We start from the raw sequence: 56,575 nt of genomic DNA on the forward strand, positions 1-56,575 counted from the left end.
GAACGCCAGCGGCTTGACCATGACGAACGATACGAGTGTCCGAGCAATGCGGGCACTTCGTCGGGACGCGATCGGACAGCAAACGCGCCACCAGCCCCTGAGACCGCTGGCCCTGCAGCTTTGCCAGAACCTGCTCCTGCTGGGCCGGTGTCAGCCGTTCCGCTTCTGCCAGCCAACGCTTGAGTTCACGTGCGCGCATCCCGGTCTCCCGCCGCCCGAAACCTTCGAGCCGTGACGAAACCATGCAGGTAGGCAGGCTCACAGATTGAGACGATCAACAGCCAACGCGAACAGCGCCCAAAATTTTCACGCTTGATCGGATTTTTTCCGATTATCTGTGCATATGTTCGGGTCGCACCTTGGGGCGTGGCCATTTTTCGGGGGTGGCGGTCGCCATCCCGCCCTTGCTGTGCTCGCCTACGGAGCGGGATCCGAAGGTGCGGCCGGCGCATTCGCCACGCCGTGCGGCACGTGGCCGGCGGCAACGTGGCGACGCGCGGAATCGATGTTGTGCGGGGAATCGTCGAAGAAGATGTCGGCGCCGAAGGCTTCCAGGAACGGGCCCTTTTCGCGGCCGCCGAGGAACAGCGCCTCGTCCAGGCGCACGTCCCATTCGCGCAGGGTGCGGATCACCCGCTCGTGCGCGGGTGCCGAACGCGCGGTGACCAGCGCGGTGCGCAACGGCGAGGCTTCGCCGGGCGGAAATGCCGCCTGCAGGCCGTGCAGCGCCGCCAAGAAGCCGCGGAACGGGCCGCCGGACAGCGGTTCGCGCGCGCGTTCGGCCTCGTGGCGACCGAAGGCTTCCACGCCGTGCTCGCGCGAGACGCGCTCGCTCTCGTCGCCGAAGATCACCGCGTCGCCATCGAAGGCAATGCGCAGCTGCTGCTGGCGCGATTCGCTGGCCTTCTCCGGCAGGATGGTGGCGGCGGCCACGCCGGCTGCCAGCGCCTGCCCCACCGATTCCGGGTTGGCAGACAGGAACAGTTGCGCGCCGAACGGCTTGATGTAGGGCCAGACCGGAGCGCCGGCGGTGAAGGTGGCGCGGCGGATGTCCAGCCCGTGGTGCTGGATGGAATTGAACACGCGCAGGCCGGTGTCGGAGGAATTGCGCGACAGCAGGATCACTTCCACCCGCGGCGCGTCGGCCGGCGTGCCTTCGTTCAGCGCCAGCAGCTTGCGCACCAGCGGGAAGGCGATGCCCGGCGGCAGCACGTCGTCCTCGCGCTGGCGCTGGAATTCGGCGAACGCCAGGATGCCCTCGCGCTCGAACAGCGCGTGGCTGTCCTCCATGTGGAACAGTGCCCGCGCGGTGATCGCCACCACCAGCGGCGGCGGCAGGCGGTCTGGTGATGGCTGCGGGTCAGCCATGGGCATTGCGCTGGTCGGCACTGCGTTGAAAAACGGCGCGTTCCGGCTTGTGCAGGGCGAACCCCTGCGCGTAATCGACGTTCATGGGCACGAGGATATCCAGCATTTCCTGCGTGGACACCCACTCCGCCACGACGATCAACCCCTGCTGGTGGCCGATCTCGGTCACCGCCCTGACGATGGACTGCGACATGCGGTCGCTGGTCAGGTTCTGCACGAAGCTGCCGTCGATCTTCAGCATGTCCAGCTCCAGGTTCTTCAGGTAGCCGAACGAGGACATGCCGGCGCCGAAATCGTCCAGCGCCACCCGGCAACCCAGCGAGCGCAGCCGCGCGATCAGCGCGCTGGAGGCGATGAAGTTGCGCACCGCCACCGTTTCGGTGACCTCGAACACCAGCCGCCGCGGTTCGATGCCGTGCAGCTCGATCAGCTGCTCGATGCGGGCGAACAGGCCGTCGTCCTCCAGGCTGCCGCCGGACAGGTTGATGGCGCAGGTGGCCAGCCGGCTGCCGTGCGGATGGATGCGGTCCAGGTTGCCCAGCGCGGTTTCCACTACCCAACGGTCGATCAGCGGCATCAGGCCGTAGCGCTCCGCCGCCGGCAGGAACGCGCCGGGCGGCACCACCCCGCCGTCCTCGCCGCGCAGGCGCAGCAGCAGCTCGACATGGGCGCCTTCCGAGTGGCCGGGCTGCAGCGGGTGCAGCTCCTGGTAGTCCAGCAGCAGGCGACCGTCGCGCAACGCCTCGCGAATGCGGTTGGCCCATTCCATTTCGCCCAGCCGGCTGCTGATCGCGGTGTCGTCCTCGGCGTACACATGCACCCGGTTGCGGCCCCCGTCCTTGGCGAGATAGCAGGCGGCATCCGCATGCGCGAACAGTTCCCGCAGGGTGGTGGCGTGGGCCAGCATCACCACGCCGATGCTGGCGCTGATGGTGTAGGTGCGCTGCTCCCAGCTGAAGATGAAGCCTTCGATGCTGATGCGCAGGCGCTCGGCTGCCAGCAGCGCCGCCTCCACGGTGGGCGCGCCGCGCAGCAGCACGCCGAATTCGTCCCCACCCAGCCGGCCCAGCACGTCGCCCGGCCGCAGCTTCTCGCGCATCACCGCGGCTAGTTGCACCAGCAGCTCATCGCCGGCGCAGTGGCCCGAGGTGTCATTGATGATCTTGAACTGGTCCAGGTCGATGAACAGCAGCGCGCCATCGCCCCGCCCGGGCAAGTTGAGCAGCGACTGCGCGCGCGCTTCGAACTCGCGGCGGTTGTACAGCCGGGTCAGCGAATCGTGGCTGGCCTGGTAGCTGAGCCGCTCGGTCAGCTGGCGCTGTTCGGAGACATCGCTGGCCACCAGCAGCCACATCGGCGCGCCATCCAGTTCGATCGTGCTCAGCCACAGGCTGGCCCAGAACCCGCCGCCGTCGGCGCCCGGCAGCTGCGCGTCCACCGACAGCAGCGTGTCGGCATCGGCGGCGGCCAGGCGCACCATCACCTCCTGCCCCAGCACGTCGGACAGGCGGGCGCTCTGCGTGTCCGGCGCCAACCGGTCGCGGGCGAAGGCGTTGCGGTAGACGATGGTGCCGTCGTCCTCGCGCGCCAGCAGCACCAGGCAGGGCAACAGTTCGTTGAGCTTGCGGAAGCGCTCCTCGCTGGCTTGGAAGCGCCGCGCCATCGAGGTGCCCAGGGCGATCGCACGCTCGCGGGTGCTCACCACCGACCAGGTCAGCGCCGCCAGCAGCGCGCTGATGGCCGCGCCGATCCACAGCACCAACAGCCAGCTGCGGCCTTCCGGACTCTCCACGCCGCGGGCCACGACCTTCCAGGTGCGCCCGCCGAACTGCAGCGGCACCGCATGCTCCGAATTCGAAGCGTCAACCGCGTGGCCGGCGAAGGCCTGCGAATACAGCGGCCGGGGGGGGCCGTCGCTGATGTCCTCGACCACCACGTCGGCCAGCTGCTGCGGGGCTTCCGGCAGCGCCGAGGCGATCAGGTCGGAAATCCGGAACGACGCGCCAATCGAACCGATGATCGCGTCGCGACGCGCCTGCACGGTGCCCGGCCGGGTGCCGGGGGCGAACACCGGCAGGCGCAGGATGAAGCCGTCGCCCAGGCTCTGGCGCCCGCTCTGGCGCAGCGCGAACGGCGCCGACATCGCAAGCTCGTCGGTATCGCGCGCGCGTTCCAGCGACTGCAGGTTACTGGGCTGGCTGTTGACGTCGAGCCCGCGGAGCGCAAGGTTCCCGGACTGCGGCGCGAACAGGGTGGTCACGTAATGGTCGCCATCGGCACGGCGCTCGCGCTCGGCGTAGGCCAGCGCCTGCAGGCTGACCCGCGTGGCGCCATTGGACTGCATGTTCTCGTAGGCGCGGATGTACTCGATCTCGGTCACCTCCTGCGAGGCGATGAAGATCGACTGGAACGCGCGGATCAGGTGCCCGCACTGGTCCAGCCGCAGGCGGATGGCCTCGGCCACGCCGCGGGTTTCCTGCACGAACACGCGCCGCGCCTCGCTGCGGCTGCGGTGCCTCTCGGCGTTCGCCAGCCACAGGGTCAGGGCCATCCCCAGCGCAAAGGCGATCAGCGCCCAGAGCCATGCCGGCACTCGCCGCCCGGAAGGGGAAGCGGCGGCGGATACGGCCATGTTTCGACTATCGAACGGCATCTTCACCCCAGGCAGTGGACGGACATCAGGCGGCGAACTGCTCGATCAGGATCCTTTCCTCCAGGTTGTGTTCGGGGTCGAACAGCAGGGTGACGCTGCGGTCGCTGGACTCGCGCACCAGCACCTCGGTGACATCGCGCACCTCGTGCGAATCCGCGGTGGCGCTGACCGGGCGCTTGTGCGGGTCGCGCACCCGGAACCGCACCTCGGTGCCCGACTTCAGCACCGCGCCGCGCCAGCGCCGCGGACGGAACGGCGCGATCGGGGTCAGCGCCATGACGTTCGCCCCCAGCGGCAATATCGGCCCGTGCGCGGAAAAGTTGTAGGCCGTGCTGCCGGCCGGGGTGGCCAGCATGACCCCGTCGCAGATCAGCTCGTCCAGGCGAAGTTCGCCGTTGAGCTCGATGCCGACGTGGGCGGCCTGGCGGGTCTGCCGCAGCAGCGACACCTCGTTGTAGGCCAGCGAACCGACGGTCGCGCCCGACTCGGTCTGCGCCAGCATCTCCAGCGGATGCAGGACCGCCGGCTCGGCGGCATTGATCCGCGCCAGCAGGTCGTCTTCGGCCTTGTACTGGTTCATCAGGAAACCCACGGTCCCCAGCTTCATGCCGTACACCGGCTTGCCCAGCGCACCGTGGCGATGCAGGGTCTGCAGCATGAAGCCGTCGCCGCCCAGCGCCACGATGACGTCGGCATCCTCCGGCGTGATCGCGCCATGCCGCGCTTCCAGCAGGGCAAGCGCGGCGCGGGCCTCATCGGCGGGGCTGGCAAGCAAGGCGAGGCGAGGCATGGTCATGCGGCGAGGATAGCAAGAGCGTATGCAAGGCGGTTGTACGGTCTTCGCGCCCATCGGCGCCAGCGGCCGAGGCGCGGAAAAAAGATGGGCGCCCCTTTCGGGACGCCCATCGCAGGCACGCTGGTGACGAAGGTCAGCCGCGCTGCGCCAGCTGCGCGACGCGCTGCACCGCCACCGACGCGGTGGGGTAGTCCAGCGCCTTCTGCGCGGCCAGCTCGGTCAGCATCGCCAGGGTGAAGCGCAGCGACGAATCATCGCGGGTCAGCCAGGCCTGCACCTTCGCGTCCGGCTCCTTGCCCGGCATCGCCAGCACCTGCGCGGTCAGCGCCCGCAGCTGGGCGAACAGCTCGTCGCGCAGCACCCCGCGGGCAACCGCATGCCAGCGGCCTTCCACCTTCAGCGCCTCGATCTGCTCGCGCAGCCACGGCGCGTGCAACGCGTCGGCCAGGCGGAAGTAGACCTTGGCCACCTCGATCGGGCGCAGCTTGCGCTCGCGCGCCAGCTCGATGATGTCGGCGCCCGACTCCAGGTACGGCAGCGCCGCCAGCTGGTCGGCCAGTGCGGCCGACAGGCCCTTTTCGCGCCACTGCTTGCGGCTGGCTTCGTACTGCGGGCGCTGCGACGGCGGCAGGATGCCCTCGCCGGCACGGATGTCGCGGAAGCCGTCGTGGTAGCGCTCCACCGCGGTGGCAATCGCCGGCACCGCGCCGGGGCGCGACAGCAACCAGCGGGTGAAGCCGCGCTGCAGCTCCCAGATCACCTGCAGGGCATCGACCTGCACGCCCTCGCCCACCTTGCCGTCCAGCGCGTCGATCTGCGCCCACAGCTCGCGCGCATCCAGCGTTTCGCGGGTGATGGTGAAGGCGCGGGCGATCTCGCCGATGCTGCGGCCGCTGTCTTCCTGCATGCGCATCAGGAAGGTGGCGCCCATCCGGTTGATGGTGGAGTTGGTGACCGCGGTGGCGATGATCTCGCGCTTCAGGCGGTGGTCTTCCATCGCCTTGGCGTACTTCTTCTGCAGCGGCTCGGGGAAGTAGCGCACCAGTTCCTTCGACAGGTACGGGTCTTCCGGCACGTCCGATTCCAGCAGCTGCGGGTAGGCCACCAGCTTGGCGTAGGACAGCAGGATCGACAGCTCCGGACGGGTCAGGCCCTGGCCGCGCAGCTTGCGTTCGGCGATCTGCGCGTCGGTGGGCAGGAACTCGATCTGGCGGTCCAGCAGGCCCTGCGCTTCCAGCGTGCTGATGAAGTGCATCTTCGAGCCCAGCCGGGTGGCGCTCATCCGCTCCATCAGGCTCAGCGTCTGGTTCTGGCGGTAGTTGTCGTTCAGCACCAGCTGCGCGACCTCGTCGGTCATCGCCGCCAGCAACTTGTTGCGCTCGGCCAGCTTGAGGCGCTTCTTCTGCACTTCGCCGGTCAGCAGGATCTTGATGTTCACCTCGTGGTCGGAGGTGTCCACGCCGGCGGAATTGTCGATGAAGTCGGTGTTCAGCAGCACCCCCGCCTGCGCCGCCTCGATGCGGCCCAGCTGGGTCATGCCGAGGTTGCCGCCCTCGCCCACCACCTTGCAGCGCAGGTCGGCGCCGTTGACGCGCAGCGCGTTGTTGGCGCGGTCGCCCACTTCGGCGTTGGACTCGCTGGCGGCCTTCACGTAGGTGCCGATGCCGCCGTTCCACAGCAGGTCCACCGGCGCACGCAGCGCCGCGTGCATCAGCTCGTTCGGGGTCATCGCCTTGATGCTGGCATCGATACCCAACGCCTCACGCACCTGCGGGGTGATGTCGATCGACTTGGCCGAACGCGGGTGGATGCCGCCGCCCTTGCTGATCAGCTTGGCGTCGTAGTCGGCCCAGCTGGAGCGCGGCAGGTCGAACAGGCGCTGGCGCTCCTTGAACGAGATTGCCGAATCCGGGTTGGGGTCCAGGAAGATGTGGCGGTGGTCGAACGCGCAGACCAGGCGGATGTGCTTGCTCAGCAGCATGCCGTTGCCGAACACGTCGCCCGACATGTCGCCGATGCCGACGCAGGTGAAGTCCTGCTTCTGGCTGTCGCGGCCCAGCGCGCGGAAGTGGTGCTTGACCGACTCCCAGGCGCCGCGCGCGGTGATCGCCATGCCCTTGTGGCTGTAGCCGGCGCTGCCGCCCGAGGCGAACGCGTCGTCCAACCAGAAGCCATGCGCCTGGGCGATGCCGTTGGCGATGTCGGAGAAGCTTGCGGTGCCCTTGTCGGCCGCCACCACCAGGTACGGGTCGTCGCCGTCATGGCGCACCACCTGCGCCGGCGGCAGCACCTTGCCGTCCACGCTGAGGTTGTCGGTGATGTCCAGCAGGCCGTTGATGAAGCGCTTGTAGCAGGCGATGCCTTCGGCCATCCACGCGTCGCGGTCCACCGCCGGGTTCGGCAGCTGCTTGGCGAAGAAGCCGCCCTTGCTGCCCACCGGCACGATGACCGTGTTCTTCACCATCTGCGCCTTCACCAGGCCCAGCACTTCGGTGCGGAAGTCCTCGCGGCGGTCGGACCAGCGCAGGCCGCCGCGCGCCACCGGGCCGAAGCGCAGGTGGGTGCCTTCCACCCGCGGGCCGCAGACCCAGATCTCGCGGTACGGGCGCGGCTTCGGCAGGTCCGGCACGCGGGCGGTGTCGAACTTGAACGCCAGGTAGTCGGCGGGGCCGCCGTCCTTGCGCAGGCCGTCCTTGTATTCGATGTAGTAGTTGGTGCGCAGGGTCGCTTCGATGACCCCGATGAAGCTGCGCAGGATGCGGTCCTCGTCCAGGCTGCCAACGCGGTCCAGCAGGCCCAGCAGGGTGCTGCGCGCGGCCTCGACCTGCGCTTCGCGGTCGCCTTCGCGCGACTTCACCAGCGCCTTCAGTGCGTTCTGCGCGGCGACATCGCTGCCGGCCAGCGCCTTCAGCTGGGCATGGAAACGCTCCATGCCCAGCTTGACCTCGGCCGCGCTTTCCTTGCCGGTGGCCGGGTCGAAGCGGGCCTCGAACAGCTCCACCAGCAGCCGCGCCAGCAGCGGATAGCGGGTCAGCGTGGCTTCCATGTAGCTCTGCGAGAAGGTCACGCCGGCCTGCAGCAGGTACTTGCAGTAGGCGCGCAGCATCGCGACCTGCTTCCACGACAGGCCGGCAGCCAGCACCAGCCGGTTGAAGCCGTCGTTCTCGGCGTCGCCGCGCCAGATCCGCGCGAACGCTTCCTCGAAGCCCTCGTCCAGCGCATCGACGTCGAGCTCGCCCTGCAGGGACTCGACCTCGAAGTCCTGGATCCAGGCCAGGCGCCCTTCGACATCGACCTTGTAGGGATGCTCGGTGATGACGCGCAGGCCCATGTTTTCCATCATCGGCAGCGCATCGGACAGCGGGATGTCGCGCAACGGGCGGTACAGCTTGAAGCGCAGGCTGCCGCGCTGCGAGCGGCACAGCTGCAGGCGCAGGTCGTCGTCGTGAGTCAACGCGGCCAGATGCTCGACGTCGTCGGCCGCGGCTTCCGGGCTGACCTCTTCGATGTAACCGGCCGGCAGCGCGCTGCCGAAGCGGGCGGCCAGCTTCAGCCCGGCCTCTTCGCCGTGGCGGGCCACCAGCCGCTCGCGCAGGTCGTCGCGCCAGTCGCGCACGATCTCCGCCAACCGGGCTTCCAGCGCCGGCAGGTCGATCTCGGCATGGGCGGCGTTGGCGCTGGGGCGCACGATGATGTGCAACTGCGCCAGCGGCGAATCGCCGATCTGCACGTTGGTGTCGACGCGCTCGCCGCCCAGCGCTTCGCGCAGCATCGCCTCGATGCGGTGGCGCACCTGCGTGCTCATGCGGTCGCGCGGCACGTAAGCCAGCGCGGAGTAGTAGCGGCCGTAGCGGTCAGGGCGCACGAACAGCTTGCTGCGCACGCGCTCCTGCAGGCCGAGGATGCCCATGCAGGTGCGGAACAGTTCTTCCTCGCCGGCCTGGAACAGCTCGTCGCGCGGCAGGGTTTCCAGGATGTGGCGCAGCGCCTTGCCGCTGTGGCTGCTGGGGTCCAGCCCGGACTTGTCCATCACGTAGTCGTGGCGCTCGCGCACCAGCGGGATGTCCCACGGGCGGCGGGTATAGGCGCTGGAGGTGTACAGGCCGACGAAGCGCTGCTCGCTGATCGCACGGCCCTTGGCGTCGAAGCCCAGCACGCCGATGTAATCCATGTAGCCGGGGCGGTGCACGGTGGCGCGCGCATTGGTCTTGGTCAGGATCAGCGCATCCACCGCGCCGGACTGCGGCAATGCGTGCGCCGCCAGCGACTTCAGCGGACGCGCGCCCCCTTCCTCGCCGCGCAGCAGGCCCAGGCCGCTGCCCGGCACCGCGGACAGGATGTCTTCCTTGCCCTGCTTGCCGACCTTGTACTCGCGGTAGCCGAAGAAGGTGAAATGGTTGTCGGCGGCCCAGCGCAGGAACTCCTGCGCCTCCTGGCGGCCTGCGTCGGCCACCGGCAGTTTGCTGGTCGCCATTTCCTCGGCGACCTCGCGCATGCGATCGCGCATCGGCTCCCAGTCGTTGACGATCGCGCGCACGTCGTCCAGCACCTGCACGATGCGCGCCTTGACCGCGGCCATCGCGGCCTGCGGCTGGCGGTCGATTTCCAGGTGCATCAGCGATTCGGCCGCACCCTCGCCAACGCCGACCAGCTTGCCGGCCTTGTCGCGGTTCATGCGGATGACCGGATGGCCCAGCACGTGCACGCCGATGCCGGCGTCGGCCAGCGCCATGGTCACCGAATCGACCAGGAACGGCATGTCGTCATTGACGACCTGCACCAAGGTATGGGTGGAATCGGCCGGGTTGCTCAGGCGCACATTGGCCTTGCCGCGCTTGCGGGAGCGCGCGAACTCCAGCATGTCGGCGGCCAGTTCGGCCCAGCCCGCGGCGTTGCGGCTGGCGATCTCGTCGGCATCCATGCGCTGGTAGAAGGCGGCGGCAAACGCCTGCGCCTCGGCCTGCCCGGCCTTGCCCACGCGCTTGGCCAGCGCGTCGAGGATGGGTTTAAGGTCGTTGCCGGCGTCGGTTTCCACTGACTTTTTCATCTGCTTCACAGCCTCCAAAGGGAAACGGCCGCGCAGGGGGCGCGGCCGTCTTGGTGTCGTTGTCGTTTATCGCAGGCCGGTTTCGCCGCGGGCGATGACCAACCGCTGGATCTCGCTGGTGCCTTCGTAGATTTCGGTGATCTTTGCATCGCGGAAGAAACGCTCGATCGGCATTTCCTTGGAATAACCCATGCCGCCATGGATCTGCAGCGCCTGGTGGGTGATCCACATGGCCGCTTCCGAGGCGGTCAGCTTGGCCACCGACGCCTCGGTGGTGAACCGCTTGCCCTGGCCCTTCAGCCACGCCGCGCGCAGCGTCAGCAGCAGCGACGCGTCGAGCTTGCACTTCATGTCGGCGATCTTGGCCTGGGTCATCTGGAACGCGCCGATCGGCTGGCCGAAGGCCTTGCGCTCCTTCACGTATTCGAGCGTCGCCTCATAGGCCGCGCGGGCCAGGCCGATGGCCTGGCTGGCGATGCCGATGCGGCCGGCGTCGAGCACGCCCATGGCGATCTTGAAGCCCTGGCCTTCCTCACCCAGCACCTCGTCGGCGTGGACCACGTAATCGGTGAACTCGATCTCGCAGGTGGCGGAAGCGCGGATGCCCAGCTTGGGTTCGGTCTTGCCGCGGTGGAAACCCTCGCGGGTGGTGTCGATCATGAACGCGGTGATGCCGCGCGCGCCCTTTTCCGGCGCGGTCATCGCGAACAGCACGATGTACTTCGCTACCGGGCCGGAGGTGATCCAGCTCTTCTTGCCGTTGACCACGTAGCTGCCGTCGTCCTGCTTGACGGCGCGGCAGCGCATCGCGGTGGCGTCGGAACCGGACTGCGGCTCGGTCAGCGCGAACGCGCCGATCTCGCGGCCTTCCGCGATCTCGCGCACGTACTTCTGCTTCTGCGCCTCGCTGCCAAAGGTCAGGATGCCGTTGCAGAACAGCGAGTTGTTCACCGACATGATGGTGCTGTGCGCGGCGTCGGCGGCGGCGATCTCCACCATCGCCAGCACGTAGCTGACCGGATCCATGCCGGCGCCGCCGTACTCCACCGGCACCTCGATGCCCATCAGGCCGTTCTCGCCCAGCGCGCGGATGTTCTCGAGCGGGAACTCGCCGGTGCGGTCGTGATGCTCTGCGCTGGGGGCGATTTTTTCGCGGGCGATGCGTCGCGCCACGTCCTGCAGCATCAACTGCTCTTCGCTGAATCCGAAATCCACAACCGCCCCTTGGCGTCATTCGAAAGTGCGGCATTGTATCCCTGCAGCGCGCAGAACCGTAGCGCCTGCAAGCGGGCCGACGCTTCGCCGGGCGGCCCGCGCGAAATGCCCATCCATGCCCGCGTACACTGCGCTTTCCACGCTGCCGCTACGACGGAACGCCACGCCAGCCAGCTGAAAGCGTCGCCGACATGCGCACGGCTTGACCACAAAGCGACATCGCGAGAGAATTATCTTTAAATCGCGATGGAAAGATATATATGGATCTGGAAGGCTGGTCCGCACACCTGAAGGTGTTCGCCGACGCCACCCGCGTGCGCCTGCTGGCACTGCTGGAAGGCGAGGAACTCACCGTGGCCGAACTGTCCGCGATTACCCAGCTGGCGCAGCCGCGGGTGTCCACCCATCTGGCCAAGCTCAAGGAAGCCGGGCTGGTGCGCGACCGCCGCGCCGGGGTGTCGGCCTATTACCGTTTCGATGACGCCGCCATCGAGCCGGCGCAGCGAATGCTGTGGCAGTCAATCCGCACCGGCAGCGACGACCCGCTGCTGCGCCAGGACGCCGAACGCGTGCCGGGAGTGCTGGCGATGCGCGCCGCCGACCAGAACTGGGCCGACAGCGTGGCCGGCGACATGGAGCGCCACTACTCGCCGGGCCGTACCTGGGAGGCGCTGGCGCGCACCGCGCTGCCGCTGTTGTGGCCGGGCGACGTGCTGGACATCGCTTCCGGCGACGGTGTGCTGGCCGAACTGCTGTCCCCGCACGCCGACCGCTACGTTTGCATCGACTCCAGCCAACGCGTGGTGGCCGCGGCCAGCGAACGCCTGCGCCGTTTCGAGAACGTGGAGGTGCGCGAAGGCGACATGCATGCGCTGCCATTCGCGGATGCGAGCTTCGACCTGGTGGTGCTGATGCACGCACTGACCTACGCCGCACGCCCGGCGCAGGCGGTGGCAGAAGCGGCGCGCGTGCTCAAGCCCGGCGGCCGGCTGCTGCTGTCCAGCCTGGCCCGCCACGAACACCGCAGCGTGGTGGAAGCCTATGGCCACGTGCACCTGGGCTTCACCGGCAAGGAACTGCGCAAGTTCGCGGAGAAGGCCGGCCTGAGTATCGCCAACTGCGAGACCGTCACCCGCGAACGCCGCCCGCCGCATTTCGAAGTGATTTCGCTGACCGGCGTGAAGCCGTGATCCAACCCATCCGTCACTCCCGCAACAACGGAATGACGAGCAGGAACAAGACATGACCACCCTTCCCTGGAAAACCCCCGCCCGCGCCGAAGCGCTGCAGGCCGCGCTGGCGCGGCGCATCCTGATCATCGATGGCGCCATGGGCACCATGATCCAGCGCCATGAGCTGCAGGAGGCCGACTATCGCGGCGAACGCTTCGCCCACGGCTTCGATGCCCTGTTCGCGCCGGGCGGCCACGCCCACGGCCCCGGCTGCGGCTGCGAAGGCTTTGATCAGCGCGGCAACAACGACCTGCTCTCCCTGACCCGCCCCGACATCATCGCCGGCATCCATCGCCAGTACCTGCAGGCCGGCGCGGACCTGGTCGAAACCAATACCTTCAACTCGACCTCCATCTCGCTGGCCGACTATCACCTGCAGCACCTGGTGCGCGAGCTCAACCGCGAAGGCGCGCGCCTGGCCCGCGCCGAGTGCGATGCCATCGAAGCCGCAGACCCGTCGCAGCCGCGCTTCGTGATCGGCGTGCTGGGCCCGACCAGCCGCACCGCTTCGCTGTCGCCGGACGTGAACCGCCCCGGCTTCCGCGCGATCAGCTTCGACGAGCTGGCCGAGGCCTATCGCGAAGCCGCGCGCGGCCTGATCGAAGGCGGCGCCGACGTGCTGATGGTGGAAACCGTGTTCGACACCCTCAACGCCAAGGCCGCGCTGTTCGCCATCGACGACGTGTTCGATGAACTGGGCGCGCGCCTGCCGGTGATGATTTCCGGCACGATCACCGATGCCTCCGGCCGCACCCTTTCGGGCCAGACCGCCGAGGCGTTCTGGTATTCGCTGCGGCACAGCCGCCCGCTGGCGATCGGCCTGAACTGCGCGCTCGGCGCCAAGGACCTGCGCCAGCACGTGGATGTGCTGGCGACGGTGGCCGACACCCACGTCAGCTGCCACCCCAACGCCGGCCTGCCGAACGCGTTCGGCGGCTACGACGAAATCCCGGAAGACATGGCGGTGATCCTGCGTGAATTCGCGCAAAGCGGCCTGATCAACCTGGTCGGCGGCTGCTGCGGCACCACGCCCGATCACATCGCCGCGATCGCCGCGGCGGTGCGCGACCTGCCGCCACGCGCGGTGCCCGTGGTCGGCGCACAGGAGCAGGCGGCATGAGCAGCAACCTGCCCCGCTTCACCCGCCTGTCCGGGCTCGAGCCGCTGGTCATCACGCCGGAATCCAATTTCATCAACGTCGGCGAACGCACCAACGTCACCGGCAGTGCGCAGTTCAAGAAGCTGATCCTGGAAAGCCGTCTGGACGAAGCCGTGGTGGTCGCCCGCCAGCAGGTGGAGAACGGCGCGCAGGTCATCGACGTCAACATGGACGAGGGCCTGCTCGACTCCGAGAAGGCGATGGTGGAATACCTCAACCTGATCGCCGCCGAGCCGGACATCGCCAAGGTGCCGGTGATGGTGGACAGCTCGAAGTGGTCGGTGATCGAGGCCGGCCTGAAATGCCTGCAGGGCAAGGGCATCGTCAATTCGATCTCGATGAAGGAAGGCGAAGACGAGTTCCTGCGCCAGGCCCGGCTGGTGCGCCGCTACGGCGCCGCGGTGGTGGTGATGGCCTTCGACGAGGTCGGCCAGGCCGATACCGCGCAGCGCAAGGTGGAGATCAGCGCACGCGCCTACAAGCTGCTGACCGAACAGATCGGCTTCCCGCCCGAGGACATCATCTTCGATCCCAACTGCTTCGCCATCGCCACCGGCATCGAGGAACACAACAACTACGCCGTCGATTTCATCGAAGCCGCGGCCGAGCTGCGCCGGCTGTTCCCGTACAGCCATATCTCCGGCGGCGTCTCCAACGTCAGCTTCAGCTTCCGCGGCAACGAGCCGGTGCGGCAGGCGATCCACGTGGTGTTCCTGTACCACGCCATCAAGGCCGGCATGGACATGGGCATCGTCAACGCCGGCGCGTTGCCGCTGTACGACCAGCTGGACCCGCTACTGCGCGAGCGGGTCGAGGACGTGGTGCTGAACCGCCGCGACGACGCCACCGAGCGGCTGCTGGAGATCGCCGACAACTACAAGAAGCGCAAGGGCGAGAAGAAGGTCGAAGACCTGCAGTGGCGCGAGCAGCCGGTAGCCGCGCGGCTCTCGCATGCGCTGGTGAACGGCATCGACCAGTACGTGGTGGAGGACACCGAGGAAGCGCGCCAGCAGGCCACGCGCCCGCTGGACGTGATCGAAGGCCCGCTGATGGACGGCATGAACGTGGTCGGCGACCTGTTCGGCGCCGGCAAGATGTTCCTGCCGCAGGTGGTGAAGTCGGCGCGGGTGATGAAGAAGGCGGTGGCGCACCTGCTGCCCTACATCGAGGCCGAGAAGCTGCGCACCGGCGATGTCGGCAAGACCAACGGCAAGATCGTGATGGCCACGGTCAAGGGCGATGTGCACGACATCGGCAAAAATATTGTTGGCGTGGTGCTGGCCTGCAACAACTTCGAGGTGATCGATCTCGGGGTGATGGTGCCGGCGCAGAAGATCCTCGACACCGCGATTGCCGAGAACGCCGACATGATCGGCGTGTCCGGCCTGATCACGCCCTCGCTGGAGGAGATGAGCCATGTCGCCCGCGAGATGCAGCGGCAGGGCTTCACCATGCCGCTGCTGATCGGCGGCGCCACCACCTCGCGCGCGCATACCGCGCTGAAGATCGACCCGCACTACAAATCGCCGACGATCTGGGTGAAGGATGCTTCGCGCGCGGTGGGCGTGGCGCAGTCGCTGATGAGCCCGGAGCTGCGCGGCGATTTCGTGCAGGCCGCCGCCAACGACTACGCCGACGTGCGCCAGCGCCACCGCAACCGCGGCGACGGCAAGCGGCTGGTGTCGCTGGAGAAGGCGCGCGCGCACTCGTTCAAGTACGACTGGAGCAGCTACACCCCGCCGGCGCCGAAGCAGCCCGGGCTGCACGTGTTCGACGACTACCCGCTGGCCGAGCTGGTGGACTGCATCGACTGGTCACCGTTCTTCAACGCCTGGGAGCTGGCCGGCAAATACCCGGCGATCCTCACCGACGAAATCGTCGGCGCCCAGGCCAGCGAACTGTACCGAGACGCGCGCGCGATGCTGCGCAAGATCGTCGATGAGAAGTGGCTCACGGCGAAGGCCGTCTGCGGTTTCTGGGCGGCCAACGGCGTCGGTGACGACGTGGTGCTGGACGTTGGCGGCGAGCCGCACTGGTTCCGCTTCCTGCGCCAGCAGGCGGACAAGCCGGTGGAACGCCCCAACCTGTGCCTGGCTGATTTCGTTGCACCGAAGGACAGCGGCAGGCAGGACTGGATCGGCGCCTTCGCGGTGACCGCGGGACTGGGCATCGAACCGCATCTGGAGCGCTTCCGCGCCGAATACGACGACTACAGCGCGATCCTGCTCAAGGCGCTGGCCGACCGTCTGGCCGAAGCCTTCGCCGAACGGCTGCACCAGCGGGTGCGCAAGGAGTTCTGGGGCTACGCGGCAGACGAAACGCTGGACAACGACGCGCTGATCGCCGAGCGCTACCGCGGCATCCGCCCCGCCCCCGGCTATCCGGCCTGCCCGGAGCACAGCGAAAAGCGGGTGTTGTTCGACCTGCTGGGCGTCACCGCCAAGGCCGGCATCGAGCTGACGGACCACTTCGCCATGTATCCGGCGGCCAGCGTGTCCGGGCTGTATTTCAGCCACCCGGACAGCAAGTACTTCGTGGTCGGACGGGTCACCAGAGAACAGGTGGCCGACTACGCGCGACGCAAGGGGGTGGACCTTGCGCAGGCGGAACGCTGGCTGTCGTTCAATCTGGATTACGACCCGGATTGAGCCAACCGAAAAGCGGGGTCACCAGACCAGATCGTCCGGCACCTGATACGCCGGGTCGGAATACGGATCGGCTTCGGCCGTTGCGTTGGGGTCGACCTTCAGCGCCACCGCCTGGGCGAAGATCGCTTCGGCTTCGGCCAGCGTGGCCGCATCCACCAGCAGGTAGCGGCCATTCATCTGCAGCACGCCCAGTTCGCCGGCATTGAGCGCCTTCAGCTGCTCTGCGGTGACGTGCACGCGCTTGATCTTGCCGCCGTATTCGAAATGACGGACGTGCTCCGCCTCGGCGGCATTCAGCGCCTTGTCCTTGAGGAAGTCTTCCAGCTTGGCCTTGGCCTCGCGGCGCAGGCGTGCTTCTTCCTGCTTCAGGCGTTCGGCCTCGATGCGCTCTTCCTTTTCCCGTTGCGCGCGGATCGCGTAGGCCTTGGCCAGATCGATGTCTTCGCGCGACATCTTCTTCTGCCCGGGTTTGTGCGGATTCTGCGCGGGCTTGTGCGGACGCTGCTGCGGCCGGCCCGGCTGTGGCGGACGGCCGGCATGGGCCGGCTTGCCGCCGTGCGGTGCCTGTGGCTTGCGGGCGTCCTGCTTCGGTCGCGGGGCGGGCTTGGGTGCATCTTTGAAGCCAAGGCCAAGCAGCTGGTCGCGGAGGGAGTTGATCATGTCGGTCGCGGCGGTCAGTAATGCGGAGGGGGCGGTTCGCTGGCGGCATCGCCGGTGACCGGGCTTGCAGCCATCGCGCTGCGCAATTGTCGCAATTCTTCCAGCGCGCGGTGCAGGCGCAGCGCGTTGCCGGCCTCCTCGCTGCGGGCGGCGGCCAGCGCGTCGCTGAGTTCCAGCAGCGCCTGTTCCTGGAAGGCGAGCCGGGTTTCCAGATCGACCAGCCGGTGTTCGAGATCGGTCATGCTTCTTCCTTGCGCAGCGAACGTCCGCGGCCGATGCCGTAATAGGCGATGCCGGCGGCTTCCACTTCGACGGGTTCGTACAGGTTGCGGCCATCGAACAGCACCGCGTCGGCCAGCGCCTCCTTCAGCATGGCGAAGTCGGGGCTGCGGAACTGCTTCCATTCGGTGACCACGGCCAGCGCATCGGCGCCTTCCACCGCATCCGCCGCGCTCCCGCACAGCACCAGGTGTTCGCGCTCGCCGTAGATGCGGCGGGTTTCGGCCAGCGCTTCGGGATCGAACGCGCGCACGCTGGCGCCCGCGTCCCACAGCTGCTGCAGCAGGCGGCGGCTGGAGGCCTCGCGCATGTCGTCGGTATTCGGCTTGAACGCCAGCCCCCACACCGCGATGGTCTTGCCGCGCAGGCCTTCGTCCTCGCCGAGGTCGTAATGGCGCTGCATCAGCTCGAACAGGTGACCCCTCTGCGCGGCGTTGACCGCCTCCACCGCCTCCAGCAGACGCGGCTGCACGCCGTGCTGCGCGGCGGTGCGCGCCAGCGCCTGCACGTCCTTGGGGAAGCACGAGCCGCCGTAGCCGGCGCCCGGATAGATGAAATGCCAGCCGATGCGCGGGTCGGAGCCGATGCCCTTGCGCACCATCTCCACGTCCGCGCCCACCTGCTCGGCGATGTTGGCGATCTCGTTCATGAAGCTGATCTTGGTCGCCAGCATGGCGTTGGCCGCGTACTTGGTCAGCTCGGCGGAGCGCACGTCCATCGCCACGATGCGCTCGTGGTTGCGGTTGAACGGGGCGTATAGGCGCCGCAGCGTGTCCAGCGCGGCCGCGCTGGAGGTGCCGATGACGATGCGGTCCGGGCGCATGCAGTCCTCGACCGCCGCGCCCTCCTTCAGGAACTCGGGGTTGGACACCACGTCGAAGCCGATGTCGGCACCGCGCACGGCCAACTCGGCGTCGATGGTGGCGCGCACCTTGTCGGCGGTGCCGACCGGCACGGTGGACTTGTCCACCACCACCACCGGCCGCGCGATGTGGCGGCCGATGGTGCGCGCCACCTCGCGCACGTACTGCAGGTCGGCGCTGCCGTCCTCGTCCGGCGGCGTGCCCACGGCGATGAACAGCACATCGCCGTGGGCGATGCCGGCCGCCGCGTCGGTGGTGAAGCGCAGGCGCCCGGCGGCGTGGTTGGCCTTCACCATCGGGGTCAGGCCCGGCTCGTAGATCGGCACGATGCCGTTGTTCAGGCCTTCCACCTTGGCCGCGTCGACATCGACGCAGACCACGTCGTGGCCGACCTCGGCCAGGCAGGTGCCGGTCACCAGGCCAACGTAGCCGGTGCCGAAAATGCAGACGCGCATGCGCGGTATCCGTGGGCAAAAGAAAGGGGGACGCATCGCAAGGATACGTCCCCCGGTGTTCCGGAACGGTTACTTGCCGGACGGCGCCTTGACGATTTCCAGCAGTTCGACCTCGAACTCCAGCACCTGGTTCGGACCGATCATCGGCGGCGCCTGCTCGCCATAGGCCAGCTTGGCCGGGATCCAGAACTTGTACTTGGACCCCACCGGCATCAGCTGCAGGCCTTCGGCCCAGCCCGGGATCACGCCCTGCAGCGGCAGCACCGCCGGCTCGCCGCGCTTGTAGGAGCTGTCGAATTCCTTGCCATCCAGCAGGGTGCCCTTGTAGTTCACCTTGACGCCGTCGGTGGCGCCGGGCTTGGCGCCCTTGCCCTCGGTGAGGACCTGGTACTGCAGGCCGGAAGCGGTGGTGACCACACCCTGCTTCTTGCCATTCTCGGCCAGGAACTTCTCGCCCTTGTCGAGGTTGGCCTTGCCCTCTTCCATCATCTTGGCGATCTGCTTGGCCTGCATCTTCTGGGTGAACGCCTCCATGATCTGCTGCGCCTGCTCGTCGTTGATCAGCGCCTTGCCGCCATCCATCTGCGTGCGCAACGCCTTGACCACGGTATCGACATTCAGTTCTTCCTTGACCTCGGGCTGGGACAGCGATTTGCTCATCGCCATGCCGATGGCATAGCTGATTTGTTCCTTCTCGGTGGGCAGGCCCGGATAGCCGGTCTTGTCGGTCGGGTCCTTGCCCGCTTCGGCGCTGGCGGAAACATCTACGGGCTTGTTCTCGCCCTTGCAGGCGGACAGCGCCAGCAGCGTGGCGACGGCAATGGCGGTGGAACGGACAAACGGCTTCATCTGCAGGGAACTCCGGGATGCGAAAAGAGGAATGGCGACGGGCGCCGGCGGAAACACGATCAGGTTGGACTCATTCGACGCCCAGCAGTTCCACGTCGAACACCAGGGTGGAATTGGGCGGGATGCCGGCACCGGCGCCGCGCTCACCGTAACCCAGTGCGGCTGGAACCCACAGCCGGTACTTGGCGCCGACCGGCATCATGCCGACGCCTTCGGTCCAGCCCTTGATGACCTGGTCGAGGCCGAACACCGCCGGCTCGCCGCGGTCGATCGAACTGTCGAACTTGGTGCCGTCCAGCAGCGTGCCCACGTAGTGGACGCGCACCCGCTGGCCGGGCTTCGGGCGCGTGCCGTCACCCTGCTTTAGCACCATGTACTGCAGGCCGGTGGGGGTGGTGAACACGCCCTTCACCAGCTTGTTCTTCGCCAGGAATTCCTGTTCCTCCTTCAGCGCGGCCTCGCCCTGCGCCTTGCGCTGGGCCTCGCGGGCGGCGCCCACGCGGGCGGACAGCGCAGTGCGGACCTGGTCGATCTGGGCCTGGTCCAGCAGCGGCTTGGCGCCCGGATTGGCGCCGTCCATCAGGCCGCGCATGAACATCGGCATGTCGAATTCGTCGCCGAGGCCGACCAGCCGGCGGCCGATGTTGGTGCCGGCAAGGATTCCCGCCTTGGCGCGGTCCAGCGTCACCAGCGGCTTGCCCGCCTTGCGCGCGCCGATATTGAGCATCAGCGCCTGCGACAGGCGTTTGGCTTCTTCGGCATCCAGCGTCGGCTGGCCACCGGCCAGGACCTGTTCGATGGTCTTCTGGAAGCTGGCCAGGTCGACGTCCGGCAGGCCCGGACCGATGTCCCGCGCCACATCCTGGCCCAGCATGTAACCGACCTTGTCGCGCTCGCTGAGGCTGGCGCCGTCCTGGGCCAGCACCGGCGCAGCTGCCAGTACGGCCACCAGCAGCGCGACCAGCGCACGCAGGGAAAACTTCATCGTGTCGATCTCCGGATGACCTGCGGCGAGGAGCCGCGCAGGCGCATGAACGCACCTATTGTCGTTTGCACCGCGGCAGCCGGCAATCCTGTCGCGCAGGCTGCCACGGCAGCGATTCAGGCCGACCGTGGGCCGGGCTGTGGCAACCATGACTTCAGTTGGGTCAAACAATGCTTGACGGGTAATTTTGTAGTGTTATAGTTGCCTACAACACCGAACCCCCAGAGCAGGACGTTCACCATGAACCGCAAGCTCCACAACTCCCTCAACGCCGCAATGGCCTGCAGTGCGCTGCTGACCCTTGCCGTGCTGGCCGGCGCCCCGGTCGAACCGCCGGCGCCTACCGTAACGGACTTCGCCGCCACGCCGGTTTCCGCGCCCGCCGGCGAAGCCATCGTCGCCGCGAATGCCACCCCGGCCGCGGCCATTGCAGCAAGCAGCGAGCGTCGGGTGTCGCGGCGTTCCTATCAATCGGTACGGATGCCGTTCTTTTCCTTCTTCCTGCCGCAGGACTGAATCATGGTTGCCGTCGAATGGAGCGATAGCGCTCCGATCTACCGCCAGCTGAAGGACCGCGTCGTCGCGATGATGCTCGACGGGGTGCTCAAGCCGGGCGATGCGCTGCCCTCGGTCCGCCAGGTGGCGGCCGAGTACCAGCTGAATCCAATCACCGTCTCGCGCGCCTACCAGGAGCTCGCGGACGAACAACTCGTCGAGAAACGAAGGGGACTGGGCATGTACGTCACCGAAGGCGCCAATGCGCGCCTGCTGCAGAGCGAACGCGAACGGTTCCTGCGCGAGGAATGGCCGCTGGTCATGGAGCGTATCCAGCGGCTGGGCCTGAGCATCCAGGAACTGCTGGATCCGCAGCAGAAGTGGGCACCCAAGTGAGTACTGCCATGACCACCTCCGTGATTGAAGCCCGCGGCCTGCGCAAGGCCTACAAGAACAAGCTGGCGCTGGACAACACCGCGTTCGACATCCCCTCCGGCCGCATCGTCGGCCTGATCGGGCCGAACGGCGCCGGCAAGACCACCGCGCTCAAGGCGATCCTCGGCCTGATCCCGTTCGAGGGCGACCTGAAAGTGCTGGGCAAGGACCCGCGCACCCAGCGCGACGAGCTGATGAACGATGTCTGCTTCATCGCCGACGTGGCGGTGCTGCCTCGCTGGATCACCGTGGCCCAGGCCATCGAGTTCGTCGCCGGCGTGCATCCGCGCTTCGATGCCGCCAAGTGCCGGCGCTTCTTGGAGGGCACCCAGCTCAAGCCGGGCCTGAAGGTGCGCGAGATGTCGAAGGGCATGATCGTGCAGCTGCACCTGGCGCTGGTGATGGCCATCGACGCCCGCCTGCTGGTGCTGGACGAGCCCACCCTGGGCCTGGACATCCTCTACCGCAAGCAGTTCTACCAGCGCCTGCTGGAGGACTACTTCGACGAGGACAAGACCATCCTGGTCACCACCCACCAGGTCGAGGAGATCGAGCACATCCTCACCGACGTGATGTTCATCCGCGACGGCAAGATCGCGCTGAACACGCCAATGGAGTCGCTGGGCGAGCGCTACACCGAGGTGCTGGTGGACGCCGGCAAGCAGGATGCCGCACGCGCCCTGCAGCCGATCGATGAACGCGCCCTGCCGTTCGGCAAGACCGTGATGATGTTCGACGGCGCCGACCGCGCCCGACTCGGCGCACTGGGCGAGACCCGCACCCCCGGCCTGGCCGACCTGTTCGTCGCCACCATGAAAGGAACCTACGCATGAACGCCGCCTACGACGCCGCGGGCATGGATGTCGCCAAATCCAGCGTGCCCCGCACCCCGCCGCACCCCACCCACAAGCTGAAGCTGCTGCTGCGCCGCGAATTCTGGGAACACAAGGGCGGCTTCTTCTGGGCCCCGATCTGGGCCGGCGGCATCTCGCTGCTGCTGACCCTGATGGCGCTGATCTTCGGTGAAGTGGCGATGCGCCGTGAAGCCGTCACCGGGATGAAGATCAACGGCCAGGTGATGATCAACGGCCTCGACCTGAGCCTGATCACCGAGAACATGTCGCCGGAGGACGTGCAGAGGCTCGCCGACGGCATCAGCCTGAGTACCGCCTCGGCGATGTTCTGGCCGCTGCTGGTGCTGGGCTTCGTGGTGTTCTTCTACTGCCTGGGCAGCTTGTACGACGAGCGCAAGGACCGCAGCGTGCTGTTCTGGAAATCGCTGCCGGTGTCCGACCGCGACACCGTGCTGTCGAAGGCGCTCAGCGCCCTGGTGGTGGCGCCGACGCTGGCGATCGCGGTGGGCATCGCCTGCATGGTCGCCTTCCTGCTGGTGCTGAGCGCGTTCGTGCTGCTGCACAACGGCAACCCGTTCGCGCTGCTGTGGAGCCCCGACAACCTGCTGGCCAATGCCGGCCTGGCGCTGGCGGCAATCCCGGTGTACGCGCTGTGGGCCTTGCCCAGCGCCGGCTGGCTGCTGCTGTGTTCGGCCTGGTCGAAGAGCAAGCCGTTCCTGTGGGCGATCATGATCCCGGTATTCGCCGGCGTGTTCATCAGCTGGTTCGACGTGATGAACATGTTCAACCTGGACAGCAGCTGGTTCTGGAAGAACGTGGTGGCGCACCTGCTGGGCGGCGTGTTCCCCGGCACCTGGTTCACCGCGATGGATCTGCACGGACTGCAGGCCAAGGAGCTGGGCAACCACCTGGTGCTGCTGAAGGGTCTGTATTCGGTGCTGGCAAGTCCGCAGCTGTGGATCGGCGCCGGTGCCGGCATCGCGATGATCACCGCCGCCATCCGCCTGCGCCGCTGGCGCGACGACAACTGAGCCGCTTTCCCATGACCCGCATTGCCGCAAGGGACAAGACCATGCAGACCAAGCGTTTTCTTCCCATCGCCGCCCTGGCCCTGCTGCTGCCGCTGGCAGCGCAGGCCCAGCCGCCCCGCCCGGCGGACACCGGCATCAGTGCCGAGATCCGCCGCGAACTGGGCGACGCCCGCAAGGAAGTCCGGGCCGAGCTGGCCAAGGCCAAGCTGGAGCTGGACACCGGGGACCTGCAGCTGCAGGACAACCTGCAGTTCGGCAAGCAGTCCGAGGCCCAGCGCCGCGACGCCAAGCAGGTGGCAGCGGCGATCACCCCGCAGGGCGACCTGCTGATCGACGGCAAGCCGCAGCAGATCGACGCCGGCCAGCGTCGCCAGCTGCTGGCTTACCGCGGGCTGGTGGTGGAAATCGCCAAGGTCGGGATCGACATCGGCCAGACCAGCGCGGATGCGGCGCTGGAAGCGGTCGATCGCTCCTGGGTGAGCCTGATGTTCGGCGCCATGACCGGCAGCCTGGAGCGGCGCATCGAGCGGACGGTGCGCGAACAGGTGGAGCCCGGCGTGCGTGGCATCTGCCGGATGCTGCCGCGGGTGATGGACTCGCAGCAGCGCCTGGCCGCCAGCCTGCCGCAGTTCCGCCCCTACGCCAACCTGGAACGCGACGACGTGGCCGACTGCGAGAACAGCGTCCGCCGCGAATTCGCCAGCCTCTGACCCGGAGCACCCGATGAAGCATGTTTACCTGCTGGCCTCCGTGGTTGTCGCCAGCCTGCCGCTGCTGGCCTGCAGCCAGCCCCCCGCTCCGCCGGCGCCGCCCGCGCCCCCCGCCGCGCCCACCGCCGACAGCGCCAACAAGGGCTTCATCGCCCGGCAGGTGGATCGGGCCCTGGACGATGCGCGCAAGGAGCTGCACGAGGGCAACCTGAGCATCAACGGCGACATCAACATCAACGTCAACGGCAAGCAGTTCGGCAAGTCCGACAGCCAGCTGCCGAAGGCCGAAATCAGCCCGCAGGGCGATCTGCTGGTCGAGGGCAAGCCGGTGCAGACCACCGCCGCGCAGCGCCAGCAGCTGCTCACCTATCGCAACCAGGTACTGGGCATCGCCGATGCCGGCATGGCGATCGGCTCGCAGGGCGCCGACCTGGCCGGCAAGGCGCTGGGCGGCGTGTTCGGGGTGATCTTCGGCGGCGATCAGGCCGAGAAGGAGTTCGAGGCGCGGATGGAAGCCGAGGGCAAGAAGATCGAGGCCGAGGCGCTGAAGCTGTGCACGCAGCTGCCGCCGCTGCTGGCCAGCCAGCAGGCGCTGGCCGCCAGCCTGCCGGCGTTCAAGCCTTACGCGACGATGACCCAGGAAGACATCGACAATTGCGGCAAGGACGCCAAGGGCAAGGGCATCGCGATCACCAGCAACTGAACCCTGACGGGCGCGCGCCGCGTTCGAGCGGCCGCGCCCGCACCCTCCCCCGAGGCGTCCCCGTCGCCATAGCGGCTGCCGGGACGCCGTTTTTTTTACCGGCCCTGCCCGCCTGCGCCATCCTCCAGCCCGAAGCCCGCCTCGCGCGCCAGCGCGTCGAAGCCGGGGAAAGACGTCGCCACGGTCGCAACATCGTGGATCCGCACTTCGCCGGCGGCCATCTGCCCAGCCACCGCGAAGGCCATGGCGATGCGGTGGTCATCGTGGCTTTCGATCGTGCCGCCGCCCAGCGGGCCCGGATGGAGGGTGGCGCCATCCGCGGTTTCATCCACGCGCCGGCCCAGCGTGCGCAGGCCGGTGGCCATCACCGCGAGGCGGTCGGATTCCTTGACCCGCAGTTCGGCCGCGCCGCGCACCACGGTGGCACCTTCGGCGCAGGCGGCGGCGATGAACAGCGCCGGGAACTCGTCGATCATGTCCGGCACCAGCGCCTCCGGCACCTCGATGCCGCGCAGCGGCGCATGCCGCACCACCAGGTCGGCCACCGGTTCGCCGCCGTGGAGGGCGGCGTTTTCCTCGCAAATGTCCGCGCCCATCATCCGCAGCACCTGCAGCAGGCCGGTGCGGCGCGGGTTCAATCCCACCTGCCGCAGGCGCAGTTCGGAACCCGGCACGATGCTGGCCGCTACCAGGAAGAACGCCGCCGAGGAGAAATCCGCCGGCACCGCCACGTCGGTGGCGCGCAGGCGCTGGCCGCCGCGCAGGCGGGCGAAACCGGGCGAAAAGGCGATGTCCACGCCGAACGCCGAAAGCATCCGCTCGGTGTAATCGCGGGTGGGGTGCGGCTCGCGCACCACGGTGTCGCCGTCGGCGTACAGCCCGGCCAGCAGCAGCGCCGACTTCACCTGCGCGCTGGCCACTTCCAGCGTGTGGTCGGTGCCGACCAGTGGCTGGCCACCGTGGATGCGCAGCGGCGGCGTGCCGCCCGCTTCGGTATCGATGCGCGCACCCAGCTTCGCCAGCGGCACGGTCACGCGCCGCATCGGGCGCTTCGACAAGGAGGCATCGCCAACCAGCACCGAATCGAACCGCTGCGCCGCCAGCAGGCCGGCCAGCAGGCGCATGCCGGTGCCGGCGTTGCCGCAGTCCAGCGGGCCATCCGGCGCCTGCAGGCCGTCGATGCCGACGCCGTGCACGATCCGCCGCGACGGCGACGGTGTCTCGATGCGCACGCCCAGCCGCGCGAAGATCGCCGCGGTGGCGCGGGTGTCCTCGCCTTCCAGAAAGCCGTCAATCGTCGATGTGCCGTCGGCCAGCGCGGCGAACATCACCGCCCGGTGCGAAACCGACTTGTCGCCGGGAATCGCCAGCGTGCCGCGCAGCGACGCGCCCGCGCGCGCCACCCAATCCTTGGTTCCGCTCACGCCAATACCTCGTCCAGCGCGGCCAGCAGCCGCGCGTTGTCGTTCTCCGTGCCAACGGTGATGCGCAGGCAATCGCCCAGCCCGTAGCCGCCCATCGGCCGCAGGATCACCCCGCGCGCCAGCAGCGCCGTTTCGATGCGCGCGGTGCCATCGCCGAACTCGACCAGCAGGAAATTGGTCTGCGACGGCGACACCGCCAGCCCGCGCGCGCGCAGCGCGTCGGCGAGCGCCTGCCGCTGCTCGCGGTTGGCATCCAGCGAGGCGGCAAGATGCGCGGCGTCGGCCAGCGCCGCCTGCGCCGCCGCCAGCCCCGGCGCGTTGACGTTGAAGCTCTCGCGCACCCGTTCCATCACCGCGATGCAGTCCGGGTGCGCCAGCGCGTAGCCCACCCGCAGCCCCGCCAGCGCATGCGCCTTGCTGAAGGTGCGGGTGACGATCAGGTTCGGATGCTTCGCCAGCAGCGGCAGCGCGCTGGCGTAATCCGGCGCATAGACGAATTCCGCGTAGGCCTCGTCGACCACCACCAGCACCTCCGCCGGCACGGCCTTGATGAAGGCTTCGAACGCCGCGCCGGAATACCAGGTGCCGGTGGGATTGTTGGGATTGGCGAGATATACCAGCCGGGTGCGCGGCGTGATCGCCGCGCGCAACGCATCGAGGTCGTGGCCGCGCGGCATCGCGTGGTCGCGCGGCAAGGCGGGCGCCAGCCGCAGCGTCGCGCCGGCGGCCTGCGCGGCCAGCGCATAGACGGCGAAACCATATTGCGATGCCACCACCTCATCGCCCGGCCCGGCGAACACCTGCGCGAATTGCATCAACAATTCGTGCGAGCCGTTGCCCAGCACGATGCCGGCGATTTCCACGCCAAGGCCGTCGGCCAGCGCGCGTTTCAGGTCGCCGCCGAGCGGATCGGGATATACATGCGCGCTGTCCAGCGCAGCGATCGCAGCCTGTATCGCCCGCGGGCTGGCGCCGTGCGGATTCTCGTTGGAGCCCAGCTCCAGCAGCGGCTGCGGCGCGGCGCGGCGCAGCGCCACCAGGTCATGGCCCGGATCGTAGGCGCGCAGTCCGCGGATGCCGGCGTTGGCGAGCGAAGAAAAATCGATCAAAGAGCACCCCTCCCCAACCCTCCCCTTCGCCTGCGGCGAAAGGGAGGGAGCAGAACCTAGAGAATCGCCACCGGATAGGAACCCAGCACGCGCACTTCATCGCCGGCCGCGTTGATTTCTGCCAGCGCGTCCTTCAGCGGCGACTCCTCGCAGTGGCCGGCCACATCGATGAAGAACGCGTACTGCCACTTGTGCCCGTGTTCGGGGCGCGATTCGATCCGGTTCATGCTGATGCCGCGGCGCGCCAGCGGCTCCAGCACGCCGTACAGCGCGCCGGGACGGTCGCGGATGAATACCAGCAGGGAGGTGCGGTCGTTGCCCGACGGCGGGAACGGCTGCCGGCCGATCACCAGGAAGCGGGTGGTGTTGTCGCTGCGGTCCTCGATCGGGCCGGCGATCTTGCGCAGGCCGTACACCACCGCCGCGGACTCGCCGGCGATGGCCGCCGAATCGTCGGCATTGCGCGCGCGCCGCGCGCCCTCGGCATTGCTGGAGGTCGGGATCCTCTCCACCCCCGGCAGGTGGGTGCGCAGCCAGCCGCCGGCCTGCGCCAGCGCCTGCGGATGGCCGAAGATGCGTTCCACGTCCTCCAGCCGCCCGCTGCGCGACAGCAGGTACTGGTGCACGCGCAGCTCCACCTCGCCGCAGATGCGCAGCGGCGAAGTCAAAAACAGGTCCAGCGTGACCTGGATGGTGCCCTGTCCGGAGTTTTCCACCGGCACCACGCCGAAGTCGGCGCTGCCGCTGGCGACTTCCTGGAACACCTCCTCGATGCTGCCCAGCGGCAGCCCATGCGCGGAGTGGCCGAAATGCTTGTAGACCGCCTGCTGGCTGAAGGTGCCCTCGGGGCCCAGATAGCCGATCTTCAGCGGTTCCTGCTGGGCCAGGCAGGCCGACATCACCTCGCGGAACAACCGCACCAGCACATCATCGGCCAGAGGGCCGTCGTTGCGGTCCACCACCCGCCGCAGCACCTGCGCCTCGCGCTCGGGGCGGTAGTAATCCACCGCTGCGGCCAGCTTGCCCTTGGCCCTGCCGACCTGCTGCGCCCAGTTGGCACGCTCGGCGATCAGCTGCTGGATCTGCAGGTCGATGCCGTCGATCTGCGCGCGTACCTGCGCCAGGTCGAGCCTGGTTTCGGCGACAGCCGCAGGCTTCTTCGCCAGCTTCTTCGCAGGCTTTTCCGCGTGCTTTTCCGCGGGCTTCCTGACGCGCTTCTGCGCGAGCTTGCTCGACGTGGTTTTCGTCGTGGTCGAAGTCTTCTTAGCCATGGGCCTGCTGGAACTCCCGCATGAAATCGACCAGTGCCTGCACGCCGGCTTCCGGCATGGCGTTGTAGAGCGAGGCGCGCATGCCGCCGAGCACGCGGTGGCCCTTCAGTGCTACCAATCCCGCCTGCTTGGCTTCGTCGAGGAAGACCCTGTCCAGCGCCGGATCGTGCAGGAAGAACGGCACGTTCATGCGCGAACGCGCGCCCGGCGCCACCTCGTTGCGGTAATAGCCGCCGGAACCATCGATAGCGGCGTACAGCAGCGCCGCCTTGCGCGCGTTGCGGCGGGCGAACTCGGCCACGCCGCCTTCGTCCAGCATCCACTTCACGGTCAGCCCCAGCACGTACCAGTTCCAGCTGGGCGGGGTGTTGAGCATCGACTCGGCCTTGGCCTGCGCGGCGTAGTCGAAGATCGGCGCGCGCGGCTGGCCGCTGCGCTGCAGCAGGTCACGGCGCACGATCAGCACGCTGATGCCGACCGGGCCGAGGTTCTTCTGCGCGCCGGCATAGATCGCGCCGAACTTCGCCACGTCCAGCGGCTCTGAGGCGATGGAGGAACTGAAGTCGGCGATCAGCGGCGCGTTGCCGGCTTCGATGGCTTCGGAAAAACGCGCGTCCCGCCATTCGACCCCGTGGATGGTTTCATTGGCGGTGAGGTGGACATAGGCGGCATCTGGCGACAGCTGCCAGTCGGCGCGCGCCGGCACGTCACGGAAGCCGCCGGCTTCGCTGCTGGCGGCGGTGCGCGCGTCCACGCAGTGCGCGGCCTGCCGGATCGCGGTCTTGCCCCAGTGGCCGCTGACCACGTAGTCGCAGGCCTGGCCGGGCGTGGCGAAGTTCAGCGGCAGCAGCGCCTGCACGGTGGTGGCGCCGCCGGCGGCGAAGACCACCGCGTAGTCGTCGGGAATGGACAGCAGGGTGCGCAGGTCGGCCTCGGCCTGCTGCGCCACCGCAATGAAGTCCGGGCCGCGGTGGCTGATTTCCAGGATCGACGCACCGCAATCGCCGAACTCCAGCATCGTGGCCTGCGCCTGGCGCAACACGGGTTCCGGCAGCGTCGCGGGGCCGGGGCTGAAGTTGTAGGCGCGTGACATCGGCGATCCGGAATTTGCGAAGGGTCTTCGGAGTATGCCGCACTGCAGCACGCACGCACCGTTGATTTCCATTGCAACAAGTCATGTTCCCCTGTCGCCTTTGACATAAAGAGAATGATCGTTCATTCTTAACATCTTTCCGAAATCCCGCCGCCGCAAGGCGGCCCTCCCCTCCAAGGCCCCCCATGCCCAGCTTTCGTCCGCGCGCCGCGTTGCCACTGACGTTGATCGCCGTTGCCCTTGCCGTTTCCGCCTGCGGCGGCAACGCGCCGCCCGCCGCCGCGCAGATGCCACCGCCGGAAGTGACGGTGGTGACGCTGAAATCCAGCGACGTGACCCTGAGCCGCGAACTCACCGGCCGGGTCACCCCGTCGCTGATCGCCGAGGTGCGCCCGCAGGTCACCGGCATCGTCCGCCAGCGGCTGTTCACTGAAGGCGGCAGCGTCCGCGCCGGCCAGGCGCTGTACCAGATCGACAACACCGCCTTCCTCGCCGACCGCAACGCCGCCGCGGCGCAGGTGGTGCGGGCGCAGGCGGCCTTGACCACCGCCAGCCTGAAGGCGGCGCGCTCGGCCGAACTGGCGAAGACGCAGGTGATCAGCAAGCAGGACAACGACAATGCGCAGGCTGCGCTGCGGCAGGCGCAGGCCGAACTGCGCGCCGCCCAGGCCGGGGTCCAGGGCGCCAACGTGCCGCTGGGCTTCACCCGCGTCAGCGCGCCCATCAGCGGCAAGATCGGCCGCTCGGCGGTGACTGCCGGCGCACTGGTGAACGCCGGCCAGCCCGCCGCGCTGGCCACCATCCAGCAGCTGGATCCGATGTACATCGACCTCAGCCAGTCCAGCGCCGAGTTGCTGCAGCTGCGGCGCGAAACGGCGGCCGGCAACCTGGCCAGCACCGCCGAGGTGCCGGTGGGCATCGTGCTGGAGGACGGCAGCCGCTACGCCCACGCCGGAAAGATGAGCTTCGCCGAAACCACGGTCGATCCGACCACCGGCAGCTTCATCGTGCGCGTGGTGGTGCCCAATCCCGACCAACTGCTGCTGCCCGGCATGTACGTGCGCGCCGTACTCGCCAACGGCGTGCGGCGCAACGCGCTGCTGGTACCGCAGCAGGGCGTGAACCGCGATCCCAAGGGCCAGGCCAGCGCGATGGTGGTGGATGCCGAGGGCAAGGCCGCGCTGCGGCAGGTGACGGTCAGCCGCACGGTCGGCGCCAGCTGGCTGGTGGAAGATGGCTTGAAGCCGGGCGACCGGGTGATCGTCGAGGGCCTGCAGAAGATCCGGCCCGGCGCGCCGGTACGCGCGGTCGAGCAGGGCGCGCCCGCCGCGTCGGCCAAGTAAGGGGGCCGCGCCATGGCACGTTTCTTCATCGATCGCCCGATCTTCGCCTGGGTGATCGCGATCCTGATGATGCTCGCGGGCATCGTCTCGCTGCGCAACCTGCCGGTGGAGCGCTATCCCTCGATCGCGCCGCCCACCATCAGCGTCAGCGCGATCTATCCCGGCGCCTCCGCCAAGGTGCTGGAGGACTCGGTGACCCAGGTCATCGAGCAGCAGATGAAGGGCCTGGACGGCCTGATCTACATGGCCTCCAACAGCTCCGGCGTGGGCCGCGCGGAAATCCGGCTGACGTTCGAGAACGGCACCGACCCCGACATCGCCCAGGTGCAGGTGCAGAACAAGCTGCAGACCGCGATGCCGCTGTTGCCGCAGGAAGTGCAGCGACAGGGCGTGGTGACCTCGAAGGGCTCTGCCGGCTTCCTGATGGTGGTCGGGTTCGTGTCCGAGGACGGCAAGCTGGGCCGCGACGACATCGGCGACTACATCGTCTCCAACGTGGTGGACCCGCTCAGCCGCGTGCCCGGCGTGGGCAACCTGCAGGTGTTCGGCTCCAAGTACGCCATGCGGATCTGGCTGGACCCGGGCAAGCTGGATGGCTACAAGCTGACCGTCGCCGACATCCTGTCCGCCCTGCAGGCGCAGAACGCGCAGGTCGCGCTGGGCCAGCTGGGCGGCGCGCCGGCGGTGGAAGGCCAGCAGCTCAACGCCACCATCAACGCCCAGGACCGGCTGCAGACCCCGGAACAGTTCCGCGACGTGATCGTGCGCGCCAACCCGGACGGCTCCACCCTGACCCTGGGCGACGTGGCCAGGGTCGAGATCGGCCCGGAAACCTACGAGTTCGTGGCCCGCTACAACCGCCAGCCCACCGTGGGCGTGGCCATCTCGCTGGCCACCGGCGCCAACGCGCTGGACACCTCCGACGCGGTCAACGCGCGGCTGAAGGAACTGGAGCCCTACTTTCCCGCCGGGCTGAAGACGGTGGTGCCGTTCGACACCACCCCGTTCGTGCGGGTATCGATCAAGAGCGTGGTGCAGACGCTGGTCGAAGCGATCGTGCTGGTGTTCCTGGTGATGTACCTGTTCCTGCAGAACTTCCGCGCTACCCTGATCCCCACCATCGCGGTGCCGGTGGTGCTGCTGGCGACCATCGCCACGCTGTACGCGCTGGGGTTCTCGATCAACATGCTGACCATGTTCGCGATGGTGCTGGCGATCGGCCTGCTGGTGGACGACGCCATCGTGGTGGTGGAGAACGTCGAGCGGGTGATGGCCGAGGAAGGCCTGCCGCCGAAGGAAGCCGCACGCAAGTCGATGGACCAGATCACCGGCGCGCTGGTGGGCATCGGCGTGGTGCTGGCGGCGGTGTTCGTGCCGATGGCCTTCATGTCCGGCTCCACCGGCATCATCTACCGCCAGTTCACCGCCACCATCGTGACCGCGATGGGCTTCTCGGTGATCGTGGCCATCGTGCTGACCCCGGCGCTGTGCGCCACCCTGCTCAAGCCGATGAAGACGGGCGAGCACCACGTCCACGCCGGCGGGCCGCTGGGCCGCTTCTTCGACTGGTTCAACACCCGCTTCGACCGCGGCAGCGCGCGCTACCAGCGCGGCGTGAAGGGCATCCTGCATCGCCCCGGCCGCTTCATGGCGGTATTCGCCGCGCTGCTGGTGGCGATGGGCCTGATGTTCCTGCGCCTGCCCAGCTCGTTCCTGCCCGACGAGGACCAGGGCGTGCTGATGGCGATGGTGCAGGCGCCGGTGGGCTCCAGCCAGGAGCGCACCCTGCAGGCGATGTACAAGATGGAGAACCACTTCCTCGACCAGGAAAAGGACAACGTCGAGTCGGTGCTGATGGTGCAGGGCTTCAGCTTTGCCGGCGCCGGCCAGAACACCGGCATGGCCTTCATCAAGCTCAAGGACTGGAGCGAACGCACCACGCCGGAGTCGCAGGCCAGCGCCATCGCCGGCCGCGCGATGGGAGCGCTGATGCAGATCAAGGACGCGATGATCTTCGCGTTCTCGCCGCCGCCGATGCCCGAGCTGGGCACCTCCGCCGGCTTCACCCTGATGCTCAAGGACAACGCCGGGCTGGGCCACAAGGCCCTGCTGGACGCGCGCAACCAGCTGCTCGGCATGGCCGCGCAGAGCAAGCTGCTGGCCAACGTGCGCCCCAACGGCATGGAAGACACGCCGCAGCTGCGGGTGGACGTGGACCCGGCCAAGGCCGAGGCACTGGGCGTGCCGGTGGCGGCGATCAACCAGACGCTGGCGGTGGGCTGGGGCGGCGCCTACGTGGACGACTTCATCGACCGCGGTCGGGTCAAGCGCGTCTACCTGCAGGCCGAATCGTCCTTCCGCATGGTGCCGGAGGACTTCCTGAAGTGGTCGGTACGCAACCGGACCGGCGAGATGGTGCCGTTCTCCTCCTTCGCCACCACCCGCTGGGAATACGGCTCGCCGCGGCTGGAGCGCTACAACGGCGTGCCGTCGATGGAGATCCAGGGCCAGGCCGCCGCCGGCGCCAGCTCCGGCGAGGCGATGGACGAGATGGAGGCGCTGGTGGCCAGGCTGCCGGCAGGCATCGCGCTGGAATGGACCGCGATGTCCTATCAGGAACGGCAGGCCGGCTCGCAGACCGCGATGCTGTACGCACTGTCGTTCCTGATCGTGTTCCTGGTGCTGGCCGCGCTGTACGAAAGCTGGAGCGTGCCGACCGCGGTGCTGATGGTGGCGCCGCTGGGCATCCTCGGCGCAGCGCTGTTCTCCAACCTGCGCGGGTTCGAGCGCGACGTGTACTACCAGGTCGGCATGTTGACCACCATCGGCCTGACCAGCAAGAACGCGGTGCTGATCATCGAGTTCGCAAAGCAGAACCTGGAAAAGCACGGCATGCACCTGATCCCGGCGATCATGCACGCCGTCCACGACCGCCTGCGTCCGATCATCATGACCTCACTGGCATTCGGCCTGGGCGTGCTGCCGCTGGCCATCGCCAGCGGTGCCGGCTCCGGCGCGCAGCAGGTCATCGGCACCAGCGTGCTGGGCGGCATGATCGTCGGCACCGCGCTGGGCGTGTTCTTCATCCCGCTGTTCTATCTGGTGATCGAGAAGCTGTTCGACGCCCGCCACCGCAGCGACCCGGAAACCGAGCCGGGCGACGGCAGCCCGCCGTGACCGCATCGCCGCGTCCGGTGGCCGCACCGCTCCGCCACACCCGCACGCGGGGGCGCGGGCGATTGCTGTACCGTGCGCTGCTTCCACGTCGCAGCCAAGCCCGCCCATGAACACCCCGCGCCCCCGCAGCAGCAAGGCCGAAGCGCGTACCCAGGCGCAGCGCGAACGCATCCTGCAGGCCGCGCAGCAGTGCTTCATCGAGCACGGCTTCCACGCCGCCGGCATGGCGAAGATCGCCGAAACCGCCGGCATGAGCCCGGGTCTGATCTATCGCTACTTCGAGAACAAGGGCGCGATCATCCAGGCCATCGTTCAGCGCCAGCTGGACCTGGTGCGCGAGGACATCCGCCTTAACCGCAAGGTCGATCTAGCGAAGGAGCTGGCCGACACCTACGGCAGCCAGCGCCATGCCGACGGCCGCCACCTCAGTGCACCGCTGCTGCTGGAAGTATCCGCCGAGGCGACCCGCGATCCGCAGATCGCCGCGGCGGTGCAGCACTTCGACCGCCAGCTGCGGCAGTCGCTGCAGGAATGGCTGGGGCGCGACAAGCAGGCCGGCGGTCCCGGCATCGCAGCGCAGGACATCCCCAAGCGGGTGCTGGTGCTGCAGCTACTGTTCGAAGGCATGCGCCTGCGCGAAACCCGCGAACCGGATCTCGACCGCACGCTGCTGGAAGACGGACTGCGCGAGGTCATCGCGCACCTGCTGCAACCCTGACCGGCGACGCCGCGCGGGCGCCGCCGGCGCTCAGAACCGTTCCTGCAGCACCCGCTTGATCTCCGCCTCGATCGGGTCCTTGAACATCGCCGCCAGGAAGCCGAGCTTGGCGAACACGTGCAGCCCGCCTTCCTCCAGCGCGATGTGGCCGTCGATGCCGGAGCGCGAGAAGTTCAGCATGTCGCCGTCCCAGCCGCAGTCGACCTGGAACCGTTCCTGCAGCTTGCGTGCAACCTCTTCCACCGCCTTGCGGGCTTGCGGCTTGGGCAGGGCATGGGCGTGGCGGATATCGATGCGGGACATGGCAATGGCAGTGGCGGGTGTTGCCGCATTCTGCCGCGTGCAGCGGCGCGAGAACAGCCGGGGCGGCGCCAGCGCGTGCTAGATTCCGCGGCGATGAACGACCTGCACCTGCGCTTCTGCGATGGCCGCCAGCCCGACCTGCCCCTGGAGCCAGGCGTGCATGCGCTTGGCCGCACTGCCGTCGGGCTCGGCCCGGTGGCGGCCGGCGGGCCAGCGCTGCTGCAGCTCTGCAACGACCGCCGCGGCATCTGGATGACCGTGACGGAGGGCATGCGCGGCGTCCATGTCAACGGCCGCCCGGTACAGCAGGTGGCAATGTTGCGCGCCGGCGACAGCATCCATGCCGACGGCAGCGAACTGCTGCTGTACGCCGCCAACGACGACCGCACCCCGTCGCCCTCCACGTCAGCGGTGCGCGACCCGGCCGGCAACCTGCGGATGGTGCTGCGCGGTGTCGGCGGCCCCTACCACGGCCGCTGCATCAGCCTGGATCGCCCGTGCCATGTCGGTAGCGCCGCGGCTGCCGACCTGCGCATCGAAGGCGCCGGCATCGCTGCCGAGCACGCGCTGCTGGAAGCCGGCAACGGCCAGGCGCTGCTGCGCAATGCCGCCGCCGACGTGCTGGTCAACGGTCGCCCGCTGCGCCAGGCAGTCCTGCACAGCGGCGACCAGATCGCGTTCGGCGTACAGCACCGGTTCGTACTGGAAGGCCCGCCGCCGCCAGCCGCCGAGCAGCCGCGCACGGCGCCGCCCACCGAGGCCGATGCCCCGCCCGTACCGCCGCGCCGGCGCTGGACGCAGGGCGTACCGTGGCTGCTGCTGGCCGCGCTGCTGCTGGCCGCCGCACTGACCGCGCTGCTGGTCTTCGGCGCACGCTGATCCGGCCACAGCCGGTCCGCAGATGAAGGGGCGCTGCTGGCGCCTGCGTCAGCCGCCGCCGAACGGATCGCGATCGCCGGCGAACAGCCGCTGCATCGCCATCGTCTCGCTGCGCCGGATATCGCCGAGGAAATCGCCGACATCGCCCAGCCCGGCAAACGCCGCGCAGCCGCGCTCGAGGAAGGACTGCAGCGCGCCCAGCCCCGCTGCCCGCGCCGGCAGCCGCGACAGCCGCAGCAGCGAATGCACGCCGGGCAGCCGCAGGGCCTCGGCCAGGCCCTGCCCTACTTCATCGATCAGTTCGATCTGCCGCCGGCGCAGCCGCGGCAATCCCACCCACCGGTAGGCGCGCACATACAGCACTACGTCCAGCGCCCGTTGGCGCGGTGACAGCGCCTGCAGCGCCTCGGCCATGCGCAGGTCCAGCGCATGGCTGAGCGCCGCCAGGACGACGCCGTCGGCCACCGTTTCCAGCAGCGCCGCCGGGAGCAGCCGCTGCATCATCGGGATCACCCGCGCGATGTCGGCGTCACGGCGGCTGAAGTCATGGTCGCCATAGACGTCGGTCAGGAAGAACCGCGCCGCCGGACGCCGCGCCGGGTCGCGCAGGAAGACATCGAAACTACGTTCCAGCCGCTGCGCCTGCCATGCCTGCAGCGGCTTCAACCAGGCCAGATCGTTGCGCGGCTCCAGCGCCCGGTCGAACAGGCGCTGGTGCAGCGCCAGCCGGCGTGCCAGCCGGGAATGCAGGTCGGTGCGTGGTTGCATGGGCGCAGTGTCGGCGCGCGCCGGTTCCCGACGCAATACTCAAGGACGCTCCGCTACACTCGGGGAAACCCGCAAGAGCCGCCCGCATGCTGTCCCTGCACGCCGCCAACGCCCCCCGCCCGACCCATGATCCGCCGCGGATCGGGCTGGCGATCGCGGGCGGCGGGCCGGTCGGCGCGATGTACGAACTGGGCGCACTGCGCGCGCTGGACGAAGCCTGCGACGGCCTCGACCTGACCCGGCTGGACTGCTACGTCGGGGTCAGCTCGGGCGCGTTCTTCGCTGCCGGGCTGGCCAACCGGATGGACACCGCCGAGCTGTGCCGGATCTTCATCAGCGGCGACAGCGAGGACGTGCAGTTCCGCCCGGAGACCTTCCTGCGCCCGGCGCTGGGCGAATACCTCAAGCGCGCCGCAGCCACCCCGCAACTGGCCGCGCGGCTGCTGCGCGACGTGTGGTCGGGCCGCACCGATTCGCGCTGGTCGGACCTGCTCAACCGGGTCGGCAGCCTGGTGCCCACCGGGCTGTTCGACAACGCCGAGGTCGAGCGCTTCCTGCGCGACGTGTTCTCGCGCCACGGCCGCAGCAACGACTTCCGCAAGCTCGACCGCGCGCTCTACGTGATTGGCGTCGACCTGGACAGCGGCGAGGCGGTGCGCTTCGGCGATGTCGGTTGGGACGAGGTGCCGATCTCGCGTGCGGTGCAGGCCAGCGCGGCGCTGCCGGGGCTGTATCCGCCGGTGGAAATGGCCGACCGCGCCGGCCGCACCCGCCATTTCGTCGACGGCGCCCTGCGCCGCACCATGCATGCCTCGGTGGTGCTGGACCGCGACGTCGACCTGATGCTGGGCATCAATCCGCTGGTGCCGTTCAATCCCGGCAAGGACGCCAGCGAGGACGCGCAGGCGCACCGCTTCAGCGACCGCCGCATCATCCAGGCCGGCCTGCCCGGCGTGCTGTCGCAGACCCTGCGCACCATGCTGCAGTCGCGCATGCAGGTGGGACTGGCGCGCTACCCGCAGCAGTACCCGGGGATCGACCAGGTGGTGTTCGAACCCAATGCCGCCGACCGCGAGCTGTTCTACACCAACATCTTCAGCTTCTCGGCGCGGCGGCGGATCTCGCAGCTGGCTTACCGCAACACCCTGACCGACCTGCGCGAACGCCGCGCGCAGCTGGAACCGGTGCTGGCCCGCCACGGCATCACCCTGCGCGAGGAGGTGATCGCGGACCGCCCGCGTTCGATCCTGGCGCATCTGCCGCCGGCGCCGCGCGTCACCGACGCCACCGCCCAGCTCACCCACGCGCTGGACGACATCGAACACAGCCTGCGCCGCCGCGGCATGGTGTGAATGCTCTAGACGGCCGTCCGATCCTGCGCTGCAATCCTTATCACGCATGCGTCGCCACGACGCGGGGAGTACGCCATGGCCAAGCTCAAGAAGTCCGCCGCAAAGACCGCACGCAGCACCACCCGCAAGGCCGGCACCAGCAAGGCAGGCACCGGCAAGCCGCGCGCCAGCATCAACCCGAAGTCGATCACCGAATCGGCGCAGCAGATCTGGCTGGCCGGGATGGGTGCGTTCAACCGCGCGCAGTCCGAGGGCAGCAAGCTGTTCGAAACCCTGGTGCGTGACGGCCTGTCGCTGGAGCAGACCGCGCGCAAGTTCGCCGGCCACCGCGCCACCGTGGTTCGCGACGCAATGGAAGGTCACGTCGATCAGGCCCGCGAACGCGCCGCCGACACCTGGGACAAGCTGGAAAAAGTGTTTGAGGAGCGCGTGCAGCGCGCGCTGGTGAAGCTGGGCGTGCCCGGCCGCGATGACCTCAACGCCCTGACCGATCGGGTGGAGCGCCTGACCGATGCGCTGCGCAAGTCCGGCGGCAGCATGCCGGCGCGCAAGCCGGCCAAGCCTGTCGCCAAGACCAAGCCGGCCGCCCGCAAGCCGGCCAAGGCCGCGGGCAAGGTCGCCAAGCCCGCCGCCAAACCCGCCACGAAGAAGACCAGCAAGGTCGCCAAGGCTCGCAAGCCGGCCAAGGCGCCCGCACCCGCCGCCGCCAGCAGCGACACCGGCAACGCCTGATCCCCCTGCGCTGGCCGGGTCCTCGGGCCGCCGGCCACGCGTTCGCGACCAGCGCTTACGGCCACCCCGCCCAACTGCATCGGCACGTCCGGCCCTCTGAAAACGGCCGGGCGTGTCCTGTCCACACCTGCGTTCCACGTTCCAGTGGGTATAGTGGCGCCGCCCACGTCCTCCGCTGTACGAACCGCATGATGCCTACCCTGATCGCCCTGATCGTCTTCGCCCTGTCCGGCCTCGGACTCACTGCCTGGTTGCGCCGCAATCAGGCCGCGCGACCGGCGCCCGCATCCACGGAGCGCAGCGCCGACGAACTGAGCAAGCTGCGCTGGCGCGACTTCGCCAAGCTGGTGCTGCAGGTGATGCGTGCGCGCGGCTATCGGGTCGCGACGGAAGAAGGCCTGCCCGCCGACGGCATCCCCACCGATGGCAGCGACATCGTGCTGGAGCGCGAGGGCGTTCGCACCCTGCTGTCCTGCAAGTACGGCAGCGGGGCGGTGGTCGGCGCGCAGGCGCTGCTGGGGTTGGCCAAGTCCGCCACCCTGCGCGGCACCGGTGAAGTCATCGTGGTCACGCCGGGCCGTTTCGAAGAAGAAGCCGCCCGCATCGCCCGCCAGCAAAACATCGAACTGATCGACGGACCAAGCCTGTGGCCGGAAGTGCGGCCCTACGTCAGCGGCGGGACCGCACCCGCCGAAGCCGTGCCTTCAAATGCCACCGCAACCAGGCTGATCGGGCTGGCCTGGGGCGGCGCCGCGGTGATCGGCGGCCTGGCCTGGATGCTGGCGCAGGGCATGCAGCCCGTCGGCGGAGATGCCGCGCCGCAGATCGACGCGCCGGCGCACGCCATCGCGCACACCGCCGCAACCACGCCGCAGCCGACGCCGGTCAGCGTGGTCCCCACCGAACCGGCCGCGCTGGAAGCGCGCAGGCGCGAAGCCGCCAACGCCATCACCACGCTGTTCGGCGTCGATCGCGCGCTGTGGTCGACCCAATCCACCCTGCTGGTGTATCTGTCCGCGGAAGACGTCGACCCCACCACCGACCTGTGCCCGCTGCTCGAGCGCTACCCGGAACTGGCGGCCTCGCGCGTGCAGCTGCAGCCACCGGCCGGCAGCAGCAAGCCGGTGCGCTTCAAGCAGTGCCGCACGTACTAGAAAAGGGACAAGGTGAGCGTTGCGGCGGCGTGGGCACGCCGTAGCAAGCGCACGCGCGCGGGCTTGCACCGCTGGCACCGTTGATCAGATCAGGCGAGGCCATGCCATGACGATCGCCACCCATGAGATCGCGGCTGCCGACATGTGCAACAGCAGTGTCGGCATCGGGCGGACTGGACGTTGAACAGCTTCGCGCCTTGCGTGGCCACGTAGATCGCCGCCACCAGGGCCAACTCGAAGGGACGCGGGTTCCGGCACACCGCGCCGAAAGCCAGCCTAACGCAAACACTTGTCAGCCGATGCGCCCGCGGGCGCCTCATTCCCTGGCGCCGACACCCCTTGCCAGCCGCTCGACCTGTTCGCGCAGCGCAGCCATCTCGGCTTCCAGCGCCAGGACGCGTGCCGCCAGCGTTGACGTCGCGGGGTCGGCAGCGGGCCTGACCTGGCGCGCGGCAACGGTTTCCACGTCCACCGGCCCGCACAGCAGGTGTGCATACCGATCCTCGCGCTGGCCCGCACCGCGCGGCAGCTGCACCACCAGCTGACGCAGGGTCAGCCGTTCCAGCTGGTGGCGCACATCTTCGGCCTCGGTAAAAGCATGCAGGCGTTCGCTGCGCGCCAGCAATTCACCTGAGGTCTGCGGGCCGCGCAGCAGCAGCAAGCCCAGCAACACCACTTGCGGCGGCGACAGGCTGAAATGCAGCGCAGTGCGATGTTCGTAACGTTCCGCCCGCGAGGAAAACACCTGCTTGGCCAAGCCTTTGGCCTCCAGCTGGCGCAGCGCGTGGTTCACCGCACCCGCCTCCAGCGCCATCACCGGCTCGCGCGCGGTTTTCTGGTTGGCCGCGCCCTGCGCCGCCGCGATGGTCAACGGATACACATCCGGCGTGGTCGCTTCCTTCTCGATCAGGCAGCCCAGCACCCGCGCTTCGGCGGCACTGAGCAACAACGGGGAATCGCTGGCGTCCATGTCAGTACGCGCCCATGTAGTCCTTCTTGCCGATTGCCACGCCGTTGTGGCGCAGCAGGTCGTACGCGGTGGTCACATGGAAGAAGAACTGCGGCAGCCCGTAAGCCAGCAGGTAGGCCTGGCCACCGATGCGGCGTTCTTTGGGGGTGCCCGGGCGCAACAACAGCTCGCGCGCCCCACTGCCCTCGAAGGCCGCCACGTCCAGGCCGCCGATGAAGGCCAGCGTTGCTTCGATCCGCCGCTGCAGGTCTGCGAATGTCGCATCGCCACCCTCGTAAGCCGGCACCTCTGCGCCCGCAAGCCGCGCCGACACGCTGGCGGCGAAGTCACATGCGATCTGCACCTGCCGCGCCAGCGGGAACATGTCCGGGAACAGGCGCGCTTGCAGCAGCGCGGCCGGTTCGATCTTGCCATCAACCGCGTGCGCCTCTGCCTTGGACAGGACGCCCGCCAATGCAGCGAGCATCTGCTGGAACACGGGAACGGAGGCGGCGTGCATCGAGAGGGTCATGGGCAGTTCCGACGTATGGGGAACTGCATGGTAGCCGCCGCGCCGCGCGCGTGCGCTCGATCTGGCCCGATGCAGGAGCGGCCCGCGCATCGTCCAATCGTGATCCTCCAACGCGATCAGGGATTTCGCGATGCCACGACCACCGCGATGGACCCGTTACTCCAGACAACAAAAAACCCCGCCGAAGCGGGGTTTCATGTTTGGAGGCCGAGGTCGGAATTGAACCGGCGTACGCGGATTTGCAGTCCGCTGCATAACCACTCTGCCACCCGGCCGGATGACTTTTCGCGCTTCGGATTCTTCCACATCGCGCGACCGCTTGCGATGCCTGAAAACCCGGAAGCACACCGGGACATGTCCCGGAAAAAACGAAGCCCCGCGAACGGGGCTTCTTGAAACTGGAGCGGGAAACGAGACTCGAACTCGCGACCCCGACCTTGGCAAGGTCGTGCTCTACCAACTGAGCTATTCCCGCGTTGAGCCCGCCATTCTACGGGCTTTTTTCAGTGCGTCAACACCCTCTCACAAACTTTTTTCATCGTCCGCGCGCAGCGCCGGCCAAGCCGCGCGCAGGTATTCGAAACCCGACCACAAGGTCAGGATCGCGGCCAGCGCGAGCAGCCATTCGCCGATCACGAACACCGGGATGCCGAGCAGCGGCTCGCGGTACAGCAGGAAGCCCAGCGCGATCATCTGCACGGTGGTCTTGATCTTGCCGACCATCGCCACCGCCACCTTGGCGCGCAAGCCAAGTTCGGCCATCCACTCGCGCAGCGCCGACACCGCGATCTCGCGGCCGATGATGACGCTGGCCCACAACGCCATCCACACGGTGTGGTGGTGCTGCACGGTGATGACCAGCGCGGTGGACACCATCAGCTTGTCGGCGACAGGATCAAGGAAGGCGCCGAACTTCGAGAACTGCCGATAGCGGCGCGCGATCCAGCCGTCCAGCCAGTCCGTTGCCGCCGCCGCCACGAAAACCACGGTCGCCGCCACGTTGGACCAGCGGTAATCTAGGTAGTAGATCGCCACCAGCACCGGGATCAGGGCGATGCGCGCCAGCGTCAGCCAGGTCGGAATGGTCAGGGTCATGCGCGCATTCTACTTGCCACCCTCGCCCGTGGCGGCATCCGTGGCCAGGCCATGCAGGCTGTCCCACAGGCGCTGGGCCAGCGCGCGATTGATGCCTTCGACCTTCGCCAGTTCGTCCACCGGCGCTGCCTTGAGCCCCTGCAGGCCGCCGAAGTGCTTCAGCAGCGCCGCGCGGCGGCGTGGGCCGATGCCGGCGATGTCCTCCAGCCGGCTGCTGCTGCGCGCCTTCTGACGCTTGCCGCGGTGGCCGGTGATGGCGAAGCGGTGGGCCTCGTCGCGCACCTGTTGCACCAGCTGCAGCGCGGGCGAGGCCGCGCCCGGCTGCACTTCGCGGCCGCCCGCCAGCAGCAGGGTTTCCGCACCGGGCCTGCGCTCCGGGCCCTTGGCCACGCCGACCAGCGCGACGCCGGTGATGCCGGCATCGGTCAGCACGTCGCGCGCCTGCGCCACCTGCCCGGCGCCGCCGTCGATCAGCAGCACATCCGGCAGGACCGCGTCCGGCTCGCCTTCGGCAGCGGAACGGAAGCGGCGCTGCAGGGCCTGGTGCATCGCCGCGTAGTCATCGCCGGGTTCGATGCCGGCAATGTTGTAGCGGCGGTACTGCTTGCGCACCGGACCCTGCGCGTCGAACACCACGCACGAGGCCACCGTCGCCTCGCCCATGGTGTGGCTGATGTCGAAGCATTCGATCCGCGCCGGCAGCGCCGGCAGATCCAGCAGTTCCTGCAGCGCCAGCGCACGCGCCTGCTGTGCGCTGCTGCTGGCCAGCTCGGTTGCCAGCGTCAGCTGGGCGTTGCGGCGGACCAGCTCCAGGTGCGCCGCGCGCTCGCCGCGCACGCTGGTACGCAACTCGACCCTGCGGCCGGCATGTTCCGACAGCGCCCGCTCGATCAGCTCGCGCTCCGGGATGTCGCCGTCCAGCACGATCTCGGCAGGCGGCGGCTGTTCGGCGTAGTACTGCGAGACGAACGCAGCCAGCACCTCGGCGGCGCTGTCCTCGCCGTTGGTCTTCGGGAAGAACGCGCGGGTGCCGAGGTTGCGACCGTCGCGGAACGCCAGCAGCAGCACACAGGCGGCGGCGCCCTGCATGGCCACGCCCAGCACGTCGAGATCGGCGCTGCGGCCGTCCACGTACTGGCGGGCCTGCAGCTTGCGGATGGTGGCGATCAGGTCGCGCAGGCGCGCGGCCTGCTCGAACTCCAGCGCATCGCTGGCGGCCTGCATCGCCGCGCCCAGTTCGTCGCCCAATTCCCGGCTGCGGCCTTCGAGAAAGAGCGTGGCGCGACGCACCGAATCGGCGTAGTCGCGCTCATCCACCAGTCCCACGCAGGGCGCGCTGCAGCGGCCGATCTGGTACTGCAGGCAGGGCCGGCTGCGGTTGCGGAACACGCTGTCCTCGCAACTGCGCAGGCGGAACAGCTTGTGCATCAGGTTGAGCGTCTCGCGCACCGACGCGGCGCTGGGATACGGGCCGAAATAGCGCCCCGGGATCGCGCGCGGGCCGCGATGGAAGGCCAGCCGCGGCCATTGCTCCCTCGTGAGCAGGACGAAGGGATAGCTCTTGTCGTCGCGCAGCATCACGTTGTAGCGCGGCTGCAGCGATTTGATCAGCTGGTTTTCCAGCAGAAGCGCATCGGCTTCGCTGCGGGTGACGGTGGTTTCGATGCGCGCCACCTGCGCCAGCATCGCCATGATGCGGGTCGGCTTCGGGGTGGCGTTGAAATAGCTGCCGACGCGGTTGCGCAGGGCGCGCGCCTTGCCGACGTAGAGCAGGCCGCCGTCGGCGTCGAACATGCGGTAGACGCCGGGCGCCAGCGGCTGCGCGGCGGCGAATTCGCGGCCGTCGAATTCCGGTACTGGCGACCTGCGCTTGCCCATCGGCTCAAAACCGGCCCTGGCGCACCCGCTCCACGATGCCCTGCGCGGCGGCATCGACCAGCTTGAACGCCTGCTCGAAATCGCGCGCATTGCCGTAGTAGGGGTCGGGCACATCCTTCTTGCCTACACCGCTCCATTCCAGCAGCAGCTCCACCTGCGCATGCGAGGTGCGCGGCTTGCGCATGCGCGCATCGTGCAGGATCGTGCGGTCGGCGCAGAGGATGGTGTCGAACTCATCGAAGTCCTCCAGCGACAGCCGGCGCGCGCGCAACGCAGCGATGTCCACCCCGTGCTTCGCCGCGCAGGCGATGGCGCGCTCGTCCGGCGGGTGGCCGATGTGCGAGCTGCCGGTGGCCGCGGAATCCACCCGCGCGCGCGCCGACAGGCCCGCCTCTTCCAGCCGCAGGCGCAGCACGCCTTCGGCGGTGGGCGAGCGGCAGATGTTGCCGAGGCACACCATGAGGATGCCGGTGGCTCTAGCCATGATCGATTCCTGAACTCTGTTGCTTGAAGATGTTATTTGCGCGCGCCAGATCTTCCGGCGTGTCCACGCCCGGCGGGAACGGCGACGGCGCCAGCGCGACGGCGATGCGCCAGCCGGCTTCCAGCGCGCGCAGCTGCTCCAGCGCTTCGAGTTGTTCCAGCCGGCCCGGCGGCAGCGCCGCGAACGCGCGCAGCGCGGAGACGCGGTAGCCGTAGATGCCGATATGGCGCAGCCACTGGCCCGCCGGCATCGCGCTGCGGTCGCGGGCGAAGGCATCGCGCGGCCACGGCACCGGTGCGCGGCTGAAGTACAGCGCATCGTCGTTGGCAGCGCGCACCACCTTGACCGCGTTCGGATCCAGCAGGGTATCCACCGCGTCGATCGGCGTGGCCAGGGTGGCGATGCCGGCGCCGCTGTCGGCGACCGCGCGCGCGACGCAGGTGATGCCGTCGGCCGGCGCGAAGGGCTCATCGCCCTGCAAATTCACCACGATGGCGTCATCGGCCCAGCCTGCGATGCCGGCGCATTCGGCCAGCCGGTCGGTACCGGATGCGTGCGCGGCCGAAGTCATCGCGATCCGCACGCCGCTGTCCTGCAGCGCATCGGCGATGCGGACGTCATCTGTGGCCACCCACACCTCGCGCGCACCCGCGGCCAGCGCGCGACGGGCGACGTGCAGCACCATGGGTTCGCCGCCAATCGGCTGCAGCGGCTTGCCCGGCAGGCGGGAGGCGGCGTAGCGGGCGGGGATGGCGACGATGAAATCGGGAATTTGCATGGATTGGATTATCGCCGGTCGCCGGACTGCCGGGGGGGCCTCGCCGCTCAGGCTTCGCGTCCGGCTACGATGCGCGGCCGCAGGCCATCCATGGCCTGCTCGAAGCACACCCCGGCAGGCCGACGACCATCAAACGGAATCGCATTCCGGGTGTAGAGCATTACGGCAGCGGCTGCGGCAGACGTTCCAACAGCGCCTGCCAGAACGCCTCCGGCAGCTGCGCCGCCACCGGCACCGCATGCCAGCCGGGCTGGGCGAACGCCATGCACTTCACCGCGTCTTTTTCGGTCATCAGCACCGGCAGCTGGCTGCCGAACTCGAAGTCCGCGGGCGTGTAGACGTGGTGGTCGGGGAAGGCATGCGGCACCACGCCGATGCCGGCATCGCGCAGCATCGAGAAGAAGCGCTCGGGCTCGCCGATCCCGGCCACCGCATGCACGCGCTGGCCGGCAAACGCCGCCAGCGGCAGGCCGCGGCCACCGACAAGCGGTCGCAGTTCACCGATGCCGAGACGCATCGGCCATTCGCCGGCGCAGGCCGCCGCGGCATCGTCTGCGGCCACGCCCAGATTGAGCACGCGCAGCGCGCAATCGGCCGCGCGCTCCAGCGGTTCGCGCAGCGGGCCGGCCGGCAGCAGCAGGCCGTTGCCGTAGCGGCGGCGCGCGTCCTGCACCTCGATCTCGACGTCGCGCGCCAGCCGGTAATGCTGCAGGCCGTCGTCGCAAACCACGATGTCGCAGCCGGCGGCGGCAAGGGCAACGGCCGCGGCGGCGCGGTCGCGATCCACCCGCACCTTCGCGCCGCTGGCATGCGAAATCAGCAGCGGCTCGTCGCCGCACAGCGATGCATCCATGCCCGCCTCGACCCAGCGCGGGGTCGCCGCATCTTCCCGCCCGTAGCCGCGGCTGGCCACGCCGGGGGTCCAGCCCGCCGCGCGCAGCCGCTCGACCACGGCCAGCACCAGCGGCGTCTTGCCGCTGCCGCCTGCAATCAGGTTGCCCACCACCACCACCGGCACGCCGGCCTGCCGGGGCCGCAACAGCCCGCGGCGATACGCCAGCCAGCGCAGCGCCACCGCGCCGGCATACAGCGGCGCGACCGCGCGCGCCCACAGCGGCGGGGTGCTGCCGTCGAACCACCACGCGGGCGTCTGCGGCAACCGCGGACGGCTCAAGCCGCGCCCTCCCGGAACTGCGCGGCATGCAGCTGCGCATACACGCCGCCCTGCGCCAGTAGCTGCGCATGGGTGCCCTGCTCCACCAGCCGGCCTTCGTCCAGCACCAGGATCTGGTCGGCGTGCTCGACGGTGGACAGGCGATGGGCAATGACCAGGGTAGTGCGATCCGGGATCAGCTGCGCCAGCGCTTCCTGCACCAGCCGTTCGGACGCGTTGTCGAGCGCGGCTGTAGCCTCGTCGAGGATGAGGATCGGCGCATCCTTCAGCATCGCCCGGGCGATGGCCAGGCGCTGGCGCTGGCCGCCGGACAGCTTGCCGCCCTTGACCCCGATCTGCGCCTGCGTGCCGTCAGCCAGGCGCTCCACGAATTCCATCGCGTTGGCGTCGCGCAGCGCCTGCGCCACACCCTGCTCCGGCGCGCCGCCCAGCTCGCCGTAGGCGACGTTGGCGGCAACCGTGCCGTCGAACAGCATCACCTGCTGGCCCACCATCGCCAGCTGCCGGCGCAGGTCGGCCAGTGGGTAGTCGGCCAGCGGATGGCCATCGAGCAGAACCTGCCCGCCATCCGGTTCGTAGAAACGCGGGATCAGCTTGACCAGGGTGGACTTGCCGCCGCCGGAACGGCCGACGATGGCGGTCACCGTGCCGGGGCGCGCGGTGAAGCTGACGCCGTCCAGCGCCGGCCGCGGCTGGTCCGGATAGACCAGGCGGACGTCGCGGAACTCGATCAGCCCGCGCGCGCGAGTCAGCGGGCGGGTGCCGGCATCGATCTCGTCGTCGGCATCCAGCACCGAGAACAGCCGCTCGGCGGAAGCGACGCCGCGCTGGAGCATGCCCTGCACGTTGGTCAGCTGCTTGAGCGCAGGGATGATCGCCAGCATCGCGATCATCAGCTGCACGAAGCCGCCGGCGGTCAGCCGGCCTTCCAGCGCCTCGCGGCCAGCGAAGAACAGCAGCACGGCCAGGCCGACGGCGCCGGTGAGCTGCACCACCGCCGAGGAAATGCTGCGGGTGGCCTCGACCTTCAGGCTCAGGCGCAGGTTGTGGTTGGCCAGTTCGGCATAGCGCTGCAGCTCGGCCGCACGGGCGCCGTAGACCTTCACTTCCTGCTGGTTGGACAGCGCCTGGTCGGCAGCCAGCATCATCTGCGCCGAGGTTTCCTGCACGCGGTGGCCGAAGCGGCGATAGCGCCGGCCCACCTTGTCCATCATCCACGCGATCAGCGGGCCCAGCAGCAGCACCGCAAGCGTCACCCGCCAGCTGGCGTAGAGCATCACCGCCAGCATCGCCACCACCTGCAACGACTGCTGCAGCATGACCTTGGCGGAATCGACCACCGCCTGCGCCACCTGGTCGCTGTCGGAACCCAGCCGCACCAGCATCGATGGCACTGGCTCGGCGTCGAAGCGCAGGCCCGGCAGGCGCAGGTACTTGTCCAGCGCGTTCACCCGCATGTCGCGGGCGATGCCGCGCGCAGCCTTGGCCATGTACAGGTCGGTGGCGTAGCCGGCCACCCCGCGCACGACGAAGATGCCGATGATGGCCAGCGGCAGCAGCAGGCCGTAGTCCTGGTTACGGGCGACGAAGGTCTCGTCAACCATGGGTTTGGTCAGCAGGCCGAACGCGCCGGCGGCAACGCCTTCCAGCACCAGCCCGAACAGCGCCACCAACAGCACCCCGCGATAAGGCGTGGCCAGGCCGCGCAGGCGCCGGTAGATCGCCCACGGGGAGGCGGTGTCGCTCATGCGCCCTTGCCCTTGCCCGTCGCGCCGGCGGCGGCCGGGGTGGTGGCGTTGGCGACCTTGCGGAAGCCGAGCTGGGCCAGCGCCTCGTAGGCCGTCACCACCGCCTGCCAGGGCGTGCGCGCATCGGCGCGGATCAGCACCACGCGCTGGCGGTCGTCGCCGGCCACGTCGCGCAGCGCCTGCTTCAGCGATTCAACGTCGGTGCGCAGCACTTCGCGGTCGCCGACGAAATAGCGCCCATCGGCATTGATCAGGATGCCCAGCGGGTGCGCCTGGGCTTCGGCCGGCTGGCCGTCGGCGCGCGGCAACTCGAGCCTGAGCACCGAGCGCGCATCGAAGGTGGTGGTGACGACGAAGAAGATCAGCAGGCACAGCACCACGTCGATCAGCGGCACCAGGTTGATCTCGGGGATGTCGTCGTCGCGACGGTCGGCGATCCGCATCGGGGCCTCAGTCCTGACGGCCGTGACTGGCGGCAGGGGCTTCGTCCAGTACGTCCTGCAGGCGCATCGCCTCGTGCTCCATGTCGACGATGTAGCCGGCGATGCGGCCGCGGAAATAGCGATGGAAAGCCAGCGCCGGGATCGCCACCACCATGCCGGTGGCGGTGCAGATCAGCGCCTTGCCGATGCCGCCGGCAAGCTGGCCGGCATCGCCCAGGCCATGGTCGAGGATGCCAAGGAACATTTCGATCATGCCGACCACGGTGCCGAACAGGCCCAGCAGCGGGCCGGCGGCGGCGATGGTGCCAAGCGCATTGAGGAAGCGTTCCATGCGGTGGACCAGGTGGCGGCCGACGTCCTCCACCCGCTCGCGGATCACCTCGCGGCCACGGTGGCGCACGTCCAGCTCGGCCGCCAGCAGCGCGCCCAACGGCGCGGTGGCGCGCAGCGACTCGATATGCGCCGGCTCCAGCGGCTTGCCGCGCGCCACCCAGGCGCGCACCTCATCGCCGAGGCCAGGCGGCAGCACGCGCTCGCGGCGCAGGCTCCAGAATCGTTCGACGATGATGGCCAGCGCCGCCACGGTCAACAGCAGCAGCGGGATCATCGGCCAGCCACCGGCCTTGACGAGTTCCAGCACGCATCATCCTTCCGGCCGTCATGGCCGCGAAAACTCCGGCGCGTAGCATAGCCCAGCCGTTTCCCCGCGCCTGCGCACTGCGTCCCACGGCCGCGGATGGAAACTGCGCTGCTCGCGCAGGCGCAGGCCGTCGCGGCCCAGCCAGACCCGGATCGCGCCCGAACGTGCACTGTCCAGCACCTCCGCGCCAGCGTCGCACCAGCGCCGCACCACCGGCGGACGCGGATGGCGGAAGCGGTTGTCGGCACCGGACGATACCAACGCCAGCTTCGCCCCGGTAGCCGCCACGAAGCCGGGATCGGAGGAACCGTCGCTGCCGTGGTGCGGCACCAGCACCACATCGCTGCGCAGCCACGTTGGCGCTTCCGCCAGCAGTTTGCGCTCGACGTAGTGGCCGATGTCGCCGGCCAGCAGCGCGCTGCCATGGGCGCTCTCGATGCGCAGCACGCAGGCGGCCTCGTTGCCCAGATACGGAAACGTGCTGCCCGGATGCAGGACGCGGAAGCGCACGCCATCCCATTTCCAGGTCAAGCCGGCCCGGCAGGCGCGATTGCCGGCCACCGGGCTGCCGCGGGGCGCCAGCACCAGCGGCATCGGGAACGCCGCCGCCACCGCCTGCAGGCCCCCAGCGTGGTCGTTGTCGCCGTGACTGACCACGGCCAGATCCAGCCGCCTGACGCCCAGCGCATGCAGCGCCGGGATCACCGCGCGTTCGCCGGCATCGAAGCCATCCGGAATCGCCGGGCCCATGTCGTACAGCAGGCTGTGGCGGGCGGTGCGCACCAGCACCGACAGCCCCTGCCCCACGTCGATCACCGTCAGCTCCACCTCGCCCGGCGCCGGCAGTTCGCGCGGCGGATACAGCAGCGGCAGCCACAGCAGCAGCGCCAGCCAACGGCCCGGCAGCCCGCGCGGCAGCAGCAGCCAGAAAGCCGACAGCAGCGCCAGCGGCAGCGCGTACCAGCGCGGCGCCGGCAGCCAGGCCATCGCCAGCGGGCTGTCGGCGATGCGCGCCAGCAGCGGCCACAGCAGGTCGAAGCACCAGGCCGCCGCCTGCCAGCTCCACTGCCCGAGGCCGGCATGCAGGGTTTCGGCGAGCACGCCCAGCAGCGCCAGCGGCACCACCACCAGGCTCCACCACGGCACCGCGGCCAGATTGGCGATGGGCCCGGCAAAAGACGCCTGCCCGAACAGCAGCACGGTCAGCGGCAGCAGCCCGAGGCTGGCCACCGCCTGCGCGGCGAGGAAGCCACCCGCGAGCGCACGCGGCCCCTTGCCGCCGGCGTCCGGCAGGCACCACAGCAGCCAGGCCACGCCGGCAAAGCTCAGCCAGAAGCCCGCCCCCAGCACCGCCAGCGGATCGAGCAAGAGCAGGACGACGCAGCCCAGCGCCAGCGTGTCGACCAGGCGCAGCCGGCGCCGCAGCAAGCGCGCGGCCACCAGCGCAGCGATCATCACCGCGGTACGCAGGGTCGGCACCGCCATGCCGGTCAGCAGCGCGTAGCCGAACGCGCCCAGCAGCGCGCCGGCGCCGGCGGCGAACGGACGCGGCAGCCACCGCGCCAACGGCGGCCACAGCCACCACAGCGCCGCCGCGCACAGCGCGCAGAACCCGGCCACCAGCCCGACGTGAAACCCTGAAATCGCGATCAGGTGGGTCAGGCCTGCGGCGCGCAGCCGCGCCCAGTCGGCATCGTCCAGCGCGCGGGTATCGCCCAGCGCCAGCGCGCGCACGTAGCGCGAAGACGCGCCGGGCACCGCCGCGGCGATTTGCGCGCTCATGGCTTCGCGCCAGGCATCGATGCCGGTCGGCGCCGCCAGCCGGATGGCCAGCGTCGGCTCCAGCACGAAGCCGGTAGCAGCCAACCGCGCCGCCAGCGCGAACTTCTCCGCGTCGCCCCCACCCGGGTTGCGCAGTCCGCGCGGCGCGCGCAGGCGCAGCGGGAACCGCCAACGGCTGCCCGCCTGCAGGCGCTGGCGCGGCTGCAGCTCCTCGCCGTACCAGGCCAGCTGCAGGGTGCGGCCACGCAGGGCGACGGGCTGGGTCGCCACGTCATCGACGACGAAGCGGAAGCGGGTCCGACGCGGCTCGTGCACGGGCAGCTCGACGATGCGGCCCTCGACTGTCAGCACTGTGCCCTGCAGGGCACGCGGCAACTGCGCGTCCAGCACGGCACCGGCCTGCCAGCCGGCAAACGCCAGCCCGGCCAACAGCATGCCGATTGGGCGCAAACGCGGGGCGCGCAGCAACGGGATCGCCGCCACCAGCAGCAGCCCCAATAGCCAGCGTGGCGGTAGCGCCGGCAGTAGCAGGCAAGCGGTGACGCCAGCCAGCAGCGCGGCTGCGCAGGCGGGACCGAACAGCGGAAACGCCAGCGGTCCGGCACCCCGGAAAACCGCCATTGCCGGATGCGCTCGCGGAAATCGAAGAATGGCCACCATGCCCGCAGCTTCGCTGGCGGCACGTCGCGCGGCAGTCGGTGCTGACCGCGCGCCGGGGTGGGGGTTTTACCCGATGCTCAGACCTCGGCTGCCGCCAACGCGTGCAGCCGCCCGGCGCGCAGCTCCAGCACTCGGTCCAGCCGGCGCGCCAGGCGACGATCGTGGGTCACCAGCACCAGGCTGGTGGCCTGCGCGCGGTTGAGCTCCAGCATCTGCTCGAACACGATCGCGGCGGTCTTCTCGTCGAGGTTGCCGGTCGGCTCGTCGCCCAGCACGCAGGCCGGATTGTTGACCAGTGCACGCGCCACCGCGGCGCGCTGGCGTTCGCCGCCGGACAGCTCGCCGGGCTTGTGCGCCAGCCGATGCCCCAGCCCCACCGACTCCAGCAGCGCCTGCGCGCGCTGCTGCGCTTCGCCGGTGGTACCCCCGGCCAGCAGCACCGGCATCATCACGTTCTCCAGCGCGGTGAACTCCGGCAGCAGATGATGGAACTGGTAGACGAAGCCCAGGGCGCGGTTGCGCAGGCGGCCGCGAGCGGCATCGGACAGCGCGCTCATTTTCTGGCCGGCCACGTACACCTCGCCGGCGCTGGGAACATCCAGCCCGCCCAGCAGGTGCAGCAGGGTGCTCTTGCCGGCACCGGACGCGCCGAGGATGGCCACGGTTTCGCCAGCCTGCACGACGAAGTCCAGCCCGTCGAACACCGGCGTGTGCAGCTTGCCCTCGGCGTAGGTCTTGCCCAGGCCTTCGGCGCGGATGACGTCCTGCATCGGCTCATTCATAGCGCAGCGCCTCCGCCGGGGCCGTGCGCGAGGCGCGCCAGGCGGGATACAGGGTGGCAAGGAAGGCCATCAGCAGCGCCGCGCAAACAATCGCAACCACGTCGCCGGTCTGCATGTCGGTGGGCAATCCGGTGATGTAGTACACGTCCTCGGGCAGCAGCTGCACGCCGAACAACTGTTCGATGCCCTGCAGGATGCGGTTGAGGTTGAGGGTCAGGGTGACGCCGCCGATCACGCCGGCCACGGTGCCAATGAAACCGATCAACCCGCCCTGCACCATGAAGGTGCGCATGACCTGGCCGGGGGTCAGCCCCAGCGTGCGCAGGATGGCGATGTCGGCCTGCTTGTCGGTCACCAGCATCACCTGCGAGGACACCAGGTTGAATGCGCCCATCGCCACGATCAGCGACAGCAGGATCGCCATCACCGTCTTCTCCATCTTCAGCGCGCGGAACAGGTTGGCGTTGTCCTGGGTCCAGTCGCTGACCCGGTACGGCCCCTTGAGCTGCAGCGCCAGATCGCGGGCCACTTCGAAGGCGCGGTCCATGTCGTGCAGCTTCAGGCGCACGCCGGTGACGCCATCGCCCATTCGCAGCACCCGCTGCAGATCCGACAGGTTGACCACCGCCAGGCCCTTGTCGAATTCGTTGTAGCCGGCCTCGAAGATGCCGCTGACCTTGAAGCGCTTCATGGTCTGCACGCCGCCGACCGGGGTGCTGCGGAACTCGGCCAGGGTGACGATGACATCGTCGCCCACGCCCACGCCCAGCCAGATCGCCAACTCCTTGCCCAGCACGATGTTGAAGCTGCCGGGCGCAAGGTCCGCGATCCTGCCCTGCACCATCTTGGCTGGCAGTTCCGAGACCTTTCCTTCCTGCGCCGGATCGACCGCGCGCAGCATCGCCGGCTGGTTGTTGGCGCCGGAAATCAGCGCCTCCTTCTCGACATAGGGCGCCGCGCCGACCACGCGCGCATCGTTCATGGCCACCTGCACCGCGCGCCGCCAATCCTGCAGCGGTTCACCGTACCCGCTGACGGTGGCGTGCGCGGCCATGCCCAGCATGCGGTCGCGGATTTCCTTCTGGAACCCGCTCATCACCGCCAGCGTGGTGATCAGCGCGGTGACACCCAGTGCGATGCCGAGGATCGAAGCGAGCGAAATGAACGAGATGAAGCCGTTGCGGCGTTTCGCGCGCAGGTAGCGCAGGCCGATGGCGACGGGGATGGGTTTGAACATCGAAGGCCCTTTCCAGTGACCGCCTATCCTGCCATCGATGCGCCGCCGCCGGCAGCCTCGCGCTGCTGCATCGCCAGCTTCAGTTCACGCCGGGCCGCGGCCGGCAGCATGTCCGGCCAGAACACCAGACGCCGGGTGCGCCCGTCGGGATCGCGCCAGCACAGGAACCCCAGGGGGCCGCGCCAACGCACGCGCAGCGAGGCCATGGGCATTTCATCGCAGCGGGCTTCGCCCAAACCTCCCGGAATCACCAGCGCGCGTGGCGGCTGCAGGACATGCCGGCGCACCTCGCGGATGCCCCAAGCGCCGGCCAGCAGCGTCAGCGGCCAGGCCACGATGGGCGGCAGGTCGGAAGCAAGCAGCGAGAACGGCGCCAGCAGCGCCAGGGCAAGCAGCGCGGCGGTCAGCCAGCGCGAGGGAAGCCAGTCAAACCGGCAGGGCGCGGATGCGTTCGACAAGCGCCGCGATTTCGACATCGCCGGGCACCTCATGGCCAAGGAACCAGCGCCAGAGTCTGTCGTCTTCGCTGTCCAGCAGGCGCAGGAAAACCTCGCGTTCGGCGGTCGGACTTTGCCGCCATGCACGATCCAGCCAGCGTTCCAGCAGCTGGTCGAGTTCGCGCATGCCGCGCCGGCAGCGCCAGCGCAGCTTCCTCAGTTCGGTCTCGTCGTCGAGGCTGTCCATGCGCGCGGCATCATCCCGCCGCAGCGGGAATCCGTCCTTCCATCAGATCTTGCGGGCCAGCATCAGCTTCTTGATCTCGGCGATCGCCTTGGCCGGGTTCAAGCCCTTCGGGCAGGTTCGCGTGCAGTTCATGATGGTGTGGCAGCGATACAGTTTGAACGGATCTTCCAGCTCGTCGAGGCGGGCGCCGGTGTCTTCGTCGCGACTGTCCACGATCCAGCGGTAAGCCTGCAGCAGGATCGCCGGGCCGAGGTAGCGGTCGCCGTTCCACCAATAGCTGGGACAGGCGGTGCTGCAGCAGGCGCACAGGATGCACTCGTACAGGCCATCGAGCTTGGCGCGGTCTTCCTTGCTCTGCAGGCGCTCGCGGTCGGTCGGCGCCGGCGTCTGGGTGCGCAGCCACGGACGGATGCTGGCGTGCTGGGCGTAGAAGTGGGTGAGGTCGGGCACCAGGTCCTTGACCACCGGCATGTGCGGCAGCGGGTAGATCGCCACTTCGCCGCCCTTCACGCTGTCGCTGGCGCAGATGCAGGCCAGCGTGTTGGTGCCGTCGATGTTCATCGCGCAGGAACCGCAGATGCCTTCGCGGCAGGAGCGGCGGAAGGTCAGCGTGGGGTCGATCTCGTTCTTGATCTTGATCAGCGCGTCCAGCACCATCGGCCCGCACGCCGCCATGTCCACCTCGTAGGTGTCGGTGCGCGGATTGAGGCCGTCGTCGGGGTTCCAGCGGTAGATCTTGAAGGTGCGCGGCTTCTTGGCGCCCTGCGCCGGGAAGTGCTTGCCCTTCTGGATCCTGGAGTTCTTCGGGAGGTTGAATTCGGCCATTTGCTGGATTCCTGCGTTGTAGGCGCGCCTTGGGCGCGACGCTCTGTTTGCTTCCGGTCGCGGCCGCAGCCGCCCCTACAGGTTCAGTAGACCCGCTTTTTCGGCGGCACCACTTCGACGTCGCTGCTGAGCGTGTACATGTGCACCGGCCGGTAGTCGATGCGGGTGTTGCCGGCGGCGTCGGCCCAGCAGATGGTGTGCTTGTGCCAGCTGTCGTCGTCGCGATCCGGGAAGTCCTCGCGGGCGTGCGCGCCGCGGGATTCCTTGCGGTTTTCGGCGGAAACAATGGTCACCAGCGCCTGGCCCAGCAGGTTCTGCAGCTCCAGCGTTTCCACCAGGTCCGAGTTCCAGACCAGCGAACGGTCGGCCACCTTGACGTCGGCGAAGCTGGCGTGGATGTCGCTGATCGCCTTGACGCCCTCGGCCAGGGTTTCGCCGGTGCGGAACACCGCGGCATCGCGCTGCATCGCGCGCTGCATGTTGTTGCGGATCTCCGCCGTCGGCGTGTCGCCGTGGGCGTTGCGCAGCTTGTCGAGGTTGGCCAGCGAGCGGTCGCAGGCATCGCCGGCCAGTTCCTTGTGCGGTGCGCCCGGCTTGATCGTCTCACTGCAGCGGTTGGCCACCGCGCGGCCGAACACCACCAGGTCGAGCAGCGAATTCGAGCCCAGGCGGTTGGCGCCGTGCACCGACACGCAGGCGGCTTCGCCGATGGCGTACAGGCCCGGCACCACGGAATCGGGGTTGCCGTCCTTCAGCTGCACCACTTCGCCGTGGTAGTTGGTGGGGATGCCGCCCATGTTGTAGTGCACGGTCGGGATCACCGGGATCGGCTGCTTCTCGACGTCCACGCCGGCGAAGATGCGCGCGCTCTCGGCGATGCCCGGCAGCTTCTCGTGGATGTCGGCCGGGTTGAGGTGGGTGAGGTCGAGGAAGATGTGATCCTTGTGCTCGCCCACGCCGCGGCCTTCGCGGATCTCGATGGTCATCGAGCGCGACACCACGTCGCGCGAGGCCAGGTCCTTGGCGTTCGGCGCATAGCGCTCCATGAAGCGCTCGCCGTTGCTGTTGCGCAGGATGCCGCCTTCGCCGCGCACGCCCTCGGTGATCAGGCAGCCGGCACCGTA

The 56,575-nt window shown here is 68.9% G+C and carries 49 protein-coding genes, 2 tRNA genes and 1 pseudogene (1 of these 52 cut by a window edge); 16 read left to right on the forward strand and 36 right to left on the reverse strand.

Translation table 11 applies throughout. The features are described 5' to 3' along the window. The 6 genes and pseudogenes from G582_RS18275 to G582_RS0100030 all read right to left on the reverse strand — a co-directional run. A pseudogene (locus G582_RS18275) lies at positions 1-199 on the reverse strand (IS1595-like element ISPels1 family transposase); the annotation flags it as partial. A 218-nt stretch (positions 200-417) separates the two neighbouring features. Next, positions 418-1,368, reverse strand: coding sequence for a 5'-nucleotidase (locus G582_RS0100010; RefSeq protein WP_038052235.1), 951 nt, complete (start codon positions 1,366-1,368; stop codon positions 418-420). Then, the gene (locus tag G582_RS0100015) at positions 1,361-4,000 is read right to left on the reverse strand and encodes a bifunctional diguanylate cyclase/phosphodiesterase (RefSeq protein ID WP_169380524.1); all 2,640 of its coding nucleotides are present in this window, start codon (positions 3,998-4,000) and stop codon (positions 1,361-1,363) included. The genes G582_RS0100010 and G582_RS0100015 overlap by 8 nt, the downstream gene beginning before the upstream one ends. A gap of 46 nt (positions 4,001-4,046) precedes the next feature. Further along, a complete protein-coding gene (locus tag G582_RS0100020) occupies positions 4,047-4,817 on the reverse strand; it encodes an NAD kinase (RefSeq protein ID WP_028838067.1) in 771 nt (256 codons plus the stop codon). Between the two features lie 133 nt (positions 4,818-4,950). Next, positions 4,951-9,864 carry an NAD-glutamate dehydrogenase gene (locus G582_RS0100025; protein ID WP_038052240.1) on the reverse strand — a complete coding sequence of 1,638 codons (4,914 nt, stop codon included), beginning with the start codon at positions 9,862-9,864 and terminating at the stop codon, positions 4,951-4,953. Positions 9,865-9,930: 66 nt separating this feature from the next. Next, positions 9,931-11,079 (reverse strand): acyl-CoA dehydrogenase family protein, encoded by a 1,149-nt coding sequence (locus G582_RS0100030; protein ID WP_028838069.1) that lies wholly within the window; start codon positions 11,077-11,079, stop codon positions 9,931-9,933. Between the two features lie 260 nt (positions 11,080-11,339). Between G582_RS0100030 and G582_RS0100035 the strand changes: the two genes are divergently transcribed. The 3 genes from G582_RS0100035 to metH are packed head-to-tail and all read left to right on the forward strand — an operon-like array spanning position 11,340 to position 16,118. Then, positions 11,340-12,269, forward strand: a complete 930-nt coding sequence (locus G582_RS0100035) for an ArsR/SmtB family transcription factor (RefSeq protein WP_028838070.1) — start codon at positions 11,340-11,342, stop codon at positions 12,267-12,269. Positions 12,270-12,321: 52 nt separating this feature from the next. After that, positions 12,322-13,431 carry a homocysteine S-methyltransferase family protein gene (locus G582_RS0100040; RefSeq protein ID WP_028838071.1) on the forward strand — a complete coding sequence of 370 codons (1,110 nt, stop codon included), beginning with the start codon at positions 12,322-12,324 and terminating at the stop codon, positions 13,429-13,431. Beyond that, entirely contained in the window at positions 13,428-16,118 is a 2,691-nt protein-coding gene (gene metH / locus G582_RS0100045; RefSeq protein ID WP_028838072.1) for a methionine synthase, read from the forward strand. The genes G582_RS0100040 and metH overlap by 4 nt, the downstream gene beginning before the upstream one ends. Before the next feature lie 18 nt (positions 16,119-16,136). On the opposite strand, the gene G582_RS0100050 is transcribed toward metH, so the two are convergent. The 5 genes from G582_RS0100050 to G582_RS0100070 all read right to left on the reverse strand — a co-directional run bounded on the left by G582_RS0100050 (position 16,137) and on the right by G582_RS0100070 (position 20,209). After that, positions 16,137-16,778: a DUF2058 domain-containing protein gene (locus G582_RS0100050; protein WP_028838073.1), complete on the reverse strand. Its 642-nt coding sequence runs from the start codon at positions 16,776-16,778 to the stop codon at positions 16,137-16,139. Between the two features lie 14 nt (positions 16,779-16,792). Then, complete coding sequence (locus G582_RS0100055; RefSeq protein ID WP_028838074.1) at positions 16,793-17,020, reverse strand: SlyX family protein; 228 nt, start codon at positions 17,018-17,020, stop codon at positions 16,793-16,795. Further along, complete coding sequence (locus tag G582_RS0100060; RefSeq protein WP_028838075.1) at positions 17,017-18,375, reverse strand: UDP-glucose dehydrogenase family protein; 1,359 nt, start codon at positions 18,373-18,375, stop codon at positions 17,017-17,019. Before G582_RS0100060 ends, G582_RS0100055 begins: the two co-directional genes overlap by 4 nt. A 69-nt stretch (positions 18,376-18,444) precedes the next feature. Further along, positions 18,445-19,224 (reverse strand): FKBP-type peptidyl-prolyl cis-trans isomerase, encoded by a 780-nt coding sequence (locus tag G582_RS0100065; RefSeq protein ID WP_028838076.1) that lies wholly within the window; start codon positions 19,222-19,224, stop codon positions 18,445-18,447. A 70-nt stretch (positions 19,225-19,294) separates the two neighbouring features. Further along, positions 19,295-20,209, reverse strand: coding sequence for an FKBP-type peptidyl-prolyl cis-trans isomerase (locus G582_RS0100070; protein WP_028838077.1), 915 nt, complete (start codon positions 20,207-20,209; stop codon positions 19,295-19,297). Between the two features lie 240 nt (positions 20,210-20,449). Here G582_RS0100070 and G582_RS0100075 point away from each other — a divergent pair, with 240 nt between their 5' ends. From G582_RS0100075 to G582_RS0100100, 6 genes are read left to right on the forward strand one after another with little or no spacing between them, the layout of a single operon-like run. Further along, a complete protein-coding gene (locus G582_RS0100075) occupies positions 20,450-20,725 on the forward strand; it encodes a hypothetical protein (RefSeq protein ID WP_028838078.1) in 276 nt (91 codons plus the stop codon). Between the two features lie 3 nt (positions 20,726-20,728). Then, on the forward strand, positions 20,729-21,100 hold the full coding sequence (locus G582_RS0100080; RefSeq protein WP_028838079.1) for a GntR family transcriptional regulator: 372 nt from the start codon (positions 20,729-20,731) through the stop codon (positions 21,098-21,100). Between the two features lie 8 nt (positions 21,101-21,108). After that, positions 21,109-21,972 (forward strand): ABC transporter ATP-binding protein, encoded by an 864-nt coding sequence (locus G582_RS0100085; RefSeq protein WP_038052244.1) that lies wholly within the window; start codon positions 21,109-21,111, stop codon positions 21,970-21,972. Further along, entirely contained in the window at positions 21,969-23,024 is a 1,056-nt protein-coding gene (locus tag G582_RS0100090) for a hypothetical protein (protein ID WP_248642626.1), read from the forward strand. Before G582_RS0100085 ends, G582_RS0100090 begins: the two co-directional genes overlap by 4 nt. 11 nt (positions 23,025-23,035) lie before the next feature. After that, entirely contained in the window at positions 23,036-23,734 is a 699-nt protein-coding gene (locus G582_RS17005; protein ID WP_051246349.1) for a hypothetical protein, read from the forward strand. Between the two features lie 13 nt (positions 23,735-23,747). Beyond that, positions 23,748-24,437, forward strand: a complete 690-nt coding sequence (locus tag G582_RS0100100; protein WP_028838082.1) for a DUF2884 family protein — start codon at positions 23,748-23,750, stop codon at positions 24,435-24,437. A gap of 95 nt (positions 24,438-24,532) precedes the next feature. Here the strand turns inward: G582_RS0100100 and aroA are convergent, their stop codons facing one another. Genes aroA through serC form a run of 4 tightly spaced genes read right to left on the reverse strand, consistent with a single transcriptional unit; the run spans position 24,533 to position 29,334 of the window. Beyond that, positions 24,533-25,861, reverse strand: a complete 1,329-nt coding sequence (gene aroA, locus G582_RS0100105) for a 3-phosphoshikimate 1-carboxyvinyltransferase (RefSeq protein WP_028838083.1) — start codon at positions 25,859-25,861, stop codon at positions 24,533-24,535. After that, positions 25,858-26,970, reverse strand: a complete 1,113-nt coding sequence (gene hisC / locus G582_RS0100110) for a histidinol-phosphate transaminase (protein WP_028838084.1) — start codon at positions 26,968-26,970, stop codon at positions 25,858-25,860. The genes aroA and hisC overlap by 4 nt, the downstream gene beginning before the upstream one ends. Positions 26,971-27,026: 56 nt before the next feature. Then, a complete protein-coding gene (pheA, locus tag G582_RS0100115) occupies positions 27,027-28,241 on the reverse strand; it encodes a prephenate dehydratase (protein ID WP_038052247.1) in 1,215 nt (404 codons plus the stop codon). Then, on the reverse strand, positions 28,234-29,334 hold the full coding sequence (gene serC / locus G582_RS0100120; RefSeq protein WP_028838086.1) for a 3-phosphoserine/phosphohydroxythreonine transaminase: 1,101 nt from the start codon (positions 29,332-29,334) through the stop codon (positions 28,234-28,236). Before serC ends, pheA begins: the two co-directional genes overlap by 8 nt. Positions 29,335-29,519: 185 nt before the next feature. Here serC and G582_RS0100125 point away from each other — a divergent pair, with 185 nt between their 5' ends. The 3 genes from G582_RS0100125 to G582_RS0100135 all read left to right on the forward strand — a co-directional run bounded on the left by G582_RS0100125 (position 29,520) and on the right by G582_RS0100135 (position 34,572). Then, complete coding sequence (locus G582_RS0100125; protein WP_028838087.1) at positions 29,520-30,677, forward strand: efflux RND transporter periplasmic adaptor subunit; 1,158 nt, start codon at positions 29,520-29,522, stop codon at positions 30,675-30,677. A 12-nt stretch (positions 30,678-30,689) separates the two neighbouring features. Beyond that, entirely contained in the window at positions 30,690-33,854 is a 3,165-nt protein-coding gene (locus G582_RS0100130) for an efflux RND transporter permease subunit (protein WP_028838088.1), read from the forward strand. 106 nt (positions 33,855-33,960) lie between these two features. Next, the gene (locus G582_RS0100135; RefSeq protein ID WP_028838089.1) at positions 33,961-34,572 is read left to right on the forward strand and encodes a TetR/AcrR family transcriptional regulator; all 612 of its coding nucleotides are present in this window, start codon (positions 33,961-33,963) and stop codon (positions 34,570-34,572) included. A 30-nt stretch (positions 34,573-34,602) separates the two neighbouring features. Here G582_RS0100135 and G582_RS0100140 read toward each other — a convergent pair whose 3' ends face one another. Beyond that, positions 34,603-34,875 (reverse strand): polyhydroxyalkanoic acid system family protein, encoded by a 273-nt coding sequence (locus G582_RS0100140; RefSeq protein ID WP_028838090.1) that lies wholly within the window; start codon positions 34,873-34,875, stop codon positions 34,603-34,605. 93 nt (positions 34,876-34,968) lie between these two features. On the opposite strand from G582_RS0100140, the gene G582_RS0100145 reads away from it, so the two are divergent. Beyond that, entirely contained in the window at positions 34,969-35,754 is a 786-nt protein-coding gene (locus G582_RS0100145; RefSeq protein WP_028838091.1) for an FHA domain-containing protein, read from the forward strand. 48 nt (positions 35,755-35,802) lie between these two features. Here G582_RS0100145 and G582_RS0100150 read toward each other — a convergent pair whose 3' ends face one another. Beyond that, complete coding sequence (locus G582_RS0100150; RefSeq protein WP_028838092.1) at positions 35,803-36,522, reverse strand: DUF8198 family protein; 720 nt, start codon at positions 36,520-36,522, stop codon at positions 35,803-35,805. A gap of 86 nt (positions 36,523-36,608) precedes the next feature. On the opposite strand from G582_RS0100150, the gene G582_RS0100155 reads away from it, so the two are divergent. From G582_RS0100155 to G582_RS0100165, 3 genes are all read left to right on the forward strand, one after another. Then, the gene (locus G582_RS0100155) at positions 36,609-37,874 is read left to right on the forward strand and encodes a patatin-like phospholipase family protein (protein ID WP_028838093.1); all 1,266 of its coding nucleotides are present in this window, start codon (positions 36,609-36,611) and stop codon (positions 37,872-37,874) included. A 75-nt stretch (positions 37,875-37,949) separates the two neighbouring features. After that, positions 37,950-38,606 (forward strand): phasin family protein, encoded by a 657-nt coding sequence (locus G582_RS0100160; protein ID WP_028838094.1) that lies wholly within the window; start codon positions 37,950-37,952, stop codon positions 38,604-38,606. Positions 38,607-38,794: 188 nt separating this feature from the next. Next, positions 38,795-39,760, forward strand: coding sequence for a restriction endonuclease (locus G582_RS0100165; RefSeq protein ID WP_028838095.1), 966 nt, complete (start codon positions 38,795-38,797; stop codon positions 39,758-39,760). Between the two features lie 316 nt (positions 39,761-40,076). On the opposite strand, the gene G582_RS0100170 is transcribed toward G582_RS0100165, so the two are convergent. The 19 genes from G582_RS0100170 to sdhA all read right to left on the reverse strand — a co-directional run. After that, the gene (locus G582_RS0100170; protein ID WP_028838096.1) at positions 40,077-40,730 is read right to left on the reverse strand and encodes a YceH family protein; all 654 of its coding nucleotides are present in this window, start codon (positions 40,728-40,730) and stop codon (positions 40,077-40,079) included. Between the two features lies 1 nt (position 40,731). Then, positions 40,732-41,241 carry a DUF1993 domain-containing protein gene (locus tag G582_RS0100175; RefSeq protein ID WP_028838097.1) on the reverse strand — a complete coding sequence of 170 codons (510 nt, stop codon included), beginning with the start codon at positions 41,239-41,241 and terminating at the stop codon, positions 40,732-40,734. A gap of 201 nt (positions 41,242-41,442) precedes the next feature. Then, positions 41,443-41,516, reverse strand: a tRNA-Cys gene (locus G582_RS0100180). Between the two features lie 124 nt (positions 41,517-41,640). Continuing rightward, a tRNA-Gly gene (locus G582_RS0100185) sits at positions 41,641-41,716 on the reverse strand. Between the two features lie 47 nt (positions 41,717-41,763). Further along, positions 41,764-42,336 (reverse strand): CDP-diacylglycerol--glycerol-3-phosphate 3-phosphatidyltransferase, encoded by a 573-nt coding sequence (pgsA, locus tag G582_RS0100190; RefSeq protein ID WP_028838098.1) that lies wholly within the window; start codon positions 42,334-42,336, stop codon positions 41,764-41,766. A 9-nt stretch (positions 42,337-42,345) separates the two neighbouring features. Then, on the reverse strand, positions 42,346-44,214 hold the full coding sequence (gene uvrC, locus G582_RS0100195; protein WP_028838099.1) for an excinuclease ABC subunit UvrC: 1,869 nt from the start codon (positions 44,212-44,214) through the stop codon (positions 42,346-42,348). 4 nt (positions 44,215-44,218) lie between these two features. Then, entirely contained in the window at positions 44,219-44,698 is a 480-nt protein-coding gene (locus tag G582_RS0100200; RefSeq protein ID WP_028838100.1) for a low molecular weight protein-tyrosine-phosphatase, read from the reverse strand. Beyond that, complete coding sequence (kdsB, locus tag G582_RS0100205; RefSeq protein ID WP_028838101.1) at positions 44,691-45,470, reverse strand: 3-deoxy-manno-octulosonate cytidylyltransferase; 780 nt, start codon at positions 45,468-45,470, stop codon at positions 44,691-44,693. The genes G582_RS0100200 and kdsB overlap by 8 nt, the downstream gene beginning before the upstream one ends. 166 nt (positions 45,471-45,636) lie before the next feature. Next, on the reverse strand, positions 45,637-46,650 hold the full coding sequence (lpxK, locus tag G582_RS0100210) for a tetraacyldisaccharide 4'-kinase (protein ID WP_028838102.1): 1,014 nt from the start codon (positions 46,648-46,650) through the stop codon (positions 45,637-45,639). Continuing rightward, positions 46,647-48,398 (reverse strand): lipid A export permease/ATP-binding protein MsbA, encoded by a 1,752-nt coding sequence (msbA, locus tag G582_RS0100215; RefSeq protein ID WP_028838103.1) that lies wholly within the window; start codon positions 48,396-48,398, stop codon positions 46,647-46,649. Before msbA ends, lpxK begins: the two co-directional genes overlap by 4 nt. Continuing rightward, on the reverse strand, positions 48,395-48,841 hold the full coding sequence (locus G582_RS0100220; protein ID WP_028838104.1) for an ExbD/TolR family protein: 447 nt from the start codon (positions 48,839-48,841) through the stop codon (positions 48,395-48,397). The genes msbA and G582_RS0100220 overlap by 4 nt, the downstream gene beginning before the upstream one ends. A 7-nt stretch (positions 48,842-48,848) precedes the next feature. Then, the gene (locus G582_RS18280) at positions 48,849-49,481 is read right to left on the reverse strand and encodes a MotA/TolQ/ExbB proton channel family protein (RefSeq protein ID WP_028838105.1); all 633 of its coding nucleotides are present in this window, start codon (positions 49,479-49,481) and stop codon (positions 48,849-48,851) included. Between the two features lie 18 nt (positions 49,482-49,499). Further along, on the reverse strand, positions 49,500-51,884 hold the full coding sequence (locus G582_RS0100230) for a DNA internalization-related competence protein ComEC/Rec2 (RefSeq protein WP_051246352.1): 2,385 nt from the start codon (positions 51,882-51,884) through the stop codon (positions 49,500-49,502). Positions 51,885-52,000: 116 nt separating this feature from the next. Continuing rightward, complete coding sequence (gene lolD / locus G582_RS0100235) at positions 52,001-52,705, reverse strand: lipoprotein-releasing ABC transporter ATP-binding protein LolD (protein ID WP_028838107.1); 705 nt, start codon at positions 52,703-52,705, stop codon at positions 52,001-52,003. Then, positions 52,698-53,942, reverse strand: coding sequence for a lipoprotein-releasing ABC transporter permease subunit (locus tag G582_RS0100240; protein WP_028838108.1), 1,245 nt, complete (start codon positions 53,940-53,942; stop codon positions 52,698-52,700). The genes lolD and G582_RS0100240 overlap by 8 nt, the downstream gene beginning before the upstream one ends. A 23-nt stretch (positions 53,943-53,965) precedes the next feature. Beyond that, complete coding sequence (locus G582_RS0100245) at positions 53,966-54,400, reverse strand: hypothetical protein (protein ID WP_248642627.1); 435 nt, start codon at positions 54,398-54,400, stop codon at positions 53,966-53,968. Beyond that, positions 54,369-54,626, reverse strand: a complete 258-nt coding sequence (locus G582_RS0100250) for an FAD assembly factor SdhE (RefSeq protein ID WP_028838110.1) — start codon at positions 54,624-54,626, stop codon at positions 54,369-54,371. The genes G582_RS0100245 and G582_RS0100250 overlap by 32 nt, the downstream gene beginning before the upstream one ends. Before the next feature lie 42 nt (positions 54,627-54,668). Then, a complete protein-coding gene (locus G582_RS0100255; protein ID WP_028838111.1) occupies positions 54,669-55,451 on the reverse strand; it encodes a succinate dehydrogenase iron-sulfur subunit in 783 nt (260 codons plus the stop codon). A gap of 83 nt (positions 55,452-55,534) precedes the next feature. Continuing rightward, positions 55,535-56,575 carry the 3' portion of a succinate dehydrogenase flavoprotein subunit gene (gene sdhA / locus G582_RS0100260; protein WP_028838112.1) on the reverse strand. Its footprint extends 747 nt past the window's final position, so the window shows 1,041 of its 1,788 coding nt (coding positions 748-1,788); the start codon falls outside the window, past its right edge — the gene reads right to left on this strand; its stop codon occupies positions 55,535-55,537.

It is taken from the genome of Thermomonas fusca DSM 15424, assembly GCF_000423885.1.
Taxonomy (GTDB): Bacteria; Pseudomonadota; Gammaproteobacteria; order Xanthomonadales; family Xanthomonadaceae; genus Thermomonas; species Thermomonas fusca.

What these genes read in the sequence shown, in the direction of transcription:
- G582_RS0100010 (WP_038052235.1), bottom strand. Translation starts at nt 1,368, where the DNA reads ATGGCTGACCCGCAGCCATCACCAGACCGCCTGCCGCCGCCGCTGGTG.
- G582_RS0100015 (WP_169380524.1), bottom strand. Translation starts at nt 4,000, where the DNA reads ATGGCCGTATCCGCCGCCGCTTCCCCTTCCGGGCGGCGAGTGCCGGCA.
- G582_RS0100020 (WP_028838067.1), bottom strand. Translation starts at nt 4,817, where the DNA reads ATGACCATGCCTCGCCTCGCCTTGCTTGCCAGCCCCGCCGATGAGGCC.
- G582_RS0100025 (WP_038052240.1), bottom strand. Translation starts at nt 9,864, where the DNA reads ATGAAAAAGTCAGTGGAAACCGACGCCGGCAACGACCTTAAACCCATC.
- G582_RS0100035 (WP_028838070.1), top strand. Translation starts at nt 11,340, where the DNA reads ATGGATCTGGAAGGCTGGTCCGCACACCTGAAGGTGTTCGCCGACGCC.
- G582_RS0100040 (WP_028838071.1), top strand. Translation starts at nt 12,322, where the DNA reads ATGACCACCCTTCCCTGGAAAACCCCCGCCCGCGCCGAAGCGCTGCAG.
- metH (WP_028838072.1), top strand. Translation starts at nt 13,428, where the DNA reads ATGAGCAGCAACCTGCCCCGCTTCACCCGCCTGTCCGGGCTCGAGCCG.
- G582_RS0100050 (WP_028838073.1), bottom strand. Translation starts at nt 16,778, where the DNA reads ATGATCAACTCCCTCCGCGACCAGCTGCTTGGCCTTGGCTTCAAAGAT.
- G582_RS0100055 (WP_028838074.1), bottom strand. Translation starts at nt 17,020, where the DNA reads ATGACCGATCTCGAACACCGGCTGGTCGATCTGGAAACCCGGCTCGCC.
- G582_RS0100060 (WP_028838075.1), bottom strand. Translation starts at nt 18,375, where the DNA reads ATGCGCGTCTGCATTTTCGGCACCGGCTACGTTGGCCTGGTGACCGGC.
- G582_RS0100065 (WP_028838076.1), bottom strand. Translation starts at nt 19,224, where the DNA reads ATGAAGCCGTTTGTCCGTTCCACCGCCATTGCCGTCGCCACGCTGCTG.
- G582_RS0100070 (WP_028838077.1), bottom strand. Translation starts at nt 20,209, where the DNA reads ATGAAGTTTTCCCTGCGTGCGCTGGTCGCGCTGCTGGTGGCCGTACTG.
- G582_RS0100075 (WP_028838078.1), top strand. Translation starts at nt 20,450, where the DNA reads ATGAACCGCAAGCTCCACAACTCCCTCAACGCCGCAATGGCCTGCAGT.
- G582_RS0100080 (WP_028838079.1), top strand. Translation starts at nt 20,729, where the DNA reads ATGGTTGCCGTCGAATGGAGCGATAGCGCTCCGATCTACCGCCAGCTG.
- G582_RS0100085 (WP_038052244.1), top strand. Translation starts at nt 21,109, where the DNA reads ATGACCACCTCCGTGATTGAAGCCCGCGGCCTGCGCAAGGCCTACAAG.
- G582_RS0100090 (WP_248642626.1), top strand. Translation starts at nt 21,969, where the DNA reads ATGAACGCCGCCTACGACGCCGCGGGCATGGATGTCGCCAAATCCAGC.
- G582_RS17005 (WP_051246349.1), top strand. Translation starts at nt 23,036, where the DNA reads ATGACCCGCATTGCCGCAAGGGACAAGACCATGCAGACCAAGCGTTTT.
- G582_RS0100100 (WP_028838082.1), top strand. Translation starts at nt 23,748, where the DNA reads ATGAAGCATGTTTACCTGCTGGCCTCCGTGGTTGTCGCCAGCCTGCCG.
- pheA (WP_038052247.1), bottom strand. Translation starts at nt 28,241, where the DNA reads ATGGCTAAGAAGACTTCGACCACGACGAAAACCACGTCGAGCAAGCTC.
- serC (WP_028838086.1), bottom strand. Translation starts at nt 29,334, where the DNA reads ATGTCACGCGCCTACAACTTCAGCCCCGGCCCCGCGACGCTGCCGGAA.
- G582_RS0100125 (WP_028838087.1), top strand. Translation starts at nt 29,520, where the DNA reads ATGCCCAGCTTTCGTCCGCGCGCCGCGTTGCCACTGACGTTGATCGCC.
- G582_RS0100130 (WP_028838088.1), top strand. Translation starts at nt 30,690, where the DNA reads ATGGCACGTTTCTTCATCGATCGCCCGATCTTCGCCTGGGTGATCGCG.
- G582_RS0100135 (WP_028838089.1), top strand. Translation starts at nt 33,961, where the DNA reads ATGAACACCCCGCGCCCCCGCAGCAGCAAGGCCGAAGCGCGTACCCAG.
- G582_RS0100140 (WP_028838090.1), bottom strand. Translation starts at nt 34,875, where the DNA reads ATGTCCCGCATCGATATCCGCCACGCCCATGCCCTGCCCAAGCCGCAA.
- G582_RS0100145 (WP_028838091.1), top strand. Translation starts at nt 34,969, where the DNA reads ATGAACGACCTGCACCTGCGCTTCTGCGATGGCCGCCAGCCCGACCTG.
- G582_RS0100150 (WP_028838092.1), bottom strand. Translation starts at nt 36,522, where the DNA reads ATGCAACCACGCACCGACCTGCATTCCCGGCTGGCACGCCGGCTGGCG.
- G582_RS0100155 (WP_028838093.1), top strand. Translation starts at nt 36,609, where the DNA reads ATGCTGTCCCTGCACGCCGCCAACGCCCCCCGCCCGACCCATGATCCG.
- G582_RS0100160 (WP_028838094.1), top strand. Translation starts at nt 37,950, where the DNA reads ATGGCCAAGCTCAAGAAGTCCGCCGCAAAGACCGCACGCAGCACCACC.
- G582_RS0100165 (WP_028838095.1), top strand. Translation starts at nt 38,795, where the DNA reads ATGATGCCTACCCTGATCGCCCTGATCGTCTTCGCCCTGTCCGGCCTC.
- G582_RS0100170 (WP_028838096.1), bottom strand. Translation starts at nt 40,730, where the DNA reads ATGGACGCCAGCGATTCCCCGTTGTTGCTCAGTGCCGCCGAAGCGCGG.
- G582_RS0100175 (WP_028838097.1), bottom strand. Translation starts at nt 41,241, where the DNA reads ATGACCCTCTCGATGCACGCCGCCTCCGTTCCCGTGTTCCAGCAGATG.
- pgsA (WP_028838098.1), bottom strand. Translation starts at nt 42,336, where the DNA reads ATGACCCTGACCATTCCGACCTGGCTGACGCTGGCGCGCATCGCCCTG.
- uvrC (WP_028838099.1), bottom strand. Translation starts at nt 44,214, where the DNA reads ATGGGCAAGCGCAGGTCGCCAGTACCGGAATTCGACGGCCGCGAATTC.
- G582_RS0100200 (WP_028838100.1), bottom strand. Translation starts at nt 44,698, where the DNA reads ATGGCTAGAGCCACCGGCATCCTCATGGTGTGCCTCGGCAACATCTGC.
- msbA (WP_028838103.1), bottom strand. Translation starts at nt 48,398, where the DNA reads ATGAGCGACACCGCCTCCCCGTGGGCGATCTACCGGCGCCTGCGCGGC.
- G582_RS0100220 (WP_028838104.1), bottom strand. Translation starts at nt 48,841, where the DNA reads ATGCGGATCGCCGACCGTCGCGACGACGACATCCCCGAGATCAACCTG.
- G582_RS0100230 (WP_051246352.1), bottom strand. Translation starts at nt 51,884, where the DNA reads ATGGCGGTTTTCCGGGGTGCCGGACCGCTGGCGTTTCCGCTGTTCGGT.
- lolD (WP_028838107.1), bottom strand. Translation starts at nt 52,705, where the DNA reads ATGAATGAGCCGATGCAGGACGTCATCCGCGCCGAAGGCCTGGGCAAG.
- G582_RS0100240 (WP_028838108.1), bottom strand. Translation starts at nt 53,942, where the DNA reads ATGTTCAAACCCATCCCCGTCGCCATCGGCCTGCGCTACCTGCGCGCG.
- G582_RS0100250 (WP_028838110.1), bottom strand. Translation starts at nt 54,626, where the DNA reads ATGGACAGCCTCGACGACGAGACCGAACTGAGGAAGCTGCGCTGGCGC.
- G582_RS0100255 (WP_028838111.1), bottom strand. Translation starts at nt 55,451, where the DNA reads ATGGCCGAATTCAACCTCCCGAAGAACTCCAGGATCCAGAAGGGCAAG.